Origin of the sequence: Lactobacillus sp. W8172, assembly GCF_016102055.1 — a bacterium.
In the GTDB taxonomy this organism is placed as follows: Bacteria; Bacillota; Bacilli; order Lactobacillales; family Lactobacillaceae; genus Lactobacillus; species Lactobacillus apis_A.
This window is the reverse complement of record NZ_JACFPG010000003.1, coordinates 1-57671: the sequence shown is the minus strand read 5'-3', so window position 1 is coordinate 57671 and position 57671 is coordinate 1. Positions and strand designations below refer to the sequence as shown.

48 protein-coding genes and 1 riboswitch (1 of these 49 running past the window's edge) are annotated in these 57671 nt (G+C 36.9%); of the genes, 30 read left to right on the top strand and 18 right to left on the bottom strand.

Features of this window, described 5'->3' with window-relative positions; translation table 11 throughout:
- Positions 1–431, bottom strand: partial view of an aspartate kinase gene (locus H3R21_RS05055; protein WP_198183507.1) — the 5' end (the start) only. Its footprint begins 937 nt before the window's first position; the window shows 431 of its 1368 coding nt (coding positions 1–431); it begins with the start codon at positions 429–431; the stop codon falls past the left edge of the window.
- Positions 432–602: 171 nt separating this feature from the next.
- Positions 603–780, top strand: a riboswitch (Lysine riboswitch).
- A 95-nt stretch (positions 781–875) separates the two neighbouring features.
- On the opposite strand from H3R21_RS05055, the gene lysA reads away from it, so the two are divergent.
- The 12 genes from lysA (at position 876) to H3R21_RS04995 (ending at position 13722) form a co-directional block, all read left to right on the top strand.
- Positions 876–2186 carry a diaminopimelate decarboxylase gene (gene lysA / locus H3R21_RS05050; protein ID WP_198183505.1) on the top strand — a complete coding sequence of 437 codons (1311 nt, stop codon included), beginning with the start codon at positions 876–878 and terminating at the stop codon, positions 2184–2186.
- Between the two features lie 9 nt (positions 2187–2195).
- Positions 2196–2906, top strand: a complete 711-nt coding sequence (gene dapD / locus H3R21_RS05045; RefSeq protein WP_198183502.1) for a 2,3,4,5-tetrahydropyridine-2,6-dicarboxylate N-acetyltransferase — start codon at positions 2196–2198, stop codon at positions 2904–2906.
- Positions 2907–2910: 4 nt separating this feature from the next.
- Positions 2911–4050: an N-acetyldiaminopimelate deacetylase gene (locus H3R21_RS05040; protein ID WP_198183500.1), complete on the top strand. Its 1140-nt coding sequence runs from the start codon at positions 2911–2913 to the stop codon at positions 4048–4050.
- Between the two features lie 25 nt (positions 4051–4075).
- Complete coding sequence (gene dapA / locus H3R21_RS05035; protein ID WP_198183498.1) at positions 4076–4999, top strand: 4-hydroxy-tetrahydrodipicolinate synthase; 924 nt, start codon at positions 4076–4078, stop codon at positions 4997–4999.
- Positions 4999–5763 carry a 4-hydroxy-tetrahydrodipicolinate reductase gene (dapB, locus tag H3R21_RS05030; RefSeq protein ID WP_198183496.1) on the top strand — a complete coding sequence of 255 codons (765 nt, stop codon included), beginning with the start codon at positions 4999–5001 and terminating at the stop codon, positions 5761–5763. The genes dapA and dapB overlap by 1 nt, the downstream gene beginning before the upstream one ends.
- Positions 5764–5773: 10 nt before the next feature.
- Positions 5774–6964, top strand: coding sequence for an aminotransferase class I/II-fold pyridoxal phosphate-dependent enzyme (locus tag H3R21_RS05025; protein ID WP_198183494.1), 1191 nt, complete (start codon positions 5774–5776; stop codon positions 6962–6964).
- Positions 6961–8022 carry an aspartate-semialdehyde dehydrogenase gene (locus tag H3R21_RS05020; RefSeq protein WP_198183492.1) on the top strand — a complete coding sequence of 354 codons (1062 nt, stop codon included), beginning with the start codon at positions 6961–6963 and terminating at the stop codon, positions 8020–8022. The genes H3R21_RS05025 and H3R21_RS05020 overlap by 4 nt, the downstream gene beginning before the upstream one ends.
- Before the next feature lie 200 nt (positions 8023–8222).
- Positions 8223–9053 carry an ABC transporter permease gene (locus H3R21_RS05015; protein ID WP_198183490.1) on the top strand — a complete coding sequence of 277 codons (831 nt, stop codon included), beginning with the start codon at positions 8223–8225 and terminating at the stop codon, positions 9051–9053.
- Positions 9046–9834 carry an ABC transporter permease gene (locus tag H3R21_RS05010; protein ID WP_198183488.1) on the top strand — a complete coding sequence of 263 codons (789 nt, stop codon included), beginning with the start codon at positions 9046–9048 and terminating at the stop codon, positions 9832–9834. The genes H3R21_RS05015 and H3R21_RS05010 overlap by 8 nt, the downstream gene beginning before the upstream one ends.
- An 11-nt stretch (positions 9835–9845) precedes the next feature.
- Positions 9846–10886, top strand: a complete 1041-nt coding sequence (locus H3R21_RS05005; RefSeq protein ID WP_198183486.1) for an ABC transporter ATP-binding protein — start codon at positions 9846–9848, stop codon at positions 10884–10886.
- A 25-nt stretch (positions 10887–10911) separates the two neighbouring features.
- A complete protein-coding gene (locus H3R21_RS05000; protein WP_187158248.1) occupies positions 10912–11964 on the top strand; it encodes an ABC transporter substrate-binding protein in 1053 nt (350 codons plus the stop codon).
- Between the two features lie 54 nt (positions 11965–12018).
- Positions 12019–13722: an adenine deaminase C-terminal domain-containing protein gene (locus tag H3R21_RS04995; protein ID WP_198183484.1), complete on the top strand. Its 1704-nt coding sequence runs from the start codon at positions 12019–12021 to the stop codon at positions 13720–13722.
- Positions 13723–13973: 251 nt separating this feature from the next.
- Here H3R21_RS04995 and H3R21_RS04990 read toward each other — a convergent pair whose 3' ends face one another.
- Both H3R21_RS04990 and H3R21_RS04985 read right to left on the bottom strand, forming a co-directional pair.
- Positions 13974–14825 carry a hypothetical protein gene (locus H3R21_RS04990; protein ID WP_198183482.1) on the bottom strand — a complete coding sequence of 284 codons (852 nt, stop codon included), beginning with the start codon at positions 14823–14825 and terminating at the stop codon, positions 13974–13976.
- Positions 14826–15376: 551 nt separating this feature from the next.
- Positions 15377–16369, bottom strand: coding sequence for a GMP reductase (locus tag H3R21_RS04985; protein ID WP_198183480.1), 993 nt, complete (start codon positions 16367–16369; stop codon positions 15377–15379).
- A gap of 194 nt (positions 16370–16563) precedes the next feature.
- On the opposite strand from H3R21_RS04985, the gene H3R21_RS04980 reads away from it, so the two are divergent.
- The 6 genes from H3R21_RS04980 (at position 16564) to H3R21_RS04955 (ending at position 22759) form a co-directional block, all read left to right on the top strand.
- Complete coding sequence (locus H3R21_RS04980) at positions 16564–17853, top strand: adenylosuccinate synthase (protein ID WP_109715946.1); 1290 nt, start codon at positions 16564–16566, stop codon at positions 17851–17853.
- Positions 17854–17856: 3 nt separating this feature from the next.
- Positions 17857–19152: an adenylosuccinate lyase gene (gene purB, locus H3R21_RS04975; protein ID WP_198183478.1), complete on the top strand. Its 1296-nt coding sequence runs from the start codon at positions 17857–17859 to the stop codon at positions 19150–19152.
- 129 nt (positions 19153–19281) lie between these two features.
- Positions 19282–20577 (top strand): SLAP domain-containing protein, encoded by a 1296-nt coding sequence (locus H3R21_RS04970; RefSeq protein WP_198183476.1) that lies wholly within the window; start codon positions 19282–19284, stop codon positions 20575–20577.
- A 157-nt stretch (positions 20578–20734) separates the two neighbouring features.
- Positions 20735–21193, top strand: a complete 459-nt coding sequence (locus H3R21_RS04965) for a LytTR family DNA-binding domain-containing protein (RefSeq protein WP_198183473.1) — start codon at positions 20735–20737, stop codon at positions 21191–21193.
- A gap of 2 nt (positions 21194–21195) precedes the next feature.
- Positions 21196–21924 (top strand): hypothetical protein, encoded by a 729-nt coding sequence (locus H3R21_RS04960; RefSeq protein WP_198183471.1) that lies wholly within the window; start codon positions 21196–21198, stop codon positions 21922–21924.
- Complete coding sequence (locus H3R21_RS04955) at positions 21917–22759, top strand: hypothetical protein (RefSeq protein ID WP_198183469.1); 843 nt, start codon at positions 21917–21919, stop codon at positions 22757–22759. The genes H3R21_RS04960 and H3R21_RS04955 overlap by 8 nt, the downstream gene beginning before the upstream one ends.
- 39 nt (positions 22760–22798) lie before the next feature.
- On the opposite strand, the gene H3R21_RS04950 is transcribed toward H3R21_RS04955, so the two are convergent.
- A complete protein-coding gene (locus H3R21_RS04950; protein ID WP_198183467.1) occupies positions 22799–23530 on the bottom strand; it encodes a LysR family transcriptional regulator in 732 nt (243 codons plus the stop codon).
- A gap of 103 nt (positions 23531–23633) precedes the next feature.
- Here H3R21_RS04950 and gap point away from each other — a divergent pair, with 103 nt between their 5' ends.
- On the top strand, positions 23634–24653 hold the full coding sequence (gene gap, locus H3R21_RS04945) for a type I glyceraldehyde-3-phosphate dehydrogenase (protein WP_198183465.1): 1020 nt from the start codon (positions 23634–23636) through the stop codon (positions 24651–24653).
- 87 nt (positions 24654–24740) lie between these two features.
- Here gap and H3R21_RS04940 read toward each other — a convergent pair whose 3' ends face one another.
- The 8 genes from H3R21_RS04940 to thiD form a co-directional block, all read right to left on the bottom strand.
- The gene (locus tag H3R21_RS04940; RefSeq protein ID WP_198183463.1) at positions 24741–25970 is read right to left on the bottom strand and encodes an alpha-L-fucosidase; all 1230 of its coding nucleotides are present in this window, start codon (positions 25968–25970) and stop codon (positions 24741–24743) included.
- A gap of 62 nt (positions 25971–26032) precedes the next feature.
- Entirely contained in the window at positions 26033–26371 is a 339-nt protein-coding gene (locus tag H3R21_RS04935) for a PTS lactose/cellobiose transporter subunit IIA (protein WP_046307915.1), read from the bottom strand.
- A 10-nt stretch (positions 26372–26381) separates the two neighbouring features.
- Positions 26382–27476: a DUF871 domain-containing protein gene (locus H3R21_RS04930; protein WP_198183461.1), complete on the bottom strand. Its 1095-nt coding sequence runs from the start codon at positions 27474–27476 to the stop codon at positions 26382–26384.
- Positions 27476–28738 carry a PTS sugar transporter subunit IIC gene (locus tag H3R21_RS04925; RefSeq protein WP_198183459.1) on the bottom strand — a complete coding sequence of 421 codons (1263 nt, stop codon included), beginning with the start codon at positions 28736–28738 and terminating at the stop codon, positions 27476–27478. The genes H3R21_RS04930 and H3R21_RS04925 overlap by 1 nt, the downstream gene beginning before the upstream one ends.
- Positions 28738–29046: a PTS sugar transporter subunit IIB gene (locus H3R21_RS04920; RefSeq protein ID WP_198183457.1), complete on the bottom strand. Its 309-nt coding sequence runs from the start codon at positions 29044–29046 to the stop codon at positions 28738–28740. The genes H3R21_RS04925 and H3R21_RS04920 overlap by 1 nt, the downstream gene beginning before the upstream one ends.
- 151 nt (positions 29047–29197) lie before the next feature.
- Complete coding sequence (locus H3R21_RS04915) at positions 29198–30172, bottom strand: LacI family DNA-binding transcriptional regulator (RefSeq protein WP_198183456.1); 975 nt, start codon at positions 30170–30172, stop codon at positions 29198–29200.
- A gap of 113 nt (positions 30173–30285) precedes the next feature.
- Positions 30286–30954, bottom strand: coding sequence for a type 1 glutamine amidotransferase (locus tag H3R21_RS04910; protein ID WP_198183454.1), 669 nt, complete (start codon positions 30952–30954; stop codon positions 30286–30288).
- Positions 30955–31022: 68 nt separating this feature from the next.
- On the bottom strand, positions 31023–31835 hold the full coding sequence (thiD, locus tag H3R21_RS04905) for a bifunctional hydroxymethylpyrimidine kinase/phosphomethylpyrimidine kinase (RefSeq protein ID WP_232352327.1): 813 nt from the start codon (positions 31833–31835) through the stop codon (positions 31023–31025).
- 142 nt (positions 31836–31977) lie between these two features.
- On the opposite strand from thiD, the gene glpK reads away from it, so the two are divergent.
- The 11 genes from glpK to H3R21_RS04850 all read left to right on the top strand — a co-directional run bounded on the left by glpK (position 31978) and on the right by H3R21_RS04850 (position 46588).
- Positions 31978–33480: a glycerol kinase GlpK gene (gene glpK, locus H3R21_RS04900; RefSeq protein WP_198183452.1), complete on the top strand. Its 1503-nt coding sequence runs from the start codon at positions 31978–31980 to the stop codon at positions 33478–33480.
- Between the two features lie 33 nt (positions 33481–33513).
- Positions 33514–34287 (top strand): tyrosine-protein phosphatase, encoded by a 774-nt coding sequence (locus tag H3R21_RS04895; RefSeq protein WP_198183450.1) that lies wholly within the window; start codon positions 33514–33516, stop codon positions 34285–34287.
- 12 nt (positions 34288–34299) lie between these two features.
- The gene (locus H3R21_RS04890; RefSeq protein ID WP_198183448.1) at positions 34300–35250 is read left to right on the top strand and encodes a LacI family DNA-binding transcriptional regulator; all 951 of its coding nucleotides are present in this window, start codon (positions 34300–34302) and stop codon (positions 35248–35250) included.
- A gap of 179 nt (positions 35251–35429) precedes the next feature.
- Entirely contained in the window at positions 35430–37094 is a 1665-nt protein-coding gene (locus H3R21_RS04885; protein ID WP_198183446.1) for an alpha-glucosidase, read from the top strand.
- 11 nt (positions 37095–37105) lie between these two features.
- The gene (locus H3R21_RS04880) at positions 37106–38833 is read left to right on the top strand and encodes a glycoside hydrolase family 13 protein (RefSeq protein WP_198183445.1); all 1728 of its coding nucleotides are present in this window, start codon (positions 37106–37108) and stop codon (positions 38831–38833) included.
- A 145-nt stretch (positions 38834–38978) separates the two neighbouring features.
- Positions 38979–41252 (top strand): glycoside hydrolase family 65 protein, encoded by a 2274-nt coding sequence (locus H3R21_RS04875; protein ID WP_198183444.1) that lies wholly within the window; start codon positions 38979–38981, stop codon positions 41250–41252.
- The gene (gene pgmB / locus H3R21_RS04870) at positions 41237–41914 is read left to right on the top strand and encodes a beta-phosphoglucomutase (protein ID WP_198183442.1); all 678 of its coding nucleotides are present in this window, start codon (positions 41237–41239) and stop codon (positions 41912–41914) included. The genes H3R21_RS04875 and pgmB overlap by 16 nt, the downstream gene beginning before the upstream one ends.
- A 4-nt stretch (positions 41915–41918) precedes the next feature.
- On the top strand, positions 41919–43025 hold the full coding sequence (locus H3R21_RS04865; RefSeq protein ID WP_198183440.1) for an ABC transporter ATP-binding protein: 1107 nt from the start codon (positions 41919–41921) through the stop codon (positions 43023–43025).
- A 57-nt stretch (positions 43026–43082) separates the two neighbouring features.
- The gene (locus H3R21_RS04860; protein WP_198183438.1) at positions 43083–44303 is read left to right on the top strand and encodes an extracellular solute-binding protein; all 1221 of its coding nucleotides are present in this window, start codon (positions 43083–43085) and stop codon (positions 44301–44303) included.
- 66 nt (positions 44304–44369) lie between these two features.
- Positions 44370–45728 carry a carbohydrate ABC transporter permease gene (locus tag H3R21_RS04855; protein ID WP_198183436.1) on the top strand — a complete coding sequence of 453 codons (1359 nt, stop codon included), beginning with the start codon at positions 44370–44372 and terminating at the stop codon, positions 45726–45728.
- 2 nt (positions 45729–45730) lie between these two features.
- On the top strand, positions 45731–46588 hold the full coding sequence (locus H3R21_RS04850) for a sugar ABC transporter permease (protein ID WP_198183434.1): 858 nt from the start codon (positions 45731–45733) through the stop codon (positions 46586–46588).
- A gap of 143 nt (positions 46589–46731) precedes the next feature.
- Here H3R21_RS04850 and H3R21_RS04845 read toward each other — a convergent pair whose 3' ends face one another.
- The 6 genes from H3R21_RS04845 to H3R21_RS04820 all read right to left on the bottom strand — a co-directional run.
- The gene (locus H3R21_RS04845; protein ID WP_198183432.1) at positions 46732–48351 is read right to left on the bottom strand and encodes an alpha-glucosidase; all 1620 of its coding nucleotides are present in this window, start codon (positions 48349–48351) and stop codon (positions 46732–46734) included.
- A gap of 143 nt (positions 48352–48494) precedes the next feature.
- On the bottom strand, positions 48495–49568 hold the full coding sequence (locus H3R21_RS04840) for a P1 family peptidase (protein ID WP_198183430.1): 1074 nt from the start codon (positions 49566–49568) through the stop codon (positions 48495–48497).
- Positions 49569–49698: 130 nt separating this feature from the next.
- Positions 49699–52014: a BspA family leucine-rich repeat surface protein gene (locus H3R21_RS04835; RefSeq protein ID WP_198183428.1), complete on the bottom strand. Its 2316-nt coding sequence runs from the start codon at positions 52012–52014 to the stop codon at positions 49699–49701.
- Between the two features lie 378 nt (positions 52015–52392).
- On the bottom strand, positions 52393–54336 hold the full coding sequence (locus H3R21_RS04830) for a MucBP domain-containing protein (protein ID WP_198183426.1): 1944 nt from the start codon (positions 54334–54336) through the stop codon (positions 52393–52395).
- 379 nt (positions 54337–54715) lie between these two features.
- Positions 54716–56947 carry a BspA family leucine-rich repeat surface protein gene (locus tag H3R21_RS04825; protein WP_198183424.1) on the bottom strand — a complete coding sequence of 744 codons (2232 nt, stop codon included), beginning with the start codon at positions 56945–56947 and terminating at the stop codon, positions 54716–54718.
- 367 nt (positions 56948–57314) lie between these two features.
- On the bottom strand, positions 57315–57671 hold a 357-nt coding region (locus tag H3R21_RS04820; protein WP_198183422.1), incomplete at its 5' end, for a hypothetical protein.

Genomic DNA, 57671 nt, shown 5'->3' with positions numbered 1-57671 from the left:
TGTGGGTCTAGAAAGCGCGTTGGCAAACCTTGCTCTTGTAAAATTAATGCTAGTAACTGTGCACAGAGTTTTTCACCGTGTGCTTTGAAAGCTGCCATTAGGTATTCTGGCTCGTCATTAAAAGCTATTGGTAAGTCAACCAACTCTTGGTGCAAGAACGCAAATTTTTGGGGCTCAAGTGCAAAAAAAGCGGCAATTTCTTGATATCTCGTCCAAATTTGCTGAATAATTTCAGCGGTGTCTTGTTGTTTCAGTGTTTTTTGGGCATATTCAATTAACAGATCTGTAACTTTTACATCTTCCGCAAATCTTTTTCCTGGTGCGGAAGTGACAATTACTTTTCTGGTTGGGTCAGCATTAATAATATTTAGCACTTTTTGAAATTGTTCACCGCTTGCAAGTGAACTACCACCAAATTTAACAACTTTCATTTTTGCAACACCTACTTGATTAAAAAAATTAAATTCGATAGTAACGCATTTTAACATTTTAATTTTTATCTGCAACTAAAACATAACTGCAATCATGTTTTCAAAAATAAAGTTAATTAATTATGAAAAAGCCGTTGACAAGTAATATTAATAATAATAATATTTTTATAAATCAAACGAAGAGGTCGCAACTAACAAAAGTACCTAGTGGAGTTTCTGCAAAAACGGTGAAGCTAGCGAAAGGGGCGGTTGCCGAAGCGTTAATTATTGCGGTAGTTAATCGGCTGGGACGTAATCTAATAAATTACGGACTGTCGCAAATTTAAATTTGCGGAGCGCTATCGCCAAAACTGAATCAGATCAAGGTTTAATCTGAAAGACTCTTTTGTACGCTATGCGCGTATTAAAGGGTCTTTTTCTTTACCAAAAAACGGGGGTTATTAGATGTCAACGAATGATTATTACCAGACGAATGATCAAGGTCACTTAATGATTGGAGGTGTAGATGCACTTAAGCTAGCAGAAAACTTTGGCACGCCATTGGTGGTTTATGATGTTGCCCAAATTAGAAAACAGTTCAATGCACTTAAACAAGCTTTTGTTGCTGGACAGGTTGATTATGCCATCAGCTATGCTAGTAAAGCTTTTACCTCGATTGCAATCTATCAAGTAATCAGCGAATTGGGTGGCCACATTGATGTTGTTTCAGGTGGAGAACTGTATACAGCATTGAAAGCCGGCTTTCCAACGGAAAAAATCAGTTTTCACGGTAATAATAAAACAAAAGATGAACTCTTAATGGCCGTTGAAAATAATGTTGGGGTAATCATTTTAGATAACTTTCATGAAATTGAACTCCTGAAGCAAGTACTGCATGAAACAAACAAAAAAGTGCAAGTAATGCTCCGCATCACTCCTGGTGTGAGTGCACATACGCACGAATATGATCAAACCGGTCAAGAAGACAGTAAATTTGGGTTTGATGTTCGTTCGGGTCAAGCAGAAAAAGCCTTTTTACAAGTTAAAGCGGAAGAGCAAATGGAGTTGATTGGACTTCACGCTCACATTGGTTCACAAATCCTTGAAACTGAAGGTTTTAATCTTGAAGTGGAAAAATTGATGCAGCTAGTTCACGAATGGAAGCAAAAGTATGATTATCAGCCACAGGTTCTAAATTTAGGCGGCGGTTTTGGCATAAGATATACCGCTAAAGATCGTGTGATTGGGCTAGGTACATTTGTTGAACAAATCATTGCCAGTGTTCGTACACTAGCTGAGCAGTATCAGTTAAACATACCAGCCATCTGGGTAGAACCCGGACGCTCAATTGTTGGTGAAGCAGGCTATAGCCTTTATACCGTTGGCTCCAGAAAGGATGTGCCAGGTTTAACTCCTTATGTGACTGTTGATGGCGGCATGGGTGATAACATTCGACCTGCGCTTTATCAAGCAGAATATGAAGCACTGGTTGCCAAGCGACCAGCAACCGAACCAGTTGAAAAGATCCATTTAGCAGGACGCTATTGTGAATCTGGTGACATTTTGATTGATCAGGCATGTTTACCAAAAACTAAGCCAGGGGATGTAATTGCTGTTCTTGCAACTGGGGCATATGGCTACAGCATGGCTTCTAACTATAACCGTGTTCCAAGACCAGCAGTTGTTTTTGCAGAAAATGGACGAGCACAAGAAGTTGTTACACGTGAAACCTATGACGATTTAATTAAGAATGACCGGTTTTATCAAGAAAAGTGAGAATATCAAATGAAAAATATGTCAGCGACAGAAATTATTGATTTTATTGCCAATGCGCCTAAGAAAACCCCAGTTAAGATTTATGTTAAGGGAGACTTGGAGGACTTGAAATGGCCTGTAGAAGTAAGAACATTTATCGAGGGTAATTGTGGTGTTGTTTTTGGTGACTGGGATGATCTAGTACCATTTTTACGAACTAATGCAGCAAAAATCAATGACTATCAAGTTGAAAACTGCAGCCGTAACTCTGCAGTGCCACTCTTAGATCTGAAAAATATTCAAGCAAGAATTGAACCTGGTGCCTTGATTCGTGAACAAGTAAGTGTCGGTAAAAGCGCGGTCATTATGATGGGAGCGGTAATTAATATCGGTGCTGAAATTGGTGATGGGGCAATGATTGATATGAACGCTGTTTTGGGCGGGCGTGCAATTATTGGGGCTAACAGCCATATTGGTGCTGGTGCCGTTGTAGCGGGTGTAGTTGAGCCTGCTTCCGCCGAACCGGTCAGAATTGGACAAAATGTTTTAGTTGGTGCTAACGCAGTGATTTTAGAAGGCGTTCAAGTTGGTGATAATGCTGTGATTGCCGCAGGTGCGGTCGTGACAAAAGATGTTCCGGCTAACACTGTTGTTGCAGGTGTTCCAGCCAAAGTTGTTAAAAAAAGAGACGAACAAACTACTGACAAAACTAAGATTGAGCAAGATTTAAGAAAGCTGTGAGTTAATGTTAACTACTAGTCAACTGATTCAAATTCGTCGTGACTTACATCAAATTCCCGAAGTGGCATTGCAAGAGCACAACACCAAGCAGTATTTATTAAAGGTTATTCAACAATTTGATCAGCAATTTTTACAGATTAAAACTGTTCCTGAATTACCAACTGCCTTACTGGTAAGAGTGCAAGGAAAGCGACCTAAAAAAACGATTGGTTACCGAGCTGATATTGATGGACTACCAGTAAAAGAAAAAACTGGGTTAGCATTTTCTTCAAAAAATGAGGGAAAAATGCATGCGTGTGGTCACGATATTCATATGACAGTGGCATTAGGAATTTTGAATTACTTTAGTGAGCATCAACCACAAGATAATTTGCTTTTCTTCTTCCAACCTGCTGAAGAAAGCAAAAACGGTGGCAAACTAGCATATGAACAGGGCGTTTTTACTGGTGAACGGCGTCCTGATGAATTTTTTGCATTACATGTTACGCCTGACTTACCAGCAGGAACAATTGGGTGCCGCAACGGAACACTATTTGCTGGCGCTGCAGAAATTAATATTGATCTGTATGGTCAAGATGGTCACGCTGCATATCCACAGCGTGCAAATGATATGGTTGTAGCAGCAGCTGCATTAATTAGTCAGATTCAGACAATTGTGGCGCGCAGCATCGATCCAATTGAAAGCGGCGTGATAACAATTGGCAAGGTTCGCGCGGGCACAATTAGAAATGCAATTGCTGGTCATGCGCACCTAGAAGGTACGCTTCGAGGTTTGACGCAAACGATGATTGAACAAATTGAGAAGCGTTTGCGTGAAGTAACAGCTGGTATCGATCAAAGTTTTGCAGCTAGAGCAGAAATTGAAATTAATCAGGGTGGCTATTGGCCGGTCGAAAATGATCCTAAGATTACCGCTGAATTTATTGACTACATGAAAAATAACCCAGCAGTTAAGTATCAAGAAACTGAGCCGGCAATGACAGGTGAAGACTTTGGTTATTTACTTGCCAAAATTCCTGGAACAATGTGCTGGCTTGGCGTGGAAGACGACTCTCAACTTCATTCCGCTACTTTCAGTCCACAAGAAAGTGCAATTGAGGCAGGGATTAAAGCAATAGTCGGCTTTTTCGAAGAGCACATGTAAATGACTAATAATGAAAGGAAAAACTATGACAGATTTTACTAACGCTGATTTATTAACTGCGTTGATCACACCATTTAATGAACAAGGCGAAGTTGATTATCCCGGTTTAAAAGAATTAACAGAACTTTTGCTTGCCACAGGAAGTCGCGGTTTTGTAATTGGTGGTACGACTGGTGAAACGGCTACGATGAACCATGATGAAAAAATCGAGCTTTATACCCGCTTTGCAGAAATAGTTGCAGGTCGAGTACCAGTGATTGCAGGTACAGGTAGCAATAACACTGCTCAAACGGTGGATTTCACAAAGGAAGTTAGTCAAATTCCAGGCATTGATATGGCTTTGGTTGTTACGCCATACTACAACAAGCCCAATCAACGTGGAATTAAAGCGCATTTTGAAGCTGTTGCCAAAAAATCAAAGGTTCCACTAATGATTTATAACATTCCAGGTCGTACAGGTGTAAAAATCACTAAGGAAACTGTTGTTGAATTGGCTGCTAATCCTAATATTGCCGGCGTGAAGCAATGTACAGAAATAGAAGACTTGGAATATATCGTTGAGCATGCACCAAGTGACTTTTTAGTTTATACCGGTGAGGACGCACAGGCACTCAGCGCTAAAGCTTTAGGGGCAAGAGGTGTAATTTCTGTTGCTTCACATATTTATGGCAAAGCAATGCGCCAAATGTATGATGAACTGGAAGCTGGCAACGTTGAAAAAGCTGGTGCACTTCAGCGAAAACTGACACCAAAAATGGCTGCATTATTTATGTACCCGTCACCATCTCCAGTTAAGGCAGTTTTAAATGCACAAAACTTACCAGCAGGGGGATGCCGCTTGCCAATGATTACTTTAAATGAAGAAGAGAAAAAGCAATTGGCACTACAGTTGGGCTTAAGTGAAACGGCATTACTGCATGAATTACCAGTAGAACTAGGAGTAGATTAATGAAACGAGTTTTTATTGCTGGCGCGACTGGATCAATGGGAAAGCAAGTTGTGCAGCTAGTTGAAAAACAAGCAGATTGTGAACTGGTTGGTGTATTAGCACCTCATGCTAAGAAAGATGGGGATTTTGCTAATACTGTCCAGTGCTTTGACCAACTTGATGAGATTGACATTAGTGCAGACATTTGGATTGACTTTACAACTCCTCAGGCTGTTTTTGAAAACGTTAAGTTTGCTTTAAACCACCAAATGAGACCAATTGTCGGTACAAGTGGGCTGACAACTGAGCAAACAGAAGAACTGCAAAAAATTGCAGAAGACCAACAGTTAGGCGGGGTTATTGCGCCGAACTTCGGGCTGTCTGCTGTCTTACTAATGAAATTTGCCCAAGAGGCTGCACGTTACTTTCCAGATGCAGAAATTATCGAAATGCACCATGCCGATAAGCTTGATGCACCTTCAGGAACGGCGATTAACACCGCAAAGATGATTGCCGAAGGTCGAAGTAAATCAGGTTCAATAGATACTAACAATGATGCAAGAGCTCGCGGAGATCTTTATGATGGTGTTCCCATCCATGCTGTCCGCTTGCCAGGTTATGTTGCCCACGAACAGGTTCTTTTTGGCGGACCTGGTGAGGCCTTGACCATTAGACAAGATTCATTTGATCGATCATCTTTTATGCAAGGTGTAAAAGTTGCACTCGATCAAGTGATGAGCTTAGCCAAACTGGTTGTTGGTTTGGAAAAAATTCTATCAATATAAGGAGGAAAAAATGCCACATTTAGCTTCAGATTTAACCCCAACTACAAGTGTTCCGCTGACTCAAATTCCAGCTTCAGGTATCCGTGCATTTGCGCAAAAGGTTGATGATATACCAGATTTAATTAAGTTGACACTAGGAGAGCCAGATTTAAATACGCCAGAGCACGTCAAAAAAGCGGCAGCTCAGAGCATTTTAGACAATGACTCTCATTATTCAGCACAAAAAGGAACTTTGAGACTTCGCCAAGCGATTAGTGACTTTCTTAAGCGGAAGCAAAATATTTCATATGATCCGGAAAATGAGATCGTTGTGACGGTAGGGGCGACTGAAGCAATTGCTGCAGCAATGTTGTCGTTAATTCAGCCAGGAGACCAAATTATTGTTCCTACGCCTTCATATGCCTTGTATTTCCCACTGCTTCAATACGTAAAAGCAGATTTAGTTACAATTAATACAGCGGATACGGACTTTGTCCTGACGCCTGAGGCCTTAGAACAGACTTTACAAAGTCATCCGCAGGCAAAGGCAATTATTCTCAATTATCCGACTAATCCAACTGGTCGTGAATGTTCAGAAGAAGTGCTAAAGCAGTTAGCACAAATCATTGAAAAACATCACTTATACGTAATTTCTGATGAAATATACGGCGAATTGACTTATGACTTTGAACACATCTCAATTGCGCGCTATATTCCTGAACGGACCCTAGTAATCAATGGTTTGTCAAAGTCACACGCAATGACTGGCTACCGAATTGGATATATTGTAGGGCCAACAGAATATATTAGCTTGATTGCCAAAATGCATGCCTTTTTGGTTACTGCACCATCTAATCCAGCTCAGGCAGCTGCCTGTGAAGCGTTAGAAAACGGTGATGAAGACCCAATTGAATCACATCAAATTTATCATAAAAGGCGTGACTATATCGTTGATGCACTTAACGAGATGGGATTAAAGACGATGGTTAGTGAAGGGGCATTTTACGTTTTTGCCAAAATTCCTGAAGAATATGGAACAGATGATGAAGTCTTTGCATTAGATTTAGCGCATGAGGCGAAAGTTGGTGGTACACCAGGAAGTGCTTTTGGTGATGGTGGACAGGGCTATATTCGCTTTTCATATGCTGCTAGTGATGAGGACTTGCATGAGGCAATGGCACGAATAAAACAATTTTTGGCAGAAAAGGATGATCATCAATGAGAGAATATGTTGTTGCAATACTGGGTGCAACCGGTGCAGTTGGTCAGCGGCTGATTAGTGAGCTTGAACAATCCAGTATACCGGTTAAAAAACTAAAACTATTAGCGTCAAAACGTTCAGCAGGTAAAAAGTTAAAATTCAAAAATCAAGAAATTACAGTTGAAGAAGCCCAACCGGATTCATTTAATGGTGTAGATCTTGTTTTATCGTCTGCTGGTGGCGCAGTTTCAAAAAAGCTGCTACCAGAGGCAGTTAAACGTGGTGCAGTTTGCGTTGATAACACGAGTGCTTATAGAATGGAAGATGGCGTGCCACTAGTTGTTCCTAGAGTTAATGACAAGGAACTAGTTAATCATCGTGGCATTATTGCCAATCCGAACTGTTCAACCATTCAGATGGTTGCAGCTCTTTATCCAATTTATCAGCGGTGGGGAATTAAGCAGATTATTGTTTCAACCTATCAAGCAGTTTCAGGTGCTGGAAAAGCGGCGTGGGATGAAATGTTGAACCAAGCTCAGGCAAGGCTGAATCACCAAGACTTGAAAGCTGAAATTTTGCCGACTGCAGCGGATAAGCGCCATTATCCAATGGCATTTAATTTGCTGCCACAGATTGATGTGTTTGAAGACGATGGTTACACGCATGAAGAATGGAAAATGATTCATGAAACTAAAAAGATTTTGCTTAATGATCAAAATGCTGGTGAAATCAAAGTAACCGCAACTTGTGTGAGAGTTCCAATTGAAATTGGTCACGGTGAAACAGTTTATTTTGTTGTAAACGATTCGTCGGCAACTACTGCTGAAATACAAGAAGAGATTGCTAAAACATCCGGTTTAGTTTTGCAAGATGATCCTAGCAAACAAGTTTACCCGCAGCCGCTTTTAGCAGCTGGTAAACGGGAAACTTTTGTTGGACGTATTCGCCAAGATCAAGAAAATGATGGTGCCTTTCAGATGTGGGTTGTTGCGGACAACCTATTGCGTGGTGCAGCTAGCAACACAGTCGAAATTGCAGAGTGTCTTGTACGCGATGATCTAGTACATCAAGCAAATTAAATATTTATCAAAAAGCCACAGAAAAACCTGTGGCTTTTTATTGTTCGTTTTTTATGGTTATACATATATATTTTTATTTTATATAAAAACTTGCCGAAATAAAAGACAAACTTTTAAAAGCTATATAAATAAATATATTCGTATTTCGCCTTGACAGAATGCTGAAAAATAGATAATCTAGAATCAATCGGAGGTAATATATGAATCGGAAAACCGCAGTTTGGTTACTAATACCTGCATTCTTTGGCGTCTTGGTTTTTACCTTTTTTCCATTAATTGAAATCGCAATTCCAACGTTTCAGAGTAAAGCAGGTTTTTTTGCGCTTTATACACAGTTTCTAAAAAGCTCTTATAACTGGACAGTAATTGGAAGAACATTTTTGATAGCAGTTTTAACAGTGATTATTGTTTTGATTCTTGGATTACCTATCTCGTTATGGATTGGAAGACAAAAAAAGACCGTTAGACAGGTGCTGAACTTACTAATTCTCTTTCCAATGTTAACTAACGCTGTTGTTAGAAACTTTGCTTGGATTATTATCTTGGGTCGTGATGGCATAATTAACAAATTATTGCTCTCACTCCACTTAATAAAAGCACCGCTAAACATTCTATATACCGATACGTCGATTATTATTGGCTCGGTTTACCTATTTTTGCCAATCATGATTAATACTTTGATTGGTAGTGTTGCAGAATTAAACGTCGAAATTGAAGAGGCTGCTGCTGTTTTGGGCTCTAGCCCATGGCACACTTTATTCAAGGTTATTATTCCTCAACTTGCTACAAGCATTTTAACTGGATGTATTCTGGTTTTTGCTGGAACAATGACGGCATATACTACTCCACAAATTCTTGGTGGTAATCGTCATTTGGTGATGGCCACATTAATTTATCAGCAGGCCATGACACTAGGAAATTGGCAAAATGCCAGTGTAATTGCCTTGATCTTAATCGTTATCTCAGCTCTTTCGATGTGGCTCATGAAGCGGTTAAGCTATCGCCTAGACCGGAGGATGACTAATGCTTAATCGTAAAAATAAAACGTTAACCATTATTTCACTTATTATTCTGGCGTTGATTATGTTGCCACTGATTCTAGTGGTTATAACTTCATTTAATAATCAAAGCTCGATTTCCTTACCAATCACAGGTTTTACCCTTTCGTGGTATAGCAATATTTTTCAGCAACCTGATTTTATTACTGGCTTTGAGTCAAGCCTATTGGTGGCACTAATCGCCAGCTTTTTAGCCTTAATTATTGGCATTCCTGCTGTTTATGCTTTAACACGTTATAATCTGCAACATGCGGCTTGGTTCCAATCATTTTTTCTAAGTCCGACTTTAATTCCTGAAATTGTAATTGGCTTTGCACTATATCAAACGGCTGTTATTACCTTTAAACTGCCAGTTTTTATCAGCTTAATTATTGGTCACTTTCTCCTGTGCTTACCGTATGTCATTCGGTTAATCACAGCCAGTATGTTGATGATGGACAGTCATATTGAGGAAGCAAGTTGGGTCTGCGGCTGTTCACCTAAAAAAGCATTCTTTTTGATTGTTTTACCTAATATTAAGTCTAGTATCATTGCGGCCTTTATGATGTGCTTCATCAATTCGTTCAATAATATTCCAATTTCATTATTCATGAATGGGCCATCGCTTACAATGCTGCCACCAGCAATTCTAAACTATTTGCAAAACAATTATGATCCAACTGTTTCTGCAATTTCAGTTGTTTTAATGGTCTTTACAGCGCTAATGATGTTTTTAGTTGAAAAAGTAATTGGCATTAGCAATATTACTAAATAGGGGTTTCGAGTGTGGCAAATTTAGAAGTAAAAAATTTAGCAAAATCATATGATGGTAAAACTAAAGTTTTGCAGGATATATCTTTTACAATAGAAAATGGTGAATTGGTTTCAATTCTAGGGCCTTCGGGTTGTGGGAAAACTACCACTTTAAGAATAATTGCAGGCCTAATTCAAGAAACTGCAGGGCAAATTTTAGTTAATGGTAAAGATATTACCAAAACACCTGTGTATAAACGCAATTTTGGGATGGTGTTCCAAAGTTATGCCTTATTTCCACTTTTGAGTGTTTTCGATAATGTGGCGTTTGGCTTAAAAATGCATAAACTACCAAAGCAGGAAATCAACGAAAAAGTGAGTGGAATACTTGAAATGACGGGTTTAAGCGACCTAGCAAGTCAATTTCCAGCACAACTTTCTGGAGGACAGCAACAACGAGTTTCCTTGGCAAGGGCGCTAGTTACTAATCCAGAGATGCTATTGATGGATGAGCCATTAAGTAACCTTGATGCTAAATTACGTTTAAAAATGCGCGAAGAGATTCGTAAATTACAGCAAGAAATGAAGATGACAGTTCTTTTTGTCACACATGATCAACAAGAATGTTTTGCAATTTCTGACAAAGTTTTAATTATGAATCAAGGACGGATCGAACAATTTGACCGTCCCGAAAATATTTTTCATCATCCACGTACTGAGTATGTGGCTCGGTTTATTGGTTATGACAACTTTATTCCAGTTAATGCAGACAACCGTGAGGATAGTTATCATATTGCAGTCAAGGGCACGAGATTAACAACTGAAGAAAATAATGAGAATGCAAAAGTTCTTACCATTCGCCCCGAAAACATTCAATTGAACGCAGATAGTACTGAAAACACTTTGACTGGTACGATTACTGGTCGTGAATATTTGGGACAAAGTTTTAAATACACTATTCATTCAGAATTGGGTGACTTCCAAGTTGAGGAAGCAAGACAGAAGATGCGAAGTTCAGGTGATGAGGTCAAACTTACACTCCCAGCTAAACATCTTCATCCATTGTCAGAGTAAATATTCAGGAAGGTTTTTTATTATTATGAAATTCAAAAAAGCTTGCTTGGCAGCTGCCAGCTTTATCGTTGCCGGAACTGCTATTGCAACCACGGCTTGTTCATCTAGTACAAATAGTGGTAAATTGGTTGTATCAACCTTTGGTTTATCAACAAAGCAAATGCGCTCAGATGTCCTTGATCCTTACGCTAAGAAAAATAATGTGAAAGTTTCTACGCAATTTGGTGATAGTTCAACTCGTTTAACGCAGATAGAACACAACCCTAATTCAACAGTTGATGTGATTGAGTTAGCACAAAATAATGCGATTACAGGTTCTAAAAAGAAACTGTTTAAAAAGTTAGATTTTTCAAAAATTAAGAACTTTAAGTATTTATCGAGCGATCAACAAAAGCTAGCTAAACAGACTAATACTGTGCCATACACTGTTAATAGTTTAGGGATCATTTACAATCCAAAGAAAGTTCAAATCAAAGATTGGAATGACTTATGGTCAAAGAAATTAAAGGGTAAGATTGCCGTACCAGATTTTGCAACAACTTTTGGTCCTGCAATGCTCTATGTTGCAGGTGACCATGCTAATGTTGATGTGACTAAGGATGATGGTAAGGCAGCGTTTCAGGCAATGAAACAGTTGAAGCCAAATGTTGTAAAAACTTATGCACAAAGTTCAGATTTGAGTAATATGTTTAAGACAGGGGAAATCACTGTTGCAGTTGTTGGTGACTACGCCGTTGGAATGTTGAAAGCGACAAATCCAAGTTTGAAGTACATGGTGCCAGCTTCAGGTACTTATGCAAACTATAACAATATTGCGATTTTAAAGAATAGCAAAAATGCAGACGCTGCTTACAAGTACATTGATTTCAGACTAAGTAAAGAAAACCAGAAAAAAGTTGCTGGTGCTAAGTCACTTAACAATGCACCTGTTAACTCACAAGTTGAATTGTCACCTGCAGAGGCGGCAAATAAGACTTATGGTGACATTGCTAAAAGAGCAAAGACAATTGATTTCTTCTATGTGAATAGTCACATGTCTTCGTGGATAAGTCAGTGGAACAAGATAATGAATCAGTAATAAGGAAAAATAAAAGAGTTGGCTAAAACCAGCTCTTTATTTATGGGAGGTAAAATGACACAAGTTGATCTGTTGATTAAAAACGGCCATATTTTTAATGTGTTTCTGCGTAAATTTGTTGACACACAGGTAACGGTCAAAGATGGTAAGTTCTATTGGATTAATACAGATTTGCCAGGAATTGAAGCAAAGAAAACACTTGATTTAAAAGGTAAGTACTTAATTCCGGGATTTGTTGATGCCCACATGCACATTGACTCTTCAATGACTACGCCAGCAATTATGGGTCAAACGATTTTAAAATACGGCACAACGACCATTGTGGCGGATGACCATGAAATAACCAATGTTGCTGGTATTAAGGGGCTCAAGAACTTTATTGATGAACCAGCACCAATTGATATTTTCTTTGGTATTCCTTCGTCTGTTCCTTCGACTAATCCAGATATGGAAACAACTGGTGGCCAGATAGGTGTCAAAGAGGTTCAGGAACTACTTAAAGATCCCCGGTTTATTTGCTTGGGTGAGGTGATGAACTTTAAAGGAATGACATCACCACGTGAAACATTAATCAAAGATATTATCAAAACTTGCCGTCAAGAAAAGCCTACATTACCATTAGAAGGACATGTTCCAGCATATGCTGGTGAAGATTTGGCTAAAGTTTTGTATGCAGGTATCACTACTGATCACACTCAACAAACGGCAGATTTAGTTAATGAAAAAATTCGTAACGGGATGTTTGTTGAAGTACAGCTGAAGTCAATGCATCAAGAAGTAATTGACACAATTATTGAGCATAAGTATTTTGAGCACGTGGCCCTAGTGACAGATGACTCAATGCCAGACACTTTACTGCACAGTCATTTGAACCATTTGGTTAAAAAAGCAATCGAAATGGGGATGACACCAGAAGAAGCAATTTATATTTCAACATACACACCAGCTCGTCATATGGGATTATGGGATCGCGGTGCAATTGCCCCTGGTAGAGTAGCCGACTTTGTTATTTTGGATAATCCAAAGACTTTGTCAATTGAAGCAGTTTACAAAAACGGGATAAATGCTGAAGATATTGAAACAAAAACTGATTACCAGTTTTTACCAGCGTTACGTCATTCAATCAATGCTCCTAAATTAACGAGTGAAGACTTTGTGCTCAAAACAGACTTGGTAAGTAATGGCGACGTATTGGCTAATGTCATTCAAATTAACCCAGTTGGTACTTTCACAAATCATATTCAAGTTAAACTAGAAGTAGAAAATAACATTGTTCAATGGCAAAAAGCAGGCCTAGCTATGATTCTTGTACAAGACCGTTATAACGGTGAAAAAGATCACTATAGTGTTGGCCTAGTTGATCGCGGCATTCTCAAGGACGGAGCAGTAGGCACCACCTGGGCACATGATCATCATAACTTGATGGTAATGGGAACAAATACAAAGGCAATGCTTAAAATTCAACATCAATTAATTGAGCAGCAGGGTGGTTATATTGCTGCTAAAGGTGAAGAAATAGTTGCTAATGCGGAGTTACCAATTGGTGGAGTTGCTAGTGACCAACCAATGCAAGTGCTCGGTAGTGAAATTGGTAAAATCCGCAAGACAATGCAAGAACTAGGATATAAAAATACTAACGAGATTATGTCCCTCTCAACGCTGTCTCTGCTTGTTTCACCAAGCTTCAAAATTTCAGATAAGGGTTTATTTGATGTCAAAAGTCAGCAAAAGTGCCCTTTATTTGAAGAAGTTAAATAAGTGTAGTTACTTAGAATTATAATTTGAGTGATTAAATTTTACAAAAATTAAAGTGCTCCATGATAGTTAGACAAATAAGCTAGCTATTATGGAGCTCTTTTCAGATTTCATTAAATTATGCGTTTTAATAAAACTTAAACCTCTTCTTTAATTGCATGTTCTATTGATATTAGAAATGTTGTAAATAACACGTAAATGTTTCTTAGGGCCTAAAAAAGAAGAGCTGTTACTTGGTGTAACAGCTCTTTTATTTATATTTTACTGGCCCTTATTGGCTCAGGTTCTAAACACGTCCTACAATATTGGTACATATCTAGCATTGGATAAAAACTTGTTGCACAGCAGGTTAAAATCCCAAGAATAATAGTATAATAACTGCCTAGCTTCTTTGTTTCTGCTATGGTTATTAGTTGAACTACTATCGCTCCATATGCAAGAGACGATTTAATAACTGATTTAATTAGTAGTGTCCAAAATTCGTAATTTAATGATAAATGGTTAGTCTTAAGAATCCAGCCACAATTGCTGAAATAGCAAAACCAAATTACTAAATTAAATATAAAACATAAAAGTAAATAAATCGCAGCAGATTTAGGTTGCTTTTCAACTATGCACAACTTCATACTGGTATAAAACAAAAACCCTGCTGCCAATTCATAAACTACTAATGAAATGGTCAGTCTCACAGGTTTTCTTTCTAAGTGATCAGATTCTCCCCAGTAGGTAACTATCTGGGAAATGGTCACTCCCAAAAGGACGGCCCCCAGCGTCAATAAAATACTACTAATTGTCTCTTGCTTCAATTTGGTCATGTCAAAGTACTTAACTGATACTGCTAATATCCCTAATATATAGGTCCCTAAAAGTTGAACTAATGTTGGTCCATACTTATTATTAAGCTTTTTACCAAGAACCCAAATTATCGGAAACCACATAATGCTAAGTATTATTACTGCTTGTTTATGACCTGGCCAACTTCTATAAAATAATGTGACAGCCGTTAAAACCACAATTAGTATAGAATATATCACTCTTACACTTGTTTTACTTACAATTCTATTTATTCCTGTAATTCTACTACTTTTGCCTTTGTATTCTCTCATTCTTCCACCTATCCAAAATCAATTGTATCTAATATATTTTCCCTGTTATCTGGTTTAAGCCCAGATAACGAAACGTTCGTTTTTTTGAAAAATGATTCAATAGGTCTGAAGCTAGTGCAATATTATAGTTAGACTGCTGATATAACATATAGACTCCTGTCTTCTCATGGTATGTGTTCCGAGATAATTGGACAACCTTATGCATAATTATATAAAATCTTCCGCTCATCAATGTGCTTGTTAGGATGTGTCATTGATAGAAATAACACTTGCTAGGATGTTGAAACAATCTTTTCCATTTTTCAGTAAACTACCTGCTAAAAATGTTTTTCTACTTTTTCTGCTATTGCTCTGTTATTTGGTGATCTTTCGGTACCTTCCTAACTTGTGCAATAAATTTCCTCTTTTCTAAGATGTCTTTTTATTGGAAAAATGTGCACAAAAAAATCCCAGTACTGACTACCTAACAATACTGAGATAAATACCATTTTAACGGAAATACTTATTTAATGCCACTGCAAATTAATAATAACAATAAAAAATTATTATAATTATTTGTCACCACTCATAATAGTGTTTTTAACAATAACGTAATCAACTAATTTAATAGAACTGAGGTCTTTTCCACCTGCGTAGGAGATAGAAGACTGTAAATCTTCTTCCATTTCTGTCAACGTATCAGCAATTGAACCACGGTATGGCACTAGCATTTGCTTACCTTCAACGTTACGATAAGCGCCCTTTTGGACTTCTGAAGCAGATCCCCAGTATTGCTTATATGTTTTGCCATTGATTTTGATGACATTACCAGGAGATTCTTCATGACCAGCAAGCATTGAGCCAATCATTACCATTGTTGCACCAAATCGAACAGATTTAGCAATATCGCCGTTATAACGAATACCACCGTCAGCAATTACAGGTTTACTTGCAACTTTACTACACATTCTTAAAGCGGCTAATTGCCAGCCACCTGTACCAAAGCCAGTCTTTAGTTTGGTAATGCAGGCACGGCCAGGGCCAACACCGACTTTAGTGGCATCTGCTCCTGCATTCTCTAATTCGCGAACTGCTTCTGGGGTAGCAATGTTTCCAGCAGTTAAAAAAGTGTCAGGCAATTTTTCTTTGATGTACTTAATCATGTCGATGACATAAACCGAATGACCATGTGCAACGTCAATCGTGATGTATTCTGGAACAATGTTTTCTTTGGCTAGTTGATCGATAAAGTCGTATTCACCCTGTTTAATTCCTACTGAAATTGATGCAAATAGCCCTTTTTCGTGCATCATTTTAATGAAGTCAAGGCGCTTTTCAGGCTGAAAGCGATGCATTACATAGTAATAACCATTTTTGGCCAACCAGACAGCAAGTTCATCATTAATAACACTTTCCATGTTAGCTGGCACAACTGGAATTTTAAATGTTCGGTTTCCAAATTTAACACTTGTGTTTGCATCGTGTCTACTTTTGATGATTCCCTTATTGGGAACAAGCTGAATGTCATCATAGTCAAAAGCTTCCACACTAAAATAATTACTCATGAGTAAATTAGCTCCTATATAAATCTTGGTTTTGAACCAAATTACTATAATCAAAAAGCCTTTTTTTGTCAATATAAAAATCGAACTATTTAAAATAACCTTGTGGTTATAATTCGCATTTAAATTTGACTACATAGCTATAAATTGCTAGACTATTCACGTGATATTTGTAGATTTTGATGAGGTGAATGAAAATGACAGCAGTTGCAGTTGTTGGAAGCCAATGGGGCGATGAAGGAAAGGGTAAAATTACCGATTTTCTTAGTAAGGAAGCTGCTTATGCAGTTCGCTCGAATGGTGGTAATAACGCTGGACACACAATTGAAATTGATGACCAAACTTTTAAGATGCGCTTGATTCCTTCCGGAATTTTTGCATCAGCTAAGGGTGCGGTTATTGGAAATGGTGTAGTAATTAATCCAGAAGTATTACTAGGTGAAGTAAAAAGCCTAGAAGAAAGTGGAATTGACACCAGTAAACTAAAGATTTCTAACCGTGCGCATATTATTATGCCGTACCATATTTTGCAGGATGAATACCAAGAAGAAGCCAAGGGTGCCAATAAGATTGGCACTACTAAAAACGGAATTGGTCCAGCATATATGGATAAGGCATCTAGAGTTGGCATCAGAGTGTGTGACTTGCTTGAAAAAGACACCTTTGAAGAAAAACTACGGGCTAATTTAAAAGAGAAAAATGAACTCTTTACCAAAGTCTATGGTAAAGATGCACTTAAATTTGACGACATTTTTGACCAATACTATGAATATGGTCAAAAAATGAAGAAATACGTTACCGATACCTCTGTTTTGGTTAACGATGCACTTGATAACAACGAAAAAGTTTTGTTTGAAGGTGCACAAGGAATTATGCTTGATATTGATGAAGGAACATATCCATTTGTTACTTCATCAAACTCAATTTCAGGTGGAATTGCCAGTGGAATGGGTGTCGGCGCTAATCGCTTAAACACAGTAATCGGTGTCTGCAAGGCTTACACAACTCGTGTAGGTGCTGGACCATTCCCAACTGAACTTAATGATGAAACTGGGGATTTAATTCGTGAAACTGCACATGAATATGGAACAGTTACAGGACGTCCACGTCGTGTAGGTTGGTTCGATTCAGTTGCTTTGCGTCACGCTAAACGTGTTTCTGGAATTAATGGACTTAGCCTTAACTTGCTAGATATTTTTAGTGGTTTTGATACAGTAAAAATTGCTACAGCATATGAACTTGATGGCCAAGAGATCGATTATTACCCAGCAAGCTTAAAGGAATTAGAGCGTTGCAAGCCAGTTTATGAAGAACTTCCTGCTTGGCAAGAAGATATAACTGGTGCAAAATCTTGGGATGATTTACCAGAAAATGCTCAAAAGTTTTTAAACCGCATTTCTGAATTAGTTGATATTCCACTAGTAACAGTTTCGGTTGGTCCTGAACGTGAACAAACGATTGTTTTACGAAATCCATGGGAAATATAATCTATGTTAGAACGTTATACACGCCCAGAGATGGGGAAAATTTGGTCAGATGAAAACAAGTATGCTGCTTGGTTAAAAGTTGAAATTGCGGCTACTAACGCTTGGTGTGAAGCAGGAGAAGTTCCAAAAGAAGATGCGGAAAAGATAGCTAAGAATGCTAGCTTTACTGCTGAAAGAGTAGCAGAGTTGGAGCAGGTGACGCATCATGACGTTGTTGCTTTTACAAGAACGGTATCTGAAAGCCTTGGGCCTGAGAAAAAGTGGGTTCATTTCGGTTTGACCTCAACTGATGTTGTTGATACTGCACAAGGATATATTTTAAAGCAGGCAGATGAGATCATTCGTCAAGATCTGCATGAATTGAAAAAGACGATTGCTGAAAAGGCGCGTAAATATAAAAATACTGTAGAAATGGGCCGGACACATGGTGTCCAAGCCGAGCCAACAACTTTCGGCTTGAAACTTGCACGTTGGTATGCGGAAATTAATCGTGATATTGAACGTTTCGAGCATGCAGCCAAAGGCGTTGAATCTGGTAAAATTTCGGGCGCAGTTGGTACTTTTGCTAATGTTCCGCCAGAGATTGAAACGAGTGTTTTAAAGCAATTAGGATTAACGCAACAACCAATCACGAGTCAAGTTTTACCACGTGATTTGCACGCTGAGTATATTGCTACTTTAGCATTGATTGCTACTAGTATTGAGAATTGGGCAACTGAAATTCGTGGACTGCAACGCTCAGAGATTCATGAAGTTGAAGAACATTTCCGCGCTGGACAAAAAGGTTCATCTGCGATGCCGCATAAGCGTAATCCAATTGGTTCAGAGAACCTTTGTGGAATGGCACGAGTACTGCGTGGACAAATCGTAACGGCATACGAAGATGTAACGCTATGGCATGAGCGGGATATTTCTCATTCAAGTGCTGAACGTATTATTTTACCTGACAGCACTATTGCAATTGATTATATGTTAGATCGTTTTAACCGAATTTTGGCTAACCTTGATGTCTTTCCAGAAACAATGCTCAAAAACATGGATAAGACATACGGCCTAATCTATTCGCAACGCTTACTGCTGAAACTAATTGATGAAGCAGGTCTTTCACGTGAAGATGCTTATGATATGGTTCAAAAGCTAACAACTAAGTCATGGAATGAAGGAATTTCATTTAGAAAACTAGTTGAAGAAAGTAAAATAATGGATTATTTGTCAGAAGCTGATGTAGCGGATGCATTTGATTATCATTATCATTTACGTCATGTTGATGAGATCTTCAAAAAAGTTGGATTAGAATAACTAAAAAAGCAGTTCATTGTAAGATGAACTGCTTTTTGTATGAAATATTGCATAAATAAATACAGTAGAAACAAGTTTCAAAGTGTATAATTTAAAAAGAAAACCAACTATATTTTTTGAGGTTTAATTATGAAAGTCATTAAAAAAGTTATTTTAGTAGCTGTTATGAGCTCCTTGACTTTAGCTACATTAATTTCATTACCCAGTTTTACTAACAATATCGTAGCAGCAACTGTTTCAAATAATCAGTTAAAATTAGCTCACGGTGCATATGTTTACAACAAATACGGACAACGCCTAACCACATATCGCGGTAGCAGTGCAAAAACATGTTTAGCCAAAGGCACTACAATTTCCTTTGTAGGTTCAGTTGCACCAATCGAACGTGATAGCAAACGTTTTTTCCTGATGGACAGCGATAACTATAATCAGTCTTGGCTTCCTTACAAGGAAATAAAAGGGAGTTGTTATTATAATATTGGTGCTGGTGGTTATATTAAAGCTGTTAATGTTAGCCAAATTGCTGGAAAATCTCTGTACACCTCAGAAGCAACTGTTAAAATCAAATATTATAAGGATAGGAAACCCTACTCTATAGGTACTGGTAAAGATAAGACTATTATTAAAAATAATAAAGTTTTTAAGGTGAACCGCATTACGGCAATATCTGATGATCCTGAAAATATCACGAGTTATCGAATTAGTGGAACAACAGATGCTTTCCTTAGCGTGCGTGCTGCAAAAGAAAAAGTACGACAAAAATTAAAAATTTATACCGCATTCACCCATGTGAAGTTTTTGCAACCAGCTAAAACTTACAATATCCATGGTACTTTAAGAAATATTTCTCGAGATCATTCTACATTTTTAAAAGATGATATATATCCCGTTGAAAACCTCATTTACTTGTGGGTTCCTAGTGAAAATAAAGCCGAACTTTTCTATCTTTTGAAGTACTCTTGGGAACCGTTTAACGCTCAATCTTTTGCAAACTATCTCAGTCCAAGCTACGGTGACGGACTTGTTTATGTTAAAGCTAGCGACACTATGTATTTCACAGGTCCATACTTGAAGCCCCGTAATACACCGGAACAGGCGAAAGCTATGTCAAAGACTGCTACATCAATAGACAAGCAAAAATTACAGAAACTAATTGATCAAGAAAAGATCACTAATGAATATGCAAACAAAAGTCCTTATAGACTTTGCGTTTACCATTACAAATATATACTGCGTCTCGCAAAGGACACTATCAATTCAGCTGTAGCATCATCTACTGAGATTAACGAGGTATCTGACTTATTATCTGCTGCACAAACTGCCGTCATTAATTCAACTGACGAAACAGATGACAGGGATAGTATGTTACGTCGTACATTGCCTTATATTCATAAATTACCTTATTACATTAAAAACCGAAATTAATTTGGGTGAAAGCAGTTCATTATTTATGAACTGCTTTTTGTTTGCCTATAATTGTCCACTTAGTTCGAGATAATTGCCACTTGGACAAAAAGGCTAGATTTAAAATAAAAATAATAGTTTAATTAAATCATTAAGTAATGAAGGGTAGGTGAGAATTGTGAAAATAAAAATAGAACTAAATCCTGATTTAGATGATGAAGATACATGTGTAACTATTAATGCTAAAGCTGTTACTCCAGAAGTTGAACAGATATATCAGCAATTACAGGGGATTAATAGTCATCCTGATCAAATTGAGGGCAAAAAAGAGAATATTTCTTATTATCTGAGCTTGAACGAGATTTTATTTTTTGAAACTGAAGATAAACAGGTAATTGCACACACGTGCAGGGATGCATTTATTGTTGATTATAAACTGTATGAACTGGAGAAGTTATTAAGTAATCAGTTTATGCGTGTTTCAAAATCAACCATCTTAAATTTAAATCAAATTTATTCATTAACACGTTCAATTTCGAACTGCAAAATTAATTTTCGCGATTCTTATAAAACTGTCTATGTTTCGCGGCACTACTATCGTAATCTAAATGATCGACTCAATGAAAGAAGGTCTTAATAATGAGAAAGCATAAAATTAGAGAACTATTTTGGGGGTTGGCATTCGTTGCTGCAGCTGTTTTCTTAGTTCTTAACCAATTACATTTATTAACATTTCATTTGGGAATAGGCACAATTATCTGGACAATAGTCTTTGGTGTTTGCTTAATTGAAAGTGCCGTAAATAAGAGCTTGTTTGGGGCAATTTTCTCAATTGCTTTTCTATTAATTGTTTATGCAAAGCCACTACATATCGTGAAGCTCGTTCCATGGACAATTTTAATCGCAGCACTGTTACTTTACATTGGTTTCACAATGATCTTCAAAAAAAGCTTCTGGCCTAAATTTTATTTTGGCTATAAAAAAGATGATTCTGATCAAGGCGATTTTATTGAATCTAGCACCAGTACGATTGAGGGCGAGGACATAGTAATTAATCAGCATTTATCATCCGTTTCGCGTTATGTTCATTCACAAAACTTACGTAGAGTTACGGTTAACTCATCTTTAGGCGAAGCCGAGATATACCTTGATCAAGCTAAACCTGCAGGCGCATTTATCACTATGGATATTAATGCCTCGTTAGGAGAAGTAGAGATTTACATTCCTAAATCATGGGAAATTGATAGCAGGAGACTAGATGTGACTTTGGGCGAATTAGAGATTAACGGGGAGTCAACTGGTGGAGGACCTACTTTAGTTCTAACTGGTCAGAGCAGGTTAGGAGAGTTAGAAATTTACTATGTATGATGAATTATTAGCTGACGTTATTGAGGATAGGGAAATCAAAACTGCAACAAAGCAATATCCTCAAAACGTGAGAACTTATTGCCTGGGAAATAAGATAGTGGGTATAAGTACTTACTGGAAAAATGGATTTCATCCTTATTCTTTAAGTTTTGCGGCTTATCTCAGCCCTAACTTTTCCGCAGCAGAGTTAGAACGAGTTTATCTTCAAATTGTTGCAGACCTAACTAAGAAGGCGCAGCAGGAGAACTGCCAGGCTTTGATTACTTATGACTACGCGCCACAGTTACTTTTCAATTTTTTAGCGCAAGATGATGGCTTCAACTTGATTCGGAAAACGGTTGAACCCAAAATGTCATTGCAAAGTGCTATGGAGGGCTTAACACCAATAAAGAAGAGTAACTTAAAAGCTATTACTTTACGCCAATTACAACTTGATTCTGAGATGCGTGAAAAAATAGCACAAATTTCTTTTAGGGATTATCAGAGAAATCACTTAGTCAATCCAGTAGCTGAAATACCTCTAGTTGAATGGGATAACATGGTTTTTGCAGAGCAGTTAGAAGATGCACCATTAGCATTGATTTCTATGAATCAAATTGAGGCGTATTGCTTTTCTTTTGAAGATAATCCAAAAGAACTAACATTAGGTTGGATGGGAGCAGGTGACTTGAGTAGATTAATGGAGTTGCAACAAATATTGTTACTGTGGGCAAACAAGAACTTTCAAGTTTTAGCTGGAGAGTTTGACTCAATCGATCAGCTTTCAATGAAAATATATCAGCAATATGCATTTGAACTTTGTCCAGTTTATGAAACATATTTAAAACGGTTATAGAAAAAGACGCCTTTACTTTAGTAATGAGCGCCTTTTTTATTAAAAATGATAGCGATATGAATAATAAGGAATTTCCCAAGTTTGCTTATTTGCCGGTACTAAATCATCACTAATTAAGTATTTTGGCAGAAGTGCTGTCGCTTTGCCTTGCTTCACTAGTTGTAAGATCATCTCGAGTGAATCAATTTCGATGATTTCGCCTTTATTTGATGCCAGCTGTAAAGTTAAATCTCGAAACGGGCAATTGAAATCAGCGTTGATTGCGACAGGTATTTTTTTGTTTTCAGTGCCTTTTCCAGTTAAAAAGCATGATTGTAAACTGCTTTTTTCTGTTAATAGGTAATTGGAGGAACTGATTGGAACGAAAGTCATTACAATATCATATGTCTTTTTAGTCAGTAGTTCCTGAATCGCATCAGTATTTTTAATAATCACTTCGTAGCGATTAATTAAGAACTTGGACTTTTTAGTAATCAGATAGCCAAAAAGGAGTTCAGCAATCAAAATTTGTGGTTTGCTGGTTGTTAAGCTTGCCTTTAAGTCCTGATAATTTTGCAAGGTTACAGTTGCAAATTTGTACATTTTTTCTCCGCTGCTAGTCGGTCTGACACCTAAATTAGAACGAACAAAAAGCGGAGCATTAACTTCTTTTTCAAGGACCTTAAGTCGTGCAGTAATATTTGACTGGGTATAGCCCAGCTTTAATGCAGCTTTGTTGATTGATTTTAACTCATAAATTGTTTTAAAAATATATAAATCGTTAAAGTTCATGTTACACCCTATTATTAAAAGTGATAACCCTATTACAATCTAGGATTATGCAGAGCGATTTTTGTCTAATATACTAATCATGTAATCAAAGGGGGAACATAATATGACTACAAAAATTGGTATTAATGGTTTTGGCCGTATTGGCCGATTAGCTTTACGTCGGATATATGACATTGATAGTAAAGATTTGGAAATCGTTGCAATTAACGATTTAACCTCACCAGCTATGTTAGCACACTTGCTAAAATATGATACAGCACATGGCAATTTTAAGCACGATGTTTCTGCAACAGATGATAGTATTGTGATTGATGGAAAGAGTATTCCAGTATACGCTGAAAAAGATGCGGCTAAAATACCTTGGGTTAAAAATAACGGAATAAAAATTGTACTTGAATGTACAGGTTTTTATACTTCTACTGAAAAGGCTCAAGCTCATCTAGATGCAGGAGTGAAGAAAGTTTTGATTTCTGCTCCAGCAGGCAACATGAAGACAATTGTCTATAATGTTAATGATGACCAGATAAAGCCAGATGATCGAATTCTTTCAGCAGGTTCATGTACAACTAACTGTTTAGCACCACTCGCTAAAGCTATGAACGATGAATTTGGCATCAAAGAAGGAATCATGACCACGCTTCATGCTTACACCGCTACACAAATGTTACAAGATGGTCCAGATCGCGGAGGCAATGTACGTAATGCTCGTGCTGCGGCTGCTAATATTATTCCACACTCAACTGGAGCTGCTAAGGCAATCGGCTTAGTTATTCCTGAACTAGAGGGCAGACTAACAGGTATTGCTGAACGTGTTCCGGTAATTACTGGTTCATTAACTGAGCTAGTAGCAGTTGTTGAAGAAAAAGTAACTGCTGAAGAATTCAACAGAAGAGTAAAAAAGCATACTGAGAACAGTGTAACTTTTGGCTGCAATGAAGACCAGATTGTCTCCTCTGACATTATTGGAACAGAGTTTGGTTCTGTCTTTGACCCAACCTTGACCCAAGTTGTTTCAGGTAAAGACGGTGATCAAATAGTTAAAGGTTACGCTTGGTATGATAACGAATCAGGCTTTGTAGCACAAATGATTCGTACCTTGGAAAAAGTCGCAAAAACAAACTAATATATTTTTATAAGCAAAAATAGCTCCGAAAGTAATTCGGAGCTATTTGTTTATAAATGTTTTAGCTAATAAGTTTGAAATATAAAATCAATAATAAATTTTAGCTACACGCTCAACCAAGTTGGTTCCGTACTCAAATCCATTTGCTTCAATTTCTAACGTGTTAGTTTCAGAATCTTGCTTAAATTGAACTTCTTGCTGGTTATCGAGCCAACTTATGCGGGTTATTGGACGTGAAGGAAAATCATTAAAAGTAAGTTTGCGATTTTCCTCACCGCCAAGTACAACATTACTGTTACCAATATTGCCTAAATTATCAACAAACAAGTAATCACCTTTGATAAAGTCATCATCATTTGAACATGTTTTATATGTTGGATGTTCAAAATTATTGGTATGATAGATTGCTTCGTGGTTGATGGCCATCCAGGCTCCGACTATTTCAATCATTGACTGACAGTGAATGCTCAGAGAGCCATCGAATTCAGGTCCAGCATTAATCAATAAATTTGCGCCTACTTTTCTGGTACGGCAAATTTGTTCGATTAAATCGTGAGCAGAAAGGTAGTTAAGGTCGTTTTGAGCGTTACCCCAGTGTTTGTTGAGAGTTAGGGATGTTTCAGCGGCTAAATAGCGTTCATTTTGAATATGTGTAATGGACTTAGGATCACCACGTTCAAAGGTTAAAACATCAACATCTCTTCCTTCACTTGTTCCTTGCCTCTCTAAGCCTGTATTGTTAGTAATTATTGCATTAGGCTGTAGTTGTCTTATTTCATCATAAAGTTGCTGCTCTTGCCAATCAGCATTGGGTTTGTCCCAATTTCCGTCAAACCAAAAACCACCAATTTCACCATAGTTGGTACATAAAAGTTTAATTAACTCGCGTAGCTCTGATAAATAACCAGTAAAATCATTATTATATTTATCGTTATTCCAGTCATAGGTAGCGTAATAAATAAAAGGAGAAATGTTTTGTCGATGACATTCATCAGTAAAGATTTTAATCACATCTTTACTAAAGGGAGTATGAATGCTATCAAAAGAGTTGATTCCTTTAGTATCAAAGAGATAAAAGCCATCATGATGTTTAGCAGTTAGGACAATGTACTTAAAGCCACTCTTTTTTGCTAGTCTAACTAAATTACGAATATTTTCTTCTGCAGGATTAAATTCATTAAAAGCTGCTTGATATTCTGGGATATTTAAAATGTTTTGTGACCATTCACCCTTAGAGAACTTGGAATAAAGTCCCCAATGAACAAATAAGCCAATACCCATTTTTTCAAAGTTTGCGATTTTATTTTCTATTTTCATTATTTCTACTTTCAACTATTTGTGAATTGTTGAATCAATTAATAGTTTTGTGGGATAAAGTATTAGTTGCTCTGATTCTGTAATTCTTGCTTTAACTTTGCTAATTCTAAGTTAGTTTTGATCAGTTCTGTTGCAAAGTCTAAAAAACTTTCAGCGGTAATCATCTGATCCTCGGCATGCATATATAAGGGATCAATTTTGCTATCACCTGTTTTGGCAAAATCTGATAGTGCTTTTAAATGGCTGTTTTGAGCCTGCTTAAGCTCTTCTTTTGCTGAATCAAGTAATGGTTGTGGGTCTTCATTACCTGAGCGAGAGCGCGACACTGCTTCCATAATTTCAGCTTTTGCTTGACCAGAATGACTGATAATTTCAAAACTAATTTCTTCTAAACCTTCCATAGTTACTCCTTTAGTAATTGCTGAGGTCAATAAATTTAAATTTATCCCATGGCTTAATAAAATCAATGAATTGCAAATCGCTAGGAACAATTTGTGCAACAACATTTTTTAGATGGTCGCTGTTATCCATTTCTTGCTTAACGATATTTAGTTCGCCTTTATACTGATCGAAATCATTGTTACCAATTGTGATCATTCCGGGCTTTAACTGATCTACTGGATTATTAACAGGTAAATCCTGCTTATTATATTTAAGTTTTACAAATGTAGAACGAACGGCATAGCTGTTAATATCTCCACGGTTAAAGTGTAAGTTTTCTAAAACAATTTCTTTTTCAAGAGCAGTTGCAGTTGGAGTAAATTCAACGAAAAATTGTGGAACTTGTGAATCTAGTTTAGCAATTTTTGCTAGTTCATCATCACTAGCAAAAGCGTTACCAATAATCACATCATCAATTAGCTGTGTGTTGATTAAGTACTGTGCTTGCTTTTCAATAGGTAAATTGCGGTGAATTTCTAGTGTCGGCAAACCCGCATTATATGGATGTGGTCCGATTTCTCCAGTGTTAGAAGATACAAAGGCAGCTGTTCTTATACCCATATCATGGTATTTACGCGTAGTTTTTAAAAAATAATCAGTGTCTAAACCGGTATAACGTTGGGGATAAAAATTGTGGCAGCCGATAATTTTTCCTTTGTTTGGACTATAGCTAAAGATATTAGCCAAATTTCCTGTGTCATTACTAATGTTAACTTCAATTGATAAATCTTCTGGGTTATAAGTCATGATTGACTCAGGCATACCATCAAAATTTGAATCTAGACGTACAATATCGGCTCCAAGCTCTTTAAAAAAGGATAAGTCGTTGTAACTAACATTTAAGCTGTCAAATAAGCCAGGGTTAACATCTAAGCTGACCCACATGCCTTTTTCGTGAGCATGAAGCAGAACTTCGTTAAATTTATTTAGAATAGCTTCTTGATCGTCATTAAGCTCTAGTAAACTGGTGAAAAGTCGACTATATCCTAGTTCCGCAGCACGATCAATATAGTTGATACATTCTTTCACGCTACTTTTATTTGGATAAACCGAAATTCCGTACATTATTCTTTTGCTCCTTGCTCTAATTTCAGTTGATTATTATCGAACATCTTGAAGAACGGGTAGTAAATAACTAGAGAAATCAAAATGTTAACAATACATAAAACGATGGCGCGCCAATCAAATCCTGTTGCCATCCAAGCGCCAATTGGTCCAGGCAAAGTCCAAGGTGCAACTGCGGTTGTATAAGCTACAAGATGTAATTTCATTGCCACATAAGTCATAGCTGCCATTGCAGTAGGTGCTAAAACAAATGGAATAGCAAAGTATGGGTTCATAATGATTGGAATACCGAAAATCAGAGGTTCGTTAATGTTGAAAATTGCTGGTACCAAAGTTACAGCACCCATTGTTTTACTAAACTTAGATTTTCCAGCAAAAGCTAAAAGAATTGCGAGTGAAAGGGTAGCACCAGCACCACCAATCCAAACAAACCATTGGAAAAACTGCTCCGTCATGAAGTGAACTGGAGCTTGACCATGAGCAACTGCAGCAACGTTGGCGTTAAGGTTAGCATACCAGTATGGGTAAAGAATTGGTGTAGCAATAACCATTCCGTGTACACCAAACAACCAAATGATAGTGATTAAGAACACAGGAATGATTGCTGATAAGAAGTTATCACGACCAAAGTAGCCAATTGGTGAGAATACCCAGGTTAAAATGGCATTAATATCAAGTTTGAAAATTTCTTTCAAAACAAAAGAAACAATAATAATTAAAATACCAGGAAGTAAGGCACTGAATGATTTACCAACAGCAGCTGGTACACCATCAGGCATTTTGATTACCCAATTGTGTTGAGTAAAAAGTCGAACAACTTCAGTCGAAAAGATTGCACAAAGAATGGCAGTGAAGAGTCCTTGAGCCCCCATATTACCAATTGACATGTAAGTTCCAGGTGCAATACCGGCCTTGGCTTTATCAAGGACAATTGGATTAATTGCTAAGATAAAGAAAGACATTTCGGCCAAAACACTGGTTGAGATTGGGTCAATTTTATAGTACTTGGATAAATGTGATGTAATTGAAAAAACACAGTAAATCGCCATCAAGTTGATGGAATAGTACATTGGCACTGATAGCATTGATGCGTATGGTTGAATAAAGTTTTTCCAGGCATCAATTGGCAAATTCAGTAAAATAGTAAAAAACGAGCCAATAATTGAAACAGGGATAATTACTGACATACCGTCTCTGATAGCAGTCAAGTAGCGGTTGTTAGCAACTTGTCCCATTTTTGCAGAAATCGTATCAAAATTCATTATTCGGTCTCCTTTACGATTAGCTCATACAATTTGTCCACTTTAGCGGGAGTATACATTGTCATTGGAATCAAAACGAACTTGGCATTCTTTTCTGCTGCTATTTCTTCGAAGTCATTCTTTTTAAAAGACACTTGAGGTGCTAGTAAAATCACTTGATAGTCGTTTTCATTCAAGTCATCTTCAACTTTGTCAATACTAGTTTCGTGGACATTCCAGTCTTGCTGATGGCCAGCAGCTTCTTTTGCTAAAGCTGTTGCCAAAATTGATGAACTCATGCCACCGCCACATGCTAATAAGATATTCATTTTTTCCTCCTTAACTTGAATCGATTCAAGTTTTAACAAAATAAAAAATTTAAATCTCATCATTTCTAAAATAATACAGATACTTTAAAAATGAATCATTTCAAATTACAGGTTAATTATAAGCTCAATAGTGGGTAAAAGCAAGCGCTTTCTATTTTAAGCGAAGAATATTATTACAGTAAACGGTTTGAAAATCACTGCTATTTGGTTTGGATAGGCGATTAATTAATAGTTTTCCTGCGGTTGTGCCTATTTGATCGACAGGCTGTTCAATTGAACTTATTTCAGGGAAGAAGAGATCATTAACAAAAAAGTGATCGTATACAAGAAATTCAATTTTAGGGTGTAAGTTACTTTCACGATAGGCTTTGATTGCCCCTAGAGACATATAATAATTGATAATAAACAGAGCATCGAGATCTGGATTTTTAGTAATTAGTTCGTTAAAACCATCACAACCTGATTGAATGGAATAGTCACCGGTCCAAATTGTTGTTTGATCGTTTCGAAGTTGATGTTCCTTTAGAGCATCTTCATAGCCACGTTGTCTTTCCCGCGAAATGTAGTTTTTAGCCGTTCCGGTGATGATGCCGATTTTGTGATGCCCCTTATTAATTAGGTAGTTAACACCAATTTTTGATGATTCATAGTTATTAACTACAACAACATCTGATTTGAGGCCCCTGATTGGCGCATCGATTGCAACAATTGGAATATGTTTTGCAGCCACTTTTTTCAGCATTTTGGTAGCAAAATCTTGGTGGAAGACAATAATGGCATCAACTGAATGATCCAATAAAAAGTCCAACTTTTGTTCAAAACGTTTTTTATCATCATGGTAATCGCAAACAATGATGCTGTAGCCAAATTGTTCAACATAAGCTTCAATTGCTGAAACGATGGACATAGAAAAAAAGTCAGTTAGTTGATTAATTACAATTCCAATTGACATAGTCTTGTTTTTCTTTAAACCACTGGCAATAATATTTTGATGGTAATCCAGTTGTTCCATTGCTTTTTTGATTTTTTCTGCTGTGCTTTTTCTTTGCTGTTTACCGTTTAGGTAATTTGAAACAGAGCCGATAGAGACACCGGCAAGTGTTGCAACGTCTTGTGCTGTTGCCACAACTATCACCTTTTTGCTAAAAATTAATCTAATTATTGTTTTGATTAAAAAAGAAATCGTTAAATATTCCCGCTTGAAAACAGAAAAAATTAACGATTACTTTTTCATTATATTTATGCGCTAACTCGTTCATCGTGCCAAGATAAAATCATTTTGACAATGGCATTAGCAACATTGAGATTTTTTAAGAGCGGACCATGTGAATAGGTTCCGATAAAATTACGGTAGCGGAGCCCCTCAACATGATCTTGGGGATTATTGCCGTAACCTTCAATCATTTCACCCAGGGGATGCAACTTATCTAAATCGTCAAAGTAAGTCTGACCGGAGTGGTTTTCAAATGCTCTAACTTCGCCCCATTCACTCATATAGCGGGTATCGCCAATCATTCGCTTATCTGCTTTAAAAACGGTATGAAACGGTAGAATGTCTAGGCCTTTAATTGTGACACCGGAATTAGTTTTGTAATAAGTACCAACAAGCTGATAGCCACCACAAACTCCTAGCATCGGCTTACCGCCGTTGATGTATTTAGTTAAAGTTTCCTTGTGTCTTGGCAAGTCCTTAGCAATGACCGTTTGCTCAAAGTCCTGACCACCGCCAAAAAAGACGAAGTCGTAGTCAAAAGCATTAAATTTATCACCTAAAGAGACGTTATCAATTTGGGTTGAATAGCCTTGCTTTTTTAACAAGTAGCGAATGATTTTGACATCCCCAGAATCACCGTAAGTATTCATCAAATCTTCGTATAAATATGCAATTTTAATTGTTTTGTTTGCCATAAAAACCACTCCAACTATTACTATCTCGTTAAAGTATATCTTAAAGGAGCAGTAGGGGCAAAAGATAATTACTTCGTTTCTTCTTGTGCTGCGAAATGATTAATTGGACCATATTTTGAGCCAACTTCAATTGGATGAGCAATTGCTTCATAAGTAAATTCCTTGGCAATCTTGACGCTATCAAGAATAGAATTGCCTTTAGCCAATTCAGCGGCAATAACGGCGGATAAGGTATCGCCTGTACCGTTAATTCTTTCAGTATTGATGAAAGGCTTGGTGAATTCGTAGAACTTACCATCTTCAGCTAGTAACACGTCAATTACCTTAGACTGGCTAGTATCGTCATGGCGGCCCTTCATTAAAACATTTTTAGCACCCATTGATTGCAGTTTCTTAGCACCTTGGCGTACTTCATCTGGTGTAGCCAATTCAAGTCCGGTTAACTTTTTCTGTTCATAAAAGTTAGGCGTAATGATATCAGCTAGTGGCATTAAATCGTCTAAAAAGGCCTGATAAGCATCATCATCTAAGAGGGTATCACCATGTTTGGTCATAATAACGGGATCAAGAACAATTTTACCCATGTCATATTTGCGCAAATTTTCGGCAACACAGCCAATAACTTCTTTGTTGGCCAGCATACCAGTCTTTAATGCGTCAATTTTGAGGTCGTCATTTAAGACTTCAAATTGCTTTTGGATAAATGGGATGGGTATAACTTCTTGTGCAAAAATACCAGTAGTGTTTCCAGCAACTGCTGCAGTTAGTAATCCCATTCCGTATACTCCACGTGCGTAAAACGAGTGGAGATCGGCAGTCATGCCTGCACTACCATCGCTATCGTTTCCCGCAATGGTTAGAGCAATAATTTCTTTTTTCATTATTATGTATCCTCTTTTTAATCAAAACTTTATGTCCCAAGTATAACGTAAAACAGGTGTAATGTTATAATTATTTCTTGTAAAAAAAGCGGCAAATAGTAGAATTGTAGTAAATCGCTTTCTTCTAGGAAGGAAACACAACATGTTAAAAGAATACATTATGGCAATTGATGAAGGTACAACATCAACTAGAGCGATGATCTTTGATCATGAGGGCCACAAAGTTTCTGCTTCGCAAAAGGAATTTTCACAGTACTTTCCGCAACCGGGCTGGGTTGAACACAAGGCTGAAGAAATCTGGCACGCTGTTCAAACTACCATTGCAAATACCATTATAAATTCGGGGATTCGCCCAGAACAAATTAAGGGAATTGGGATTACAAATCAGCGTGAAACGACTGTAATTTGGGATCGAAAAACTGGTAAGCCGATTTATAATGCAATTGTTTGGCAGTCAAGACAGACTACAGAATTGGCAGAAAAGCTCAGGGCTGACGGTTATGGTGAGATGATTCATAAGAAAACTGGTTTAATCATCGACCCGTATTTCAGTGCAACTAAAATTCGCTGGATTTTGGATCACGTTGAGGGTGCACAGGAAAAAGCCGAAAAAGGTGATCTTCTATTTGGCACCATTGATAGCTGGTTATTATGGAAGTTAACTGATGGTGAAGCCCACATTACGGATTACACCAATGCATCAAGGACAATGCTTTTTAATATCCACGACTTAAAGTGGGATGATGACATTCTTGAGTTACTCAACATTCCTAAGAAAATGTTGCCAGAAGTTAGATCAAACTCTGAAATTTACGGCTATACTAAGTCTTACCGCTTTTTTGGTGGCGAAGTACCAATTTGTGGTATTGCAGGTGACCAACAAGCAGCACTAGTTGGCCAATTGGCATTTAAGAAAGGCATGGTCAAAAACACTTACGGTACCGGCTCTTTTATCGTTATGAACACTGGTGAAGAACCAACCGAGTCTGATAATAATTTATTAACTACGATTGCGTATGGTTTGGATGGTAAAATTAACTATGCACTTGAAGGCTCGATTTTTGTTTCTGGTAGTGCCATTCAGTGGTTGCGCGATTCGATGAAGATGGTTAAAACGGCTGAAGAATCTGAAAAAGCCGCTTTAGCATCCAAGTCAGAGGATGAAGTTTATGTTGTTCCAGCCTTTACTGGCCTAGGAGCACCGTACTGGGACTCAGAAGCTCGAGGAGCAGTGTTTGGTGTTACACGTGGAACAAACAAAAACGACTTTATTAAAGCAACACTGCAATCCTTGGCATATCAGACCCGAGACGTTGTTGACACAATGCAAATTGATTCAGGAATCGAAATCCCAACTTTACGTGTTGACGGTGGCGCTTCAAATAATGACTATCTACTACAATTCCAAGCAGATATTTTAGGAATAAAGATTGAACGTTCTCAGACTTTAGAGACAACTTCGATGGGAGCTGCATTTTTAGCAGGACTAGCAGTTGGCTATTGGAAAGATGTTGATGAACTAAAAGATATTTTTGTTGTTGGTAAGACGTTTGAAAGTAAGATGGAAGAGTCAAAACGTAAGAAGTTATACCAAGGCTGGAAGAGGGCTGTTAAGGCAACTCAAGTTTTTGCTCACGGTGAATAAGTGCGATAATTAAGTAAAAAGGAGTTGAGCAAATTGGCACATGATCGAATTGTAAAATTAGACGGACCATTAAACTTTAGGGACGTTGGTGGCTATCAAAATAAGGCAGGACAAGCTGTTAAGTGGAACAAAATCTATCGTTCAGATTCCCTTAGTTCTCTATCAAATGAGGATAAAGAGCACCTTGCAGATTTACATGTGACAATCGACTGTGATTTGCGTTCGCAATACGAAAAGCAGTCTTCTCCTGATAAGGCTTGGCCAAATGTTCACTATGTTGACTTGCCTGTTTATTCTGAAAATCCAGAAGATCGGCCCAACGGACACAAGATGTTTCGCTTACTTCACCACATCCCAGATTTGAGCAATAATTTCATTGGTCGGATTTATCAGCAAACTTTATTAAGCGAGCACAGTCGAAAAATGTTTGCGCGCATTTTTACCGAATTATTGGAATTGCCAGAAGGGGATGCGCTTGTCTACCATTGCAGTGCTGGGAAAGACCGTACGGGAATGGTATCAGCTTTAATCTTGATGGCACTTGATGTTGATGATGATACAATTGCACGGGACTATTTACTGACAAATAAGTTATATGACTTTGCAGTTTCACGTCAGCTGCCAAGTAACGACGAAATAGCGCAAATGGTTGCAAAAATGAATGTCACCAAAGGAGAAGGGACAGCCATTAGAGGCATCACGGAAACCATCCGTGGTGGCTGGGGCGATTTTGCAACATTTTTTAAAAAAGAACTTGGCTTTACAGATGCTGATTTAAGTCAGTTAAAGCAAATGTATTTAGAATAGAGGTACAGCACGATGGTAACCTTGCTGGACGTTGCTAAAAAAGCTAATGTTTCAAAAATGACAGTTTCTCGCGTAATTAATCACCCTGAGCAAGTAACAGATGAGTTGCGTAAATTGGTTGAGCAAGCAATGGATGAGCTTAATTATCACCCTAACTATGTTGCTCAGGCTTTGGTAAACAAGCGTACAAATTTGATAAAATTTGTTACTTTAGAAGATATAGATACTACGGAACCATATTATATGAATTTGCTATTTGGCATTGCTCGTGGTTTATCTAAGAAACAGTACGCTATTCAACTTGTTACTGATAGAAGCAAAATAGAAGAGGGTAATTTTGACGGGTATTTAATTACAGGCGCTCGCTCAAGCGATTATGCATTATTTGATAGTCTAAGTAAACCATTTATTTTATTTGGCGAAAATCATCATGGTTATGATTATGTAGATAATAATAATCAGTACGGTGTAGAGCTGGCTACAAAATATGCGTTATCGCGATTATACCGAAATATCATTTTTATTGGAATTGACGTAAGAGAACCTTTTGAGTATTCGCGTGAAACTGGATATATCAATACTTTGCAGAAAAACAAAAAGATTCCCCAGATATATCGTATTGCCAATCGTAGTCATGCTGCGCAAAAAATAATTAAGGATAATTTTGATAAATTTCTAAAGGATACATGTTTTATTTGTGCCAGTGATCGAATTGCTACTGGAGTTGTTAGGCAATTGTTGAATGAGAAGGCAAAGGTACCGGATGATTTTGGCGTTATAGGCTATGACGGTGTTTTTCTAGATCAAGTTTCTAATTTAAAGCTAACAACCGTTAAACAACCAATTTTCGAAATGGGCGAATTATTAGCTAATATGCTTTTGCAAAAAATAGATCAAAAAGGATTGCCTCAAGGTGAAGCATTACTTAAGCCTACTTTGGTGAGAAGAGAATCAACCAGATAAAGATAAGAGCATGCTCTTATGATAAAATTAACGTCTTATATAGCAAGAAAAGAGAAAGGTTGGAGAACAGCCTTTCTTTTTTATGTTTAATAAAGAAATTCTTGGTAGCGGTAACATCACTAATACTATTGCTTTGCTCTGACTTGCTCTACTAAACTTACAGGTGGAGGTTAAGCGTTATGAAGCATTGGTATGAACATGCAATAATTTACCAAATATATCCCAAGTCCTTTCAGGATAGTAATAATGATGGTATAGGTGACATCAATGGAATTATCCAGCGAATTCCCTATTTAAAAAGCCTAGGTATAAATACTATTTGGCTGAATCCTATTTTTGTTTCACCGCAAGTTGATAATGGCTATGATGTTGCCGATTATTTTGCTATAGATCCACGAATGGGTACTATGAAAGACATGGCAGCCTTAATTGAAGCGTGCCATCATGCCGGAATACATGTAATTATGGATTTTGTTTTAAATCATACTTCTGATCAGAATAAATGGTTTCAAAAGGCAATAGAAGATCCCAATAGTAAGTATCATGACTACTATATCTTCGCAGGTGAAAAAAATCAACGTCCCAATAATTGGGGGAGTTTTTTTGGTGGAAGCGTTTGGGAGCCCAATCCCAATGGTACAGGAGAGTTTTATTTTCATTTATTTGATAAGCATATGCCTGATTTGAACTGGAAAAATAGCCAAGTAAGAAAGGAAATGCTTAAAATAGCAGAATTTTGGTTAGAAAAAGGAGTGGATGGACTACGACTAGATGCGTTTATCCATATTGCAAAAGCAGATTTACGGCAGAATTATCCTATAGCAAACTACTTAAATAAAGTGGATAAAACTGTCATTGCAGAGCCATTTTTTGCCAATCTTCCTCAGGTGCAAGAATGGTTACGTCCTTTTTGTGAGCAAATAAAAAAAGATTATCCAGAAGCCCTACTTTTAGGAGAAGCTGCTAGCGCTAATGTTAATTTAGCAGCAGATTATACTATGAAAGAAAATCATCTTTTAGATAATGTGGTTACTTTTCGCTACTTTGAAGATGATCAAAGCAAAATTGATTTGAGTTTGCCGCCGGAATATCAACCAAAGAATCTTAATTGGTCAGCCTTTAAGCAGAATCAAATCATTTGGCAGCAAACTTTGGCAGAAGTTTCGCTACCAATACTATATTGGAGTAATCACGATATGCCTCGTCTTGCAACAAAAGAAGCTAAAACAGAAGTACAGGCACGTAGCTTAGCAATATTGATGTATTTACAGCGAGGCATACCCCTAATTTATTATGGTGAAGAAATAGGGATGAAGAATCTGTTATTCACAAAGTCATCTGAATTTAATGATAAAAAAGTAGAGGACTTTGTAAAGGAAGCCAAAAAACAGGGAAAAACTACTGAAGAAATATTAAATATGGTTAGTGTGTCTCATAAAATGCCAGCTCGAGGGGTAATGCAATGGACAAATAGTCAAAACAACGGTTTTTCAAATGTAAAGCCTTGGATTAAAGGTATAAAGCAAAATAATGTTAACGTTCAGGTAGAAGAAACTGAACCTGATAGTATGCTTAACTTTTATCGTAAATTGCTTGCACTAAAAAAAGAAAAATTATTTCAGTCAGGAAGCATTTATGTGCTTCCAACTGATAGTAATAGTTATGTTTACAGAAGAGATCTTGACAATATTAGTGCGATTGTTGCGGTTTCCTTGAGTAACAATAAAGAAAAAATCGAGATACCCCATGGATATAAAAATGTGATGTTATCTGCCGGAAAATATCACATTAATAATGATCAACTGATTTTGATGCCTTATTCTGGCATTGTTTTAAGTAGATAATGGAGAGAAAAATGCAACTAGCAGCTTTAAAACATAGAACAGAAAGTGAAGATTGTTTTGTAATTGATTCACACCATGTAAAAATTAGATTTCATAGTGCTAAGAATGATGTACAAAAAATAATAGTTCACTATACTGATAATTACCTTGATACTAGAACAGATAAAACAATTGAGATGGAGAACTGTGGTCAAGGGCAAGAAAGTGATTATTGGACTGCAATTTTAGAAGCACCGTATCACAGACTTAAGTATACGTTTGAAGTAATTGGACAAGATAGAAGTCATAAAATTGTTGGAGATCGTGGCATCAAGGATTATAGTGACGAAAATATAATTGCTGACAGTAGTTACTTTAAAATACCGTATTTACATGACATAGACCAAGTTAAAACACCGGACTGGGTAAAAAGCACTATTTGGTATCAAATATTCCCAGAACGCTTTGCTAATGGCGACAAAAATAATGATCCACAGAACACAAAGGTGTGGAATCCAAATGATCATCCAGGACGTGAAGATTTTTATGGTGGAGATTTACAAGGAATTATTACGCACTTAGATTATTTACAAAGTCTAGGAATTAATGGCCTATATTTATGTCCTATTTTTGAAGCAAGTTCAAATCATAAATATGATACTATTGATTATTTGCAAATTGACCCTGCATTTGGAACTAAAGAGTTATTTGCACAATTAGTTAATGAGGCTCATAAAAGAGGAATGCGAATCATGCTTGATGCAGTATTTAATCATCTAGGGAGTCAATCTTTACAATGGCAAGATGTTGTTAAAAATGGTTCAAAGTCTAGGTTTGCTTCATGGTTCCATATTAATCAGTTTCCGGTTGAAAAGTATTACGGCCCAGAAGAAAGCGGTCCTAATTATGATACTTTTGCTTTTGAAGGTCAGATGCCCAAACTGAATACTGCTAATCCAGAAGTACAAGATTTTCTTTTAGAAATAGCAACATATTGGGTAAAATATTTTGATATTGACGCTTGGAGACTAGATGTTGCCAATGAGGTAGACCACCACTTTTGGATGAAATTTCATGATGCAGTTATGGCGATTAAGCCGGATTTTTATATTGTAGGAGAAATATGGCATAATGCACAACCATGGCTCAATGGTAATGAGTTTTCTGCAGTAATGAATTACCCATATACTTTACAAATTGAAGATCACTTTTTTAAGAAAACTAAGACAGCTTCTGAGCTGGTAACTGCATTAACAGATCAAGTGATGATGTATCGTGACTGCACCAATCAGGCAATGATGAATATGCTTGATTCCCATGACACAGCTCGTTTATTAACATTAGCAGGCGAAAACAAAGATCTCGCTATTCAAGCTCTAGCTTTTATGTTTATTCAGCAAGGCAGCCCATGTATTTATTATGGAACTGAAATGGCAATGACCGGTGGGGACGACCCTGATTGCCGGAAGCCGATGGACTGGGAAAAAGAAGATACAGACTATTGGCAAAAAATACATGAAATAATAGCGCTTAGAAAAGAATATGCCATGATTCTTGGGTATGGAACAATAAACTTAAGTATTACACCTAAAGGCTTAATTGAAGTTAAGCGAAATTGCGACAGCAAAAAGCTTACCGCGCTTTTTAATACTACTAAAAGTGAGATTAAAATTAATGTAGAAGAGGCACCAGTTATTAGTCAAAACTATTTTAATGAAAAAATTGGTGTTAATGGATTTGTAGTTCTAATTGATAAATAGATAAAAGGCAGCTAGCATAAATAGCTGCTTTTTTATGTTGCATTTTGGTACCGATAACATGAATTTTGGGATTGTAAAAAAATCTCCTGTAAGTAACAATGAAAGCGTAAACAAAAACCTCACAGAAGAGGAGCGGAGATAACAAATGAAACGAATTTTTGAGGTTGACCCATGGAAAATAGCTACACACAGTTTTTCGCCTGTAGATAAAAGATTACAGGAAAGTATTACTGCTATTGGCAATGATTATATGGGGATGCGTGGTAATTTTGAAGAAGGTTATTCTGGTGATCACTTGCAAGGAACATATTTGGCAGGTGTGTGGTTTCCAGATAAAACTCGAGTAGGATGGTGGAAAAATGGTTATCCAAAATATTTTGGTAAAAGCCTAAATGCTCCTAGCTTTATTGGTATTGGCATAACAGTTAATGATGAAAAGCTTGATCTTGCTCAAGTTAAGTTTAAAGACTTTTACTTTGAATTGGATATGCATCAGGGCTTGTTAACTCGTAGTTTTATTTATGAAGGAAGTAATACTAAAGTTAAGTTTGAGTTTAAGCGCTTTTTACACATCGGTTTAAAAGAGGCCGCACTAATCTATGTAAAGGCAACTGTATTAGAAGGACAAGCCAAGATTGAATTTGACGCTACTCTTGATGGAACTGTCACTAATGAAGATAGTAATTACAACGAACACTTTTGGGTCAATTGTAATGAAAGTAGAGAGGATCGTTTTATTCAAGTAAAAACTAAATCTAATCCTTATGGAGTTCCGCAATTTACTGTTTTATTAAAAGAAGGATTGAGAAGTAACAACCAGATAGTAAAGGGAACAGTAAAAACTAAAGCTGCAAAATTAAGTGAAAAAGTAGAAGTTAATCTTGTATCTGGTGAAAGTTACGATTTAGAAAAAGACGTAATTGTATTAACCAGTCGTGATATTGAGCCTAAAGAGCAAGCCAGCTATGCTAAAGATTTAATGGCTAAGTTACAGTCTAAAAGTTTCTTAGATAACTTAGATGAACATACTTCAATTTGGAAAAATCGTTGGGCAAAAAGCGATGTAGTAATTGAAGGTGATGATGCCGCACAGCAAGGCATTCGCTTTAATCTTTTACAATTGTTCATGACATACTACGGTGAAGATAAGAGACTTAATATTGGACCTAAGGGCTTTACAGGTGAAAAGTATGGAGGAGCAACATACTGGGATACAGAAGCATTTATTTTTCCGATGTATTTATGCGTATCTGAGCCTAGTGTTACTCGAGCTCTTTTGCAATATAGATATGATCAACTTGATGGTGCTTATTTTAATGCTAAACAGCAGGGAAGTAAGGGTGCGCTCTTTCCAATGGTGACATTTAATGGGATTGAATGTCATAACGAATGGGAAATTACCTTTGAAGAAATTCACCGTAACGAGGACATTCCATTTGCTATAAAGTGTTACACAAGTTATACGGGTGATGAGTCCTATGTGAAAAATGAGGGCATGGACGTCCTGGTAGGTACGGCAAGATTTTGGGCAGATCGCGTTCACTTTTCAAAGAAACGAAAAAAGTATGTTATTCATGGAGTAACAGGTCCAGATGAGTATGAAAATAATGTTAATAATAACTGGTTTACTAATATAATGGCACAATGGGTTCTAAAGTATACTTTAGAACGATTACCACTAGCTAATAAGGAAGCTCAGAAGCGCTTAAAAGTTAGTGAGGAAGAACAAGCAAAATGGCGAGACATAATTGAGAATATGTATTTACCAGAAGATAAGGAACTGGGTATTTTCCTGCAGCAAGATGATTTTTTGGACAAAGATATCAGACCTGCAAAAGAAATTCCGCTTGATCAACGGCCAATAAGTCAGCATTGGTCTTGGGATAGAATTTTACGTTCACCTTATATTAAACAGGCAGATGTTCTACAGGGAATTTACTATTTAGATGATAAATTCACTAAGGAGCAAAAAGAGCGTAACTTTGCTTTTTATGAGCCATTAACAGTTCACGAAAGTTCACTTTCAGCATGTATTCACTCAATTTTGGCAGCGGAATTGGGCAGAGAAAAACAGTCTGTTGAGTTCTATGAACGTACAGCTCGTTTAGATCTTGACAATTATAACAATGATACAGAAGATGGGCTGCACATTACTTCAATGAGTGGCTCTTGGCTAGCAATAGTTCAAGGTTTTGCAGGAATGCGCTATGATCATGATCAACTTAAATTTAAACCTTTTATTCCAAAAAACTGGAAGGGATATAACTTCAAAATAAATTATCGTGAACGACTGATTAAGGTTGAAGTTAATCACGAAGAAACATGTTTAACTTTAATCAGAGGGAATGAGTTAAATGTTTTAGTGGAAAATAAGGAAATACTGCTAAAGGAAGGTGAAAAACAGTGCTTAAAGGTCTAATTTTTGACTTAGATGGTGTCTTAACCGATACGGCAAAATTTCATCTTACAGCTTGGAATGATTTGGCAAAAAAGTTAGGTATTGATTTAACTGAGAAGCAGTTGAACTCACTTCGAGGAATATCTCGAATGGATTCACTTAATATGATTCTTGAATATGGAAACAAGAAAATCAATCTTACAAGTGAACAAAAAGAAAGATTAGCTGAAGAGAAAAATAGTAATTTTTTGAAACAAGTCGATGCAATGTCCTCATCAGATATTTTGCCGGGAATTATGGAGCTGCTGCAAGATGCCGAAAAAGCGAACTTGAAAATGTGCATTGCCTCTGCTTCACATAATGCTCCTAAAATCTTAAATAAACTTGGAATTGCTGATAGATTTGAACAGATTGTTAATCCTGCAACTATACTTCATGGCAAACCAGATCCTGAAATTTATGAAAAAGCTCAACAACTTTTGCAACTGAATAGAGACGAAGTAATTAGCTTTGAAGACGCTGCTGCAGGGGTTGAAGCAATTAAAGCAGCTGGACAGTTTGCGGTAGGAATAGGTGATAAACAAATGCTTAAGGATGCTGATTATGTTGTGGAATCAACAAAAGAGCTCAAGCTAGCCAAAATTGAGGCTGTATTTTTGAAAAATAATGAAAAGGTAGGTTGAAAATATGGTTGAAGTTGACTTAAATCATTTGTGTAAAAAGTACGAAGGTAATAATCAGTACTCGGTAAAAGACTTTGATTTACACATTAAAGATAAAGAATTTATTGTCTTTGTAGGTCCTTCTGGTTGTGGCAAATCAACTACTTTAAGAATGGTAGCTGGACTAGAAGATATAAGTGAGGGTACTCTTGAGATTGATCACAAGGTAATGAATGACGTTGCACCTAAGGATCGTCATATTGCTATGGTTTTTCAAAATTATGCTCTATATCCGCATATGTCAATATACGATAATATGGCATTTGGCTTGAAACTACGACATTATCACAAAGAAGAAATAGATAAACGTGTTCAAAACGCTGCTAAAATTCTGAATTTGCAAGATTACTTGGATAAAAAGCCTGCGGAATTATCTGGTGGACAAAGGCAAAGAGTAGCATTAGGCAGAGCTATTGTGCGTGACGCACCAATATTTTTAATGGATGAACCTCTTTCTAACTTGGATGCTAAATTACGCGTTTCGATGCGAGCTGAAATTGCAAAATTGCATCAAAACTTAGGGACAACCACAATTTACGTTACTCATGATCAGACAGAAGCTATGACCTTAGCAGATCGTGTTGTAGTAATGTCTGTAGGTAGAATAGAGCAAATTGGCACGCCAGAAGAGGTTTACAACCGTCCAGTAAATCAGTTTGTTGCAGGTTTTATTGGCTCACCACAAATGAACTTCTTTAATGTTCATTATCAAAACGGAAGGATTTCTGATGGAGCGAGCCTAAGTTTAGGAGTTCCGGAAGGAAAAGCAAAATTGCTTGATGAACGTGGATATAATGACCGCGATTTGGTATTAGGCATTCGTCCAGAAGATATTCATGCAGAGCAGGCTTTCCTAGAGACCTGGCCTGATGCTGTAGTGGAATCAACTGTTGAAGTTTCCGAGCTTTTGGGTGCAACAGTTCAACTTTATCAGAAGCTTGGGAAAACTGAGTTTGTTGCTAATATTAATGCTCGTGACACTTATCAGCCATCGCAGCAAGTAAAAATGGGCTTTGATCTAAATAAGGCACATTTCTTTGATAAAGACACCACTTTAGCAATAGTTAATTAGTAATAAAAATTTATATAGTAACCAAAATAATATTTTATATATTAGGAGATAAGTAAAATGAATTTTATCAAAAAACTGACTTTAGGAAGTACTGCAATCTTGACTACAATATCTCTTGCAGCTTGTTCTAATAATTCAAGTTCTTCATCAAATACGAATAGTAATGAAAGTGCAAAGCTGACCTTATGGGTTGATACAGACCAAGTATCATATTACAAAAAGATAGCTAGTGATTTTACGAAAAAGCATAAAAACATCTCAGTACGTGTAACACAAAACCCAACAGGTTCAGCTAATGCTAAATCAGATGTTGGAAAGGACCCATCAAAAGCTGCCGATGTTTTTGAGGCACCTAATGATCAATTGGGACAAATGGCTGATTCTGGCTATATTAATCCATTGTCTCCAAAAGATACCAGTAATATTAAGTCTAACTATGTTGCTGTTGCCGCTAAAGGTGTTTCTTGGAAAGGGAAAATATACGCTTATCCATATGCGCAGCAAGCACAAACAATTTACTATAACAAAGCCAAACTATCAGAAAGTGATGTGAAGAACTGGAAGTCTTTGACTTCTAAGGGCACTGTGGCTACCGACTTTACTAACGCTTATGTAATGTGGCCAGTATTCTTTTCCGCAGGAACCAAACTGTATGGTGATAGTGGAGAAGATTTAAAGGGCTCAACTTTTAATTCTAACGATGGTGTTAACGCATTAAAGTGGTTTGCAGCTCAAAAGAATAATGAAGGAGTTATGCAAACTTCAAATGCTTTGAACCAGTTGAAGAAGGGAAATGCTCAGGCAATTTTAGATGGCCCATGGAATGCTGCTAATATTAAAAAAATCTTGGGTAAAAACTTTGCGGTTGCTAAATATCCAATGATTGATGTTGGTGGCAAAAGTGTTCAAATGCAAGCATTCTTAGGAATAGAAGGCTTTGCAGTTAATGCACATACTAAAAACCCTAAAGCTGCCGCACAATTAGCAGCATTTATTACAAATAAAAAATCACAACTAATTGTTCATAAAAATGCGGGTCAGATTCCTGTACTTAAAGAGGCGGTTAACGATCCAGAGGTTAAGAAAGATCCAGTTGCTGATGCAGTTATAGAAATGTCTAAGCCAGGCAACACAGTTCTAATGCCAAAGCTTCCACAAATGTCTGTATTTTGGAATGATGTTCCTCCTCTAATTAATGGTGTTTACGATGGTAAAATCAAGCCTAGCCAATATAAAGAACAGCTTGATAAATTAGCTAAGCACTCATCAAAGAAATAGCTAATTACAGTACTTGAAGGTTGGACAGAAAGTGCCCGGCCTTTTTGTTCTAGAAGAGGAAGGAATATGTTTAAGAAGAAAAAACGCGTGGCTCCAAGCGCATCATATAAAGAGGTGTGGACCCAAGGTAACATAGCTACTAAACTATCGTTTTTCATTATGGGTTCAAATGCTTTAGCTAACAAGCAATGGGTAAAAGGGCTAGCTTTAGTACTAACAGAAATAGCATTTATTACTTGGCTCATTTTTAGCGGTGTATCTGCGATCAGCATGCTATCTAGCCTAGGAACTATTAAAAACAAAAAAGTTGTTTATGATAGTGCACAAGGTGTTTACATTACAAAACAGCCTTCAAACTCAGTTCTAATTCTTTTATTTGGCTTAATTGCTATTGTTTTCTGTATTGCAATGGTTTACCTATATATTGTAAATCTTCGTTCTACTAGAAAAAATTATATACTTGCTCGAGATGGAAAACACATTTTGACAAACCGTGAAGAATTAGCAACATTATTTGATTCTCGCTTGCATGATACACTTATGGCATTACCAATTCTTGGTATTCTATGTTTTACTATTTTGCCAACAATTTTCATGATTTCAATGGCATTTACCAACTATAATCGACAACATCCGATTGCTTTTTCTTGGACAGGATTTCAAGCTTTTGGCAATGTACTTACTGGGGACCTTTCAGATACATTTTTCCCTGTATTAGGTTGGACGCTTATCTGGGCAGTTGCAGCAACAGCGACAACGTTCTTTTTTGGAGTATTACTTGCCTTATTAATTGAATCAAAAGGAATAAAGCATAAAGGCTTTTGGCGGACAGTATTTGTAATTGTTTGGGCAGTACCTCAATTTGTTTCCCTTTTAATGATGGCTCAATTTTTGGACTATCAGGGTGCGCTCAATAACATTTTAATGAATATTGGATGGGTTTCTCGACCAATTCACTTTATAGATAGTCAAGCCTCTCCTTTAGTTGCAAGAATAACGGTTATTTTGGTCAACATGTGGATAGGTATACCAGTTTCGATGCTAGTTTCAACTGCGATTATTCAAAATTTACCTAATGATCAAATTGAGGCAGCAAAAATGGATGGGGCAAATGCAATACAAGTATTTAAGTCAATTACATTTCCACAAATTTTGTTTGTGATGGCTCCATCGCTTATTCAGCAATTTATTGGAAATATTAATAACTTCAATGTGATTTATTTATTGACTGGTGGAGCACCGATGAATAACAAATATAATGGTGCAGGCTCTACTGATTTGCTAGTAACGTGGCTATATAATTTGACGTTTGGTCAAGAGCAGCGATATAACGCATCTGCAGTTTTAGGCATCTTAATCTTTATTATTAGTGCAGTATTTTCATTAATGGCGTATCGTCGTACAAATGCTTTTAAGGAGGGCTAAAAATGAAATCATATCAAAATCAAAAACGCCTTTCACTTATTTTCCGCTATGTGTTACTAATTATTTTGGCCCTAGTGTGGATATTACCAATTATTTGGATAGTTCTAGCGAGTTTTTCTTATAATGATACTGGATTTGTATCAACGTTTTGGCCAGAAAAATTTACTTTTGACAATTACATTGGTATTTTTACTAATCCACAATATCCTTTAGTCAATTGGATTATTAATACCTTAATTGTTTCAATACTATCAATGATTATTTCTACATTTTTAACGATTTCAGTTGCTTATGTTTTGTCTCGACTTCGTTTTTCTTTTAGAAAGCCATTTATGCAACTTGCGTTAATCTTAGGTATGTTTCCTGGATTTATGTCAATGATAGCTCTTTACTATATCCTAAAAGGATTGAATATGCTTAATTTGGGCGGATTACTGTTAGTATATGTTGGTGGAGCAGGCCTTGGTTTCTATGTTGCCAAAGGCTTCTTCGATACTGTACCGTTTTCTATTGATGAAGCTGCGGAAATTGATGGGGCAACAAAGTGGCAAATTTTTATGCACGTTGATTTACCACTTGCTAAGCCTATGATTGTTTATACAGCATTAACTTCTTTCATAAGTCCATGGACTGATTTTATTTTCTCGGGTATCATTTTATCAACTTCCGGTAATCCGAAGAACTATACGATTGCGTATGGACTTTATAATATGGTACATAACACTAAGGGAAATGCTACTGCAAATTTTGCGGAATTTGTTGCAGGATGTGTGATTATTGCTATTCCTATCACAATTTTATTCGTCTTCATGCAGAAGTTTTACGTAAATGGTATAACTGCTGGTGCGGAAAAGGGTTAATGAATAGAAAAGTGCGAGTCACAAGAGTTGCACTTTTTGCTTAATAAAAATATTTTGGATGGAAAAACTAGCTAATATCAGAAGATATTGTATATTAAAAAGGCTTTGGGAGGGATGCTCCCAAAGCCTTTTTCTGTAATCCATCATTTAATTATCTCTACAGCAAATGCCTCATATGGTCGTAACACGATGTTATCTAATGATTGTGGTGCAGAATAATTACTGATTAAGAATTGCTTGATTTCTGCGGATGTAGAAAAGTGTTCTTCATTCTCTGATAAATTGGCGACAATTAACCAACATTGATCATTAAGTTCACGATAGTAGGCTAAAACATTTTGACTAGATATTGCAGTAGTGAATGAACCACTAACAACAATTTTGTTTTCGTGGCGTAATTTAATCAAATGCTGATAAGTATAAAAAATTGATTGTGGGTCCATTAAAGCAGCTTGAACATTGATTTCTTTATAGTTTGAGTTAAGTGCAAGCCAAGGTTTGCCAGAAGTAAAGCCTGAAGAAGCTTCTTTTGACCATTGCATTGGTCTGCGAGCATTATCACGTCCCTTTGCATTGATTGATTTGATTATTTCTGCTTTGCTGTAGCCCTGTGAGAGTCGTTCGTTGTACATGTTAATACTTTCTAGGTCTTCAACTTCAGAGATATCATTTATAGGGCAATTGGTCATGCCAATTTCTTCCCCATTATAAATATAAGGAGTTCCTCGCATTAAGTGTAGGGCAATAGCGAACATTTTAGCTGATTGTACGCGATATTTACTGTCATTGCCCCAACGAGAAATAACTCTAGGAATATCATGATTCTCCCAAAACAGACTATTCCAGGCATGTTCATAATCAAATTCTATTTGCCATTTAAGCAATACTTCTTTAAGATTAGAAGCCTTATAGGGTTTTAAATCCCATTTTGACTTTCCTGGCTGTTTATCGATATTTTGGTTTTCAAATTGAAAAATCATAGATAATTCATGCTGCTCAGGATCTGAATATTTTTTTGCACTATCAATAGTGGCACTCCAAGTTTCACCTACAGTTACGACATCACGGTTTGCCAAAACAGCTTGATTCATTTCTTGAAGATAGGTATGAAGTTTAGGACCATTTTCTCTAATCTTTTTATCCGGATCTTTACCGATTAATTCGATTACATCCATTCTGAAACCTTCTATGCCCATGTCAAGCCAAAAATTCATCATGTCATAAATCTTTTGTCTTAATCGAGGATTTTGCCAATTTAAATCTGGTTGCTGAGGAGCAAAGAAATGCAAATAGTACTGGCCAGTTCCTTGATCAAACTTCCATGCTGAGCCAGAAAAATCAGACTTTAGATTATTTGGTTCATGATTATTGACGGGATTACGCCATATATAAAAATCGCGATATGGGCTATTTGTACTTTTCTTTGCTTCAATAAACCACGGATGTTGATCAGAAGTATGATTAACAACTAAATCCATAATAATCCGGATGTTTCGCTTCTTAGCCTCTAAAATCAACTTTTTCATATCTGCCATTGTGCCATATTGAGGATCAATAGCTTCATAATCGGCGATATCATAGCCGTTATCAATTCCAGGAGACTTATAAATAGGAGAAAGCCATATTGCGTCAATACCAAGTTTTTGTAAATAATCTAAACGAGAAATAATACCAGGCAAATCCCCAATACCGTCTCCGTTGCTATCTTGAAATGATTTGGGATAAATTTGATAAATAACTGCTTTTTTCCACCAAGGTGTCATACTAATACTCCTTTGTAACCGTTAACATTTTGGTTAATTATATCATCTTGGGGTAGGATAAAAACAATGTTAGCGGTATCTAATTATCTATATCTAATAAAAAACTGATAGCTAATTATTAAAAATACAGCTATCAGTTTTTGCTAGATTCCTAAATCTTTTCGTAATTGTAATGCTTCTTCGTCATTGCCCAGTTGAGCCAAAGCATCCTTTAAACCTAGAATTGGGTTGCCATCACGATCTGGAGTGGTTTGACCATGGGCCAGGGAGCTAAGGATTGCTTCGTTGACGATATCAACAGTAATTCTGAAGTAACGGTCAATCTTATCATCAGTGATTGCCTGAATGGTACTTAACTCATGCTCAGGGAAATGGCTGACGCGATTAGCGGTCGAAAAGGCAAGGGTGATTTCACCGCTGCCGTTACCGCTGAATGAGCCGCTACGTGTAATTCCAATACTAGAGCGTTTTGCAATTCGTTTTAATTGACGTGAATTAAACGGAATGTCAGTAGCAATTACAGTAATGATACTACCTTTCTCTTTGCTATCTTTATTTTCAACAAACTTTTTACCAATTGCATGACCATAAATGTTTAAGTCAGTGCTGAGACCGAAGTTAGACATGACAAGTGCGCCCATAGTAAACGTTTTACCGTCAATTTCTACCTGTCTTGAAGCAGAACCGATACCGCCCTTGAGTTCATAGCAGCGCATGCCTGTACCACCACCAACGCCACCTTCTGCAAAATCAGTGGTTGCAGCATCAAATGCAGTGTTGACATCGTCTTCGGTAACGCCTAAGTCGCGAATATGGTTAATTGAGCTGTCATTGCATTCCATAATAATTGGATTAACGCTACCAGTCGAAAGACCAATTTCAGGATTCTCGGCAAGCATCCTTTTAACAAGAGCCATTGAAGCAGTCCCAACGCTTAACGTGTTAGTTAAAACGAGTGGTGTTTCAATTGTTCCTAATTCTTCTACTTGTACGAGGCCAGTGCTTTTACCGAAGCCGTTAATGACATGAGCGGCTGCTGGCATTTTTTCTCGGAAGATATTGTCCTGACAAGGTTTAACTACTGTTACGCCTGTTCTAAGACGGTCAGTAACAATGGTTTTATGGCCGACTGTAATGCCAGCAACATCTGTAATTAGATTTTTTGGTCCGGGCTTAGTATCACTAAGCGCAAATAAAAGTGGTTTGTTAAGTCCCATTTTTGCTCCTTTTAATTAAAAATTGTCTTCTTTTATTAAAACTGGTCAAGTGCTTTTGTGCAAGATAAAAACCACTTAGCTTTATAACACTAAGTGGTTTTTAAAATTTGCTAATTGCTGTTAAGCTATATTAGTTTTTCTTACGTTTAGTCCAAGCAAGTACTAAGGCACTAGTCAAAGTAATTGATCCAAGCGTAATAGCTGTTAGTTGGGACTTTTTCTCAGAGCCTGTTTTTGGCAGGTGGTCGTCGGTGGAGGAGTTAGCTGAATTTAGGTTATTAGCATTGTTACCTAGAGTATTATGGTTACTTGGATTCGAAGTAAGGGCAGCTGCTTGATCATTATTTGCTCCGTTAGCTATTTGACTATTGCCTTGATGGATATTGCCTATTTCTTTGTCTGTGCTGGTAGGCTTTGCTGGGTTAGCAGTAGTTTCGCCTTCAGTTAGAGAAACAGTTTTACTATAAATATAAATAATGCTTTGCTTAGTATTACTAAAGAATCCTGTAGCATTTTTAGGCCGACTCTTTAAAGTATAACCAGCAATTACTTTAGCGGTTGAAACATAGCCATCATTTAGATTACCGCTTAAAACTTCACTAGATGCAATCGCTTTGCCGTTTTCATCTTGATAATGAACAGTGACATCCTCTCCTTTGATAGGGGCGGAGGATTCAGGATTTTTAATGTAAATAAAGGTAAATTCTCTTTCTTTATCTTCATCGGTATCATAAATACCGGTAATAGGGGATTGACCAGCCTTTAAAGTATAACCTGCGACGTAATCGCCAATAATTGAATAGGGATCGCCAAGATTACCAGGGAAAATAGTATTTTCTCCAATTTTTTCACCTGACTCATCGACATGATGAATAGTAATAGGTAAGCCCATGCGGACATATGTCTCACCCTTTTCGAAATTACGCTTTGAACCATCTATGGTTATGGCACGCGACCTCATTAATTGTTCAGAAGTGTATTGTTCTGTTCCTTCGGGATGAGTTGTTGTTCCCTTACCGACATTAAGCCAAATTCCTTCAGTATCTAATCCTACATCATCCAAGTATCCTGGAGGTATGCTATCTATATCATCGATGTCGCCTCCATATACTGTTGTAAGGTCGGTGTCTTCCCCAAGAACAAGCGTATTTAAGTTAGGCAATCCAGCTAGCATAAGAATATACTCCGGTGCACCCGTAGTAATATTTTTAATATTAAGCTTGCGTAAATTTGTACAGCCATAGAACGTAAGTGAGAAATCAGACTCTTCGATATCAGGTATGTGGAAGTGCTCTAAATTTAGCTCGGTTAAGCTTTTACAATTCATAAACATTTCATATAGGGCGTAAAGTGAGGAGGTGTCGAAACTTGATATATTCAAGTCAACGAGGCTTTCATTTTCTGAAAACATTCCGCCCATACTTGTAACTTTTGCAGTATTGAAATTAGAGAGATCAAGTGCAGTTAAAGCTGTACAGCTATTAAACATATACTCCATGGTGGTCACGTTAGCAGTATTAAAACTAGACAGATTGAGAGTGGGCAAAGCAGAGCAACCACTAAACATAAACTCCATGGTAGTTACGTTAGCAGTGTTGAAGCTGGAAAGGTTGAGTGAGGTCAGGGAACTGCAGTCTAAAAAAATCTCATACATGCTCTTAACGTTAGTAGTATCAAAGTTAGAGAGATCAAGTGAAATTAAGCTACTACAACTAGCAAACATTCGGTCCATATTTGTTACTTTTGCAGTATTAAGAGCTGAAACATCTAGGTAGTCTAAATTACTACAGTTGGCAAACATAGCCCCCATGTTTGTGACATTGGCAGTATTGAAACTGGAAATATCAAGTGAGAGCAAATTTTGACAGTTACGAAACATGAAAGCTGTACTGGTTGCTTGAGAAAGGTCGAGATATTCTAGACCTACAATTTTTGATGCATATGAAAAGCCGTCGAACAAAAAGTTGGCGTTATTTGAATCATCAAGGTTTATTTTGCCAGTAATGATAATCTGTTTAGCGCGTTTAAGCTTTATGGAATTTCCTTCGCTATTAGAAAGAGTATAGTTAGAAATACGATCGGCATAATTATCGATATTTGTATATGTTCCACCTAGAATGGTGAGCTCGTCAGTGTAAAGATCGTATGAAACTTGTAGTCCAGCGACAGTTCCATCAATTCGCTTTTTGCCTATATCAGACTCAGTAGCTTGATTGGCTACTGAATCTTGAACAACAGCTGGTTCACTTACATTTGTATCATCATTAATAGCATCCTCTGATGGGGCCGGAATTTCATCTGTAGTGTCTCCTTCCTGCGGTGCTGCTTGACTTGTAGGACCACTATCTGCTTTGACTAACCGGGGATTAATGGAAATCAAACCTAGTAAAATAGCGGCTGAGCTACTAAATAGAGTTTTTCCTTTTAAGTTATTTGTCTTTTTCATTAGTAAAGGCACCTCATCAGTTATTTATATACATCGCTAGTTATAATATATGTACTAGTATATCTATATTATATTTGTGTATATGCCAAAATCAAGTCAAGGATTAGTGCACTTAAAACGATAAAGAAGAAAATCATTACTGTACAAGCAGGATTAAATAACGTTGCGTTTATAAGGCGGCTGATATATTCTCGGTGATGATAGGAGAGTGTACTATGAAAAATAACTGTTACTTAACGTCGATGAAATGGTGCTTAGAATCTGAAAAACGAGCTTTAATTTTAAAAAATATTTTTTATTAAGTAATGAATTGAGAAAATTAAAAACACCAACATAACTGTCCAATTATAGTTGGTGCTTTTTAGAGTCAACGCTTAGTTATTTGCTAAACTTTTTAATTTTTGTCCAAAGAAGTGCTACAGCGCTGGTTAAAGTGATTAAGCCAAGTGCAATAGCTGCTAGTTGGGACTTTCTTTCAGAGCCTGCCTTTGGCAGTTGATTGTTGGTAGAGGAGTTAGCTGAATGCATGCTATCAGCATTGTTACCTAGTGCATTTTTGTGGGCATCATAACGACTGGAGCGGGAAGGAGTAGCACTATTTGTTCCGTTGCTTTTGTTTACGTTACCCTTGTTATCAGTTTGGTCTCCTTCAGCCTTAGAGGGAATCTTACTATAGACGTAAATAACATTCTGGATAGTATCGCTAAAGAATCCTGTAGCGTTTTTTGGCCGAGTCTTTAAAGTGTAACCAGCAATTTCTTTAGCGGCTGAAACATAACCATCGCCTATATTTCCGTTTAAAACTTCATCAGGTGCAATAGTCCTGCCTTGCTCATCTTGATAATGAACAAGGACACCTTCTCCTTTGATAGGAGCGGACGATTCGGGACTTTTAATGTAAATAAAGGTAAATTCTCTTTCTTTATCTTCATCATTATCATAAATACCAGTAACAGGGGATTGACCAGCTTTTAAAGTATAGCCTGCAACGGAGTCGCCGATAATTGAATAAGGATCGCCAAAATTACCTGGGAAAATAGTATCTTTTGCAATTTGTTTTCCTGACTCATCGACATGGTGGATAGTAATAGGCAAGCCCATGCGGACATATGTTTCAGCCTTTGTAAAATTACGTTGTTTACTACCATGGATTGTGGCACGCGCCGCCATCAATTGCTCAGAGGTATATTGCTCTGTTCCTTCGGGTCTAATTGTTGTACCGTTGCCAACATTGAGCCAAATTCCCTCCGTATCTAGTCCTACATCTTCTGCTGGAGCGCCGCTTGGAAAAACAGTTGAGAGACCAGTGTACTTACCAAGAACAAGTGTATTTAAGCTGGGTAATTTGGCTAGCATATTGCCGTACTCATTATCAGCTATAGCAATATTTTTAATGTTGAGCTTCCGCAAGCTTGTACAGCCATAGAATGTATCTTCTAATTCTACCTCTCCCAAATTTGTATCTGTTATATAGAAGTTTTCTAAATTTAGCTCAACTAAACTGGCACAGTTTTTAAAAGTTGCACCTAGATTTACAGGTAAAGTAGTCTTGAAACTTGATATATTTAAGTCGACAAGGTTATCATCACCTTCAAACATAGCTTCCATGTCTATTACTTTTGAGATATTGAAACTAGAAAGGTCGAGTGCTGTTAAAGCTTTACACCTCCTAAACATAGCCCTCATTTCTGTTACATTAGCAGTATTAAAGCTAGAAAGATTGAGTGAGGTCAAACTTTCACAGTCATTAAACATGTAAACTGTACTAGTTGCCTGAGAAAGGTCCAGGTGCTCTAACCCTACAATTTTACATGTATTAGAAAAGCTGGCGAATAAAAAGTCTGCACTATTTGAAGAGTTAAGACTTATCTTACCAGTAATAGCAATCTGCTTAGCACGTGCAAGTTTTATGGAATTTCCTTCGTCGTCAGAAAGGGAATAGTCAGAAAGACAATCGTCCAAAAAACCGATTTGTTCATATGTTCCACCTAAAATGGTGAGTTCATCAGTGTCAAGGTCATAGGAAACTTGCAGTCCAGCAGCAGTTCCATCAATTCGTTTTTTATTTACGGTAGCATCAGAATCTTGAGCGGTTGGTGAAGCTTGATTCGCTGCTGACTCATCAGTATTTGCAGGTTCACTAATTATATCTTCTGATGGATTTGGAATCTCAGTGGCAGTAGTTTCTTTCTTAGAAGCCATTTGGCTAGTAGAAAAACTGTCCGCTTTGACTAGATGAGGATTAATGGAAATCAATCCAAGTAAAATAGCAGCTGAGCTACTAAATAGAACTTTTCCTTTTACGTTACTTGTCTTTTTCATTAATAAAGGCACTCCGCTGTGTATTTGTATACAATTAAGTAAATATATATGTATTAGTATATTTATAATTATATTTGTGTATGTGCCAAAAGCAAGTCAAGAATTTGTGCACTTAAAACGATAAAGAATAAAATTATTATTGTACAAGCAAAAATAAAATAACGAAGCGCTTTAAAATAAGCCACTATATTCTTAGTGATGATAAGAGTGTTGTACTATGAAAAATAACTAGTACTTAACGTCGATGAAATGGTGCTCAGAATCTGAAAAACAAGCTTTTATTTTAAAAAATATTTTTATTAAGTAATGAATTGAGAAAATTAAAAGCACCAACATAACTGTCAAATTATAGTTGGTGCTTTTCAGAGTCAATGTTTAGTTATTTACTAAATTTTTTGATTTTTGTCCAAAGAAGTGCTGCAGCGCTGGCTAAAGTGATTAAGCCAAGTGCAATAGCTACTAGTTGGGCCCTTTTTTCAGAGCCTGTCTTTGGCAATTGATTGTTGTTAGAGTAGTTAGCTGAATGTAGTTTGTTAGTGTTACTACCTAGTGCGGTTGTGTGAGTCTTGTTACCTAGTGCATTTGTATGAGTACTATAACGACTTGAGCTGGGAAGAGTGGCACTATTTGCTTTGTTACCTTTGTTTCCATTACTCTTATTTTCGTTATTCTTGCTTTCATTGCCTTTGCCAGTAGTTTGGCTCTCAGTCTTACTATAGACGTAAATAACATTCTGGATAGTATCACTAAAGAATCCTGTAGCGTTTTTTGGCCGAGTCTTTAAAGTGTAACCAGCAATTTCCTTAGCGGCTGAAACATAGCCATCGCCTGTATTTCCGCTTAAAATCTCGTTAGGCGCAATAGTTCTGCTTTGTTCATCTTGATAATGAACAATGACATTTTCTCCTTTGATAGGAGCGGACGATTCAGGATTTTTAACGTAGGTGAAAGTAAAATCACGCTCTTTGGTATTATCATTATCATAAATACCAGTAACAGGGGATTGTCCGTCTTTTAAAGTATAACCTGCAACAGAGTCACCAGTAATTGAATAAGGGTCGCCAAAATTACCGGGAAAAATAGTATCTTCTGCAATTTGTTTTCCTGATTCATCTACATGGTGGATAGTAATAGGCAAGCCCATGCGGACATATGTATCGCCCTTTGTGAAGTTACGCTGTGTACCATCCATGGTTATGGCATATGCTCGCATTAATTGCTCAGAAGTATATTGTTCTGTACCTTCGGGTCTAATTGTTGTACCGTTACCAACATTGAGCCAAATTCCTTCAGTATTTAATCCCACATCTTCCACATTAGTATCATCCATATTAGCTATATCGTCGTCATATACTATTGTGAGGTCGGTGTACTCACCGAGAACAAGTGTATTTAAGCTAGGTAATTCGGCTAGCATATAATCGTACTCTGGAGCACCTGTAGTAATATTTTTAATGTTAAGCTTGCGCAAGTTTGTACAGCCATAGAATGTATATGCGAAATCAGACTTATCGATATCAGGTATATGGAAGTGCTCTAAATTAAGTTCAGTTAAGCTGGTACAGTTCATAAACATCTCATCTAGGATGTAAAGTGAGGAAGTATCGAAACTCGATATATCTAGGTCAACGAGGCTTTCACCATCTTTAAACATGCCTTCCATGTCTGTTACATTAGCAGTATTAAAACTAGAAAGATCGAGTGTTGGTAAAGCTATACACTCGTTAAACATATACGCCATGGTAGTCACGTTAGTAGTATTAAAGTTAGAAAGATTGAGTGAAGTCAAAGCTGTACATTCACTAAACATAAGTCTCATGTCTGTTACATTAGCAGTGTTAAAACTTGAAAGGTCAAGAGAAGTTAAAGCTGTACACTCCGCAAACATGCCTTTCATGTTTGTTACATTAGCAGTATTTAGGGGTGAAACATTTAGGTGGATTAAACTGCTGCAGCCGTCAAACATATATCTCATGTCTGTTACATTAGCAGTGTTAAAGCTAGAAAAATCGAGTGAAGTCAAATCTTTACAGCCACTAAACATGCAAGCTGTACTAGTTGCTTGAGAAAGATCTAGGTATTCTAATCCTACAATTTTAGATACGTCAGAAAAACCAGAGAATAAATAGTCGGCATTATTTGAAGAGTTAAGATTTATTTTACCAGTAATAACAATCTGCTTAGCATTTCCAAGTTGTATGGAATTTCCTTCACTGTCAGAAAGAGATTGGTTAGAAATCCGATCGTCGTAACTAATGATATTTGCATATGTTCCACCTAAAATAGTGAGCTCATCAGTGTCAAGATCATAGGAAACTTGTAGTCCAGCGACAGTTCCCTCAATTCTTTTTTTACTTGCGTTAGCATCAGAATCTTGAGCAGCTACTGCAGCTTGATTAACAGTAGGGTCAGTGGGATTTGTAGGTTCACTAATGACCTCTTCTGACGGGGATGGAATCTTATTGGTAGTAGCATCTTCCTTAGAAGCTGCTTGATTAGTAGGGACGCTATCTGCTTTGACTAATTGGGGATTAGCGGAAAGCAGGCCGAGTAAAACAGTGGCTGAGCTACTAAGTAGAACTTTTCCTTTTACGTTTCTTGTGCTTTTCATTATTGAAATACCTCATCAGTTATTTGTATACATTACTAATTATTATATATTTAATTGTATACTTATATTATATATGTGTGCATGTTTAAATCAAGGCGATAATTGACGTACTTAAGAAGAAAAAGACGAAAAGAACTACTGCACAAGCGGAAATTAAATAACAACTATTTCATAAAATTGGAAATATATCTTTAGTAATGATAAGAGGACTAATTATGAAAAATAACTGTACTTAACGTAAATAAAATGGTGTTCAGAATCTGAGAAACAGGCTTTAATTTTAAAAAATATTTTTATTGAGTAACGAATTGAGAAATTAAAAGCACCAATGATAATTATCATTGGTGCTTTTTGATTCGGTAATTAGTTATTTACTAAACTTTTTAATTTTTGTCCAAAGAAGTGCTAAAGCGTTGGTTAAAGTGATTGAGCCAAGTGCAATAGCTGTTAGTCGGGACTTCTTCTCAGAGCCTGTCTTTGGTAGTTGTTGATTGTCGATAGAGTAGTTAGCTGAATTTAGGCTATCATTGTCGCTACCTACCGTATTTGTACGATTACCATAACGACCTGAGTTGGAAAGAGTAGCACTATTTACTCTGTTGCCTTTGTTTCCGTTGCCTTTGTTTCCGTTGCCCTTGTTTCCGTTGCCTTTGTTTCCGTTGCCCTTGTTTCCGTTGCCTTTGTTTCCGTTGCCTTTGTTTCCGTTGCCTTTGTTTCCGTTGCC

Coding starts and splice junctions, on each gene's coding strand:
- lysA (WP_198183505.1), top strand. CDS start 876: ATGTCAACGAATGATTATTACCAGACGAATGATCAAGGTCACTTAATG.
- H3R21_RS04920 (WP_198183457.1), bottom strand. CDS start 29,046: ATGAATATCTTATTAGCATGTGGCGGTGGCATGAGTTCATCAATTTTG.
- dapB (WP_198183496.1), top strand. CDS start 4,999: ATGAAACGAGTTTTTATTGCTGGCGCGACTGGATCAATGGGAAAGCAA.
- H3R21_RS04875 (WP_198183444.1), top strand. CDS start 38,979: ATGAAACGAATTTTTGAGGTTGACCCATGGAAAATAGCTACACACAGT.
- H3R21_RS05040 (WP_198183500.1), top strand. CDS start 2,911: ATGTTAACTACTAGTCAACTGATTCAAATTCGTCGTGACTTACATCAA.
- H3R21_RS04960 (WP_198183471.1), top strand. CDS start 21,196: ATGAGAAAGCATAAAATTAGAGAACTATTTTGGGGGTTGGCATTCGTT.
- purB (WP_198183478.1), top strand. CDS start 17,857: ATGTTAGAACGTTATACACGCCCAGAGATGGGGAAAATTTGGTCAGAT.
- H3R21_RS04950 (WP_198183467.1), bottom strand. CDS start 23,530: ATGAACTTTAACGATTTATATATTTTTAAAACAATTTATGAGTTAAAA.
- H3R21_RS04860 (WP_198183438.1), top strand. CDS start 43,083: ATGAATTTTATCAAAAAACTGACTTTAGGAAGTACTGCAATCTTGACT.
- H3R21_RS04910 (WP_198183454.1), bottom strand. CDS start 30,954: ATGGCAAACAAAACAATTAAAATTGCATATTTATACGAAGATTTGATG.
- glpK (WP_198183452.1), top strand. CDS start 31,978: ATGTTAAAAGAATACATTATGGCAATTGATGAAGGTACAACATCAACT.
- H3R21_RS05015 (WP_198183490.1), top strand. CDS start 8,223: ATGAATCGGAAAACCGCAGTTTGGTTACTAATACCTGCATTCTTTGGC.
- H3R21_RS04940 (WP_198183463.1), bottom strand. CDS start 25,970: ATGAAAATAGAAAATAAAATCGCAAACTTTGAAAAAATGGGTATTGGC.
- H3R21_RS04885 (WP_198183446.1), top strand. CDS start 35,430: ATGAAGCATTGGTATGAACATGCAATAATTTACCAAATATATCCCAAG.
- H3R21_RS04865 (WP_198183440.1), top strand. CDS start 41,919: ATGGTTGAAGTTGACTTAAATCATTTGTGTAAAAAGTACGAAGGTAAT.
- H3R21_RS05010 (WP_198183488.1), top strand. CDS start 9,046: ATGCTTAATCGTAAAAATAAAACGTTAACCATTATTTCACTTATTATT.
- dapA (WP_198183498.1), top strand. CDS start 4,076: ATGACAGATTTTACTAACGCTGATTTATTAACTGCGTTGATCACACCA.
- H3R21_RS04890 (WP_198183448.1), top strand. CDS start 34,300: ATGGTAACCTTGCTGGACGTTGCTAAAAAAGCTAATGTTTCAAAAATG.
- H3R21_RS04850 (WP_198183434.1), top strand. CDS start 45,731: ATGAAATCATATCAAAATCAAAAACGCCTTTCACTTATTTTCCGCTAT.
- H3R21_RS05025 (WP_198183494.1), top strand. CDS start 5,774: ATGCCACATTTAGCTTCAGATTTAACCCCAACTACAAGTGTTCCGCTG.
- H3R21_RS04825 (WP_198183424.1), bottom strand. CDS start 56,947: ATGAAAAGCACAAGAAACGTAAAAGGAAAAGTTCTACTTAGTAGCTCA.
- H3R21_RS05020 (WP_198183492.1), top strand. CDS start 6,961: ATGAGAGAATATGTTGTTGCAATACTGGGTGCAACCGGTGCAGTTGGT.
- H3R21_RS04855 (WP_198183436.1), top strand. CDS start 44,370: ATGTTTAAGAAGAAAAAACGCGTGGCTCCAAGCGCATCATATAAAGAG.
- H3R21_RS04845 (WP_198183432.1), bottom strand. CDS start 48,351: ATGACACCTTGGTGGAAAAAAGCAGTTATTTATCAAATTTATCCCAAA.
- H3R21_RS04990 (WP_198183482.1), bottom strand. CDS start 14,825: ATGAGAGAATACAAAGGCAAAAGTAGTAGAATTACAGGAATAAATAGA.
- thiD (WP_232352327.1), bottom strand. CDS start 31,835: ATGAAAAAAGAAATTATTGCTCTAACCATTGCGGGAAACGATAGCGAT.
- H3R21_RS04970 (WP_198183476.1), top strand. CDS start 19,282: ATGAAAGTCATTAAAAAAGTTATTTTAGTAGCTGTTATGAGCTCCTTG.
- H3R21_RS04930 (WP_198183461.1), bottom strand. CDS start 27,476: ATGTACGGAATTTCGGTTTATCCAAATAAAAGTAGCGTGAAAGAATGT.
- H3R21_RS04835 (WP_198183428.1), bottom strand. CDS start 52,014: ATGAAAAAGACAAATAACTTAAAAGGAAAAACTCTATTTAGTAGCTCA.
- H3R21_RS04880 (WP_198183445.1), top strand. CDS start 37,106: ATGCAACTAGCAGCTTTAAAACATAGAACAGAAAGTGAAGATTGTTTT.
- H3R21_RS04840 (WP_198183430.1), bottom strand. CDS start 49,568: ATGGGACTTAACAAACCACTTTTATTTGCGCTTAGTGATACTAAGCCC.
- H3R21_RS05000 (WP_187158248.1), top strand. CDS start 10,912: ATGAAATTCAAAAAAGCTTGCTTGGCAGCTGCCAGCTTTATCGTTGCC.
- H3R21_RS04955 (WP_198183469.1), top strand. CDS start 21,917: ATGTATGATGAATTATTAGCTGACGTTATTGAGGATAGGGAAATCAAA.
- H3R21_RS04830 (WP_198183426.1), bottom strand. CDS start 54,336: ATGAAAAAGACAAGTAACGTAAAAGGAAAAGTTCTATTTAGTAGCTCA.
- gap (WP_198183465.1), top strand. CDS start 23,634: ATGACTACAAAAATTGGTATTAATGGTTTTGGCCGTATTGGCCGATTA.
- H3R21_RS04995 (WP_198183484.1), top strand. CDS start 12,019: ATGACACAAGTTGATCTGTTGATTAAAAACGGCCATATTTTTAATGTG.
- dapD (WP_198183502.1), top strand. CDS start 2,196: ATGAAAAATATGTCAGCGACAGAAATTATTGATTTTATTGCCAATGCG.
- H3R21_RS04980 (WP_109715946.1), top strand. CDS start 16,564: ATGACAGCAGTTGCAGTTGTTGGAAGCCAATGGGGCGATGAAGGAAAG.
- H3R21_RS04985 (WP_198183480.1), bottom strand. CDS start 16,369: ATGAGTAATTATTTTAGTGTGGAAGCTTTTGACTATGATGACATTCAG.
- H3R21_RS04925 (WP_198183459.1), bottom strand. CDS start 28,738: ATGAATTTTGATACGATTTCTGCAAAAATGGGACAAGTTGCTAACAAC.
- H3R21_RS04935 (WP_046307915.1), bottom strand. CDS start 26,371: ATGGAAGGTTTAGAAGAAATTAGTTTTGAAATTATCAGTCATTCTGGT.